Source organism: Roseateles sp. P5_D6, assembly GCF_054049415.1.
The window spans coordinates 1-55,466 of the sequence record NZ_JBFUMK010000018.1; the positions used below are offsets into that span (position 1 = coordinate 1).

55 protein-coding genes and 1 pseudogene (1 of these 56 running past the window's edge) are annotated in these 55,466 nt (G+C 67.5%); 25 read left to right on the forward strand and 31 right to left on the reverse strand.

Annotation, left to right across the window (positions count from 1 at the left end):
• The 3 genes and pseudogenes from ACXJKM_RS21525 to ACXJKM_RS21535 form a co-directional block, all read left to right on the forward strand.
• A partial coding sequence (locus tag ACXJKM_RS21525; RefSeq protein WP_457355165.1) for an integrase core domain-containing protein occupies window positions 1–174 on the forward strand: 174 nt, incomplete at its 5' end.
• Window positions 175–259: 85 nt separating this feature from the next.
• A pseudogene (locus ACXJKM_RS21530) lies at window positions 260–481 on the forward strand (DUF6678 family protein); the annotation flags it as partial.
• Window positions 482–583: 102 nt separating this feature from the next.
• Window positions 584–1,297 carry a YebC/PmpR family DNA-binding transcriptional regulator gene (locus tag ACXJKM_RS21535; RefSeq protein WP_457355054.1) on the forward strand — a complete coding sequence of 238 codons (714 nt, stop codon included), beginning with the start codon at window positions 584–586 and terminating at the stop codon, window positions 1,295–1,297.
• Window position 1,298: 1 nt separating this feature from the next.
• On the opposite strand, the gene ACXJKM_RS21540 is transcribed toward ACXJKM_RS21535, so the two are convergent.
• Entirely contained in the window at window positions 1,299–2,243 is a 945-nt protein-coding gene (locus tag ACXJKM_RS21540) for a hypothetical protein (RefSeq protein WP_457355056.1), read from the reverse strand.
• Between the two features lie 13 nt (window positions 2,244–2,256).
• On the opposite strand from ACXJKM_RS21540, the gene ACXJKM_RS21545 reads away from it, so the two are divergent.
• A complete protein-coding gene (locus tag ACXJKM_RS21545; RefSeq protein WP_457355058.1) occupies window positions 2,257–4,128 on the forward strand; it encodes an AfsR/SARP family transcriptional regulator in 1,872 nt (623 codons plus the stop codon).
• Here the strand turns inward: ACXJKM_RS21545 and ACXJKM_RS21550 are convergent.
• Both ACXJKM_RS21550 and gcvA read right to left on the reverse strand, forming a co-directional pair.
• Window positions 4,119–5,270, reverse strand: coding sequence for a serine hydrolase domain-containing protein (locus ACXJKM_RS21550; RefSeq protein ID WP_457355060.1), 1,152 nt, complete (start codon window positions 5,268–5,270; stop codon window positions 4,119–4,121). The genes ACXJKM_RS21545 and ACXJKM_RS21550 overlap by 10 nt on opposite strands.
• Window positions 5,271–5,300: 30 nt before the next feature.
• Window positions 5,301–6,242 (reverse strand): transcriptional regulator GcvA, encoded by a 942-nt coding sequence (gcvA, locus tag ACXJKM_RS21555; RefSeq protein WP_457355062.1) that lies wholly within the window; start codon window positions 6,240–6,242, stop codon window positions 5,301–5,303.
• 132 nt (window positions 6,243–6,374) lie between these two features.
• On the opposite strand from gcvA, the gene ACXJKM_RS21560 reads away from it, so the two are divergent.
• The 7 genes from ACXJKM_RS21560 (at window position 6,375) to ACXJKM_RS21590 (ending at window position 12,688) form a co-directional block, all read left to right on the forward strand.
• Window positions 6,375–6,629 carry a DUF2917 domain-containing protein gene (locus ACXJKM_RS21560; RefSeq protein ID WP_056196450.1) on the forward strand — a complete coding sequence of 85 codons (255 nt, stop codon included), beginning with the start codon at window positions 6,375–6,377 and terminating at the stop codon, window positions 6,627–6,629.
• Window positions 6,626–7,192: an N-acetyltransferase family protein gene (locus tag ACXJKM_RS21565; protein ID WP_457355064.1), complete on the forward strand. Its 567-nt coding sequence runs from the start codon at window positions 6,626–6,628 to the stop codon at window positions 7,190–7,192. Before ACXJKM_RS21560 ends, ACXJKM_RS21565 begins: the two co-directional genes overlap by 4 nt.
• Before the next feature lie 100 nt (window positions 7,193–7,292).
• On the forward strand, window positions 7,293–8,651 hold the full coding sequence (yjjJ, locus tag ACXJKM_RS21570) for a type II toxin-antitoxin system HipA family toxin YjjJ (protein ID WP_457355066.1): 1,359 nt from the start codon (window positions 7,293–7,295) through the stop codon (window positions 8,649–8,651).
• Window positions 8,648–9,514: an alpha/beta hydrolase gene (locus tag ACXJKM_RS21575; protein WP_457355068.1), complete on the forward strand. Its 867-nt coding sequence runs from the start codon at window positions 8,648–8,650 to the stop codon at window positions 9,512–9,514. Before yjjJ ends, ACXJKM_RS21575 begins: the two co-directional genes overlap by 4 nt.
• 41 nt (window positions 9,515–9,555) lie before the next feature.
• Complete coding sequence (locus ACXJKM_RS21580; RefSeq protein WP_056197227.1) at window positions 9,556–10,536, forward strand: LLM class flavin-dependent oxidoreductase; 981 nt, start codon at window positions 9,556–9,558, stop codon at window positions 10,534–10,536.
• Window positions 10,537–10,668: 132 nt separating this feature from the next.
• Window positions 10,669–11,289 (forward strand): YdeI/OmpD-associated family protein, encoded by a 621-nt coding sequence (locus tag ACXJKM_RS21585; protein ID WP_457355070.1) that lies wholly within the window; start codon window positions 10,669–10,671, stop codon window positions 11,287–11,289.
• A 103-nt stretch (window positions 11,290–11,392) separates the two neighbouring features.
• A complete protein-coding gene (locus tag ACXJKM_RS21590; RefSeq protein ID WP_457355072.1) occupies window positions 11,393–12,688 on the forward strand; it encodes an NAD(P)/FAD-dependent oxidoreductase in 1,296 nt (431 codons plus the stop codon).
• Here ACXJKM_RS21590 and ACXJKM_RS21595 read toward each other — a convergent pair whose 3' ends face one another.
• From ACXJKM_RS21595 to cyoA, 7 genes are all read right to left on the reverse strand, one after another.
• Complete coding sequence (locus ACXJKM_RS21595) at window positions 12,689–13,246, reverse strand: response regulator transcription factor (RefSeq protein ID WP_457355074.1); 558 nt, start codon at window positions 13,244–13,246, stop codon at window positions 12,689–12,691.
• On the reverse strand, window positions 13,236–14,579 hold the full coding sequence (locus tag ACXJKM_RS21600) for an ATP-binding protein (protein WP_457355076.1): 1,344 nt from the start codon (window positions 14,577–14,579) through the stop codon (window positions 13,236–13,238). The genes ACXJKM_RS21595 and ACXJKM_RS21600 overlap by 11 nt, the downstream gene beginning before the upstream one ends.
• Window positions 14,576–15,283, reverse strand: coding sequence for an SURF1 family protein (locus ACXJKM_RS21605; protein WP_457355078.1), 708 nt, complete (start codon window positions 15,281–15,283; stop codon window positions 14,576–14,578). The genes ACXJKM_RS21600 and ACXJKM_RS21605 overlap by 4 nt, the downstream gene beginning before the upstream one ends.
• Before the next feature lie 251 nt (window positions 15,284–15,534).
• Entirely contained in the window at window positions 15,535–15,912 is a 378-nt protein-coding gene (gene cyoD, locus ACXJKM_RS21610; RefSeq protein ID WP_457355080.1) for a cytochrome o ubiquinol oxidase subunit IV, read from the reverse strand.
• Entirely contained in the window at window positions 15,912–16,535 is a 624-nt protein-coding gene (gene cyoC / locus ACXJKM_RS21615) for a cytochrome o ubiquinol oxidase subunit III (RefSeq protein WP_457355082.1), read from the reverse strand. Before cyoC ends, cyoD begins: the two co-directional genes overlap by 1 nt.
• Window positions 16,536–16,551: 16 nt before the next feature.
• A complete protein-coding gene (gene cyoB / locus ACXJKM_RS21620) occupies window positions 16,552–18,576 on the reverse strand; it encodes a cytochrome o ubiquinol oxidase subunit I (protein WP_457355084.1) in 2,025 nt (674 codons plus the stop codon).
• Window positions 18,577–18,585: 9 nt separating this feature from the next.
• Window positions 18,586–19,662, reverse strand: coding sequence for a ubiquinol oxidase subunit II (gene cyoA / locus ACXJKM_RS21625; protein WP_457355085.1), 1,077 nt, complete (start codon window positions 19,660–19,662; stop codon window positions 18,586–18,588).
• A gap of 114 nt (window positions 19,663–19,776) precedes the next feature.
• Between cyoA and ACXJKM_RS21630 the strand changes: the two genes are divergently transcribed.
• From ACXJKM_RS21630 to ACXJKM_RS21645, 4 genes are all read left to right on the forward strand, one after another.
• On the forward strand, window positions 19,777–21,108 hold the full coding sequence (locus ACXJKM_RS21630) for an MFS transporter (protein WP_457355087.1): 1,332 nt from the start codon (window positions 19,777–19,779) through the stop codon (window positions 21,106–21,108).
• 112 nt (window positions 21,109–21,220) lie between these two features.
• Window positions 21,221–21,895: a glutathione S-transferase family protein gene (locus ACXJKM_RS21635; RefSeq protein WP_457355089.1), complete on the forward strand. Its 675-nt coding sequence runs from the start codon at window positions 21,221–21,223 to the stop codon at window positions 21,893–21,895.
• Complete coding sequence (locus tag ACXJKM_RS21640; RefSeq protein ID WP_457355091.1) at window positions 21,864–22,217, forward strand: ArsR/SmtB family transcription factor; 354 nt, start codon at window positions 21,864–21,866, stop codon at window positions 22,215–22,217. The genes ACXJKM_RS21635 and ACXJKM_RS21640 overlap by 32 nt, the downstream gene beginning before the upstream one ends.
• Window positions 22,214–22,675, forward strand: a complete 462-nt coding sequence (locus ACXJKM_RS21645) for an SRPBCC family protein (protein ID WP_457355093.1) — start codon at window positions 22,214–22,216, stop codon at window positions 22,673–22,675. Before ACXJKM_RS21640 ends, ACXJKM_RS21645 begins: the two co-directional genes overlap by 4 nt.
• Here the strand turns inward: ACXJKM_RS21645 and purL are convergent.
• The 11 genes from purL to ACXJKM_RS21700 all read right to left on the reverse strand — a co-directional run bounded on the left by purL (window position 22,672) and on the right by ACXJKM_RS21700 (window position 35,168).
• Window positions 22,672–26,637, reverse strand: a complete 3,966-nt coding sequence (gene purL, locus ACXJKM_RS21650) for a phosphoribosylformylglycinamidine synthase (protein WP_457355095.1) — start codon at window positions 26,635–26,637, stop codon at window positions 22,672–22,674. The genes ACXJKM_RS21645 and purL overlap by 4 nt on opposite strands.
• A gap of 75 nt (window positions 26,638–26,712) precedes the next feature.
• The gene (locus ACXJKM_RS21655) at window positions 26,713–27,120 is read right to left on the reverse strand and encodes a hypothetical protein (RefSeq protein WP_457355097.1); all 408 of its coding nucleotides are present in this window, start codon (window positions 27,118–27,120) and stop codon (window positions 26,713–26,715) included.
• Window positions 27,117–28,427: a TRZ/ATZ family hydrolase gene (locus tag ACXJKM_RS21660; protein ID WP_457355099.1), complete on the reverse strand. Its 1,311-nt coding sequence runs from the start codon at window positions 28,425–28,427 to the stop codon at window positions 27,117–27,119. The genes ACXJKM_RS21655 and ACXJKM_RS21660 overlap by 4 nt, the downstream gene beginning before the upstream one ends.
• A gap of 19 nt (window positions 28,428–28,446) precedes the next feature.
• Window positions 28,447–29,370, reverse strand: coding sequence for a ribokinase (locus ACXJKM_RS21665; protein ID WP_457355101.1), 924 nt, complete (start codon window positions 29,368–29,370; stop codon window positions 28,447–28,449).
• Between the two features lie 74 nt (window positions 29,371–29,444).
• Complete coding sequence (gene gltA / locus ACXJKM_RS21670; protein WP_056196400.1) at window positions 29,445–30,755, reverse strand: citrate synthase; 1,311 nt, start codon at window positions 30,753–30,755, stop codon at window positions 29,445–29,447.
• Window positions 30,756–30,788: 33 nt separating this feature from the next.
• Window positions 30,789–31,049 carry an FAD assembly factor SdhE gene (locus tag ACXJKM_RS21675; protein ID WP_056196396.1) on the reverse strand — a complete coding sequence of 87 codons (261 nt, stop codon included), beginning with the start codon at window positions 31,047–31,049 and terminating at the stop codon, window positions 30,789–30,791.
• Window positions 31,050–31,051: 2 nt separating this feature from the next.
• Entirely contained in the window at window positions 31,052–31,753 is a 702-nt protein-coding gene (locus ACXJKM_RS21680; protein WP_457325955.1) for a succinate dehydrogenase iron-sulfur subunit, read from the reverse strand.
• Between the two features lie 28 nt (window positions 31,754–31,781).
• Window positions 31,782–33,548 carry a succinate dehydrogenase flavoprotein subunit gene (gene sdhA, locus ACXJKM_RS21685; RefSeq protein ID WP_457355103.1) on the reverse strand — a complete coding sequence of 589 codons (1,767 nt, stop codon included), beginning with the start codon at window positions 33,546–33,548 and terminating at the stop codon, window positions 31,782–31,784.
• Complete coding sequence (gene sdhD / locus ACXJKM_RS21690) at window positions 33,548–33,907, reverse strand: succinate dehydrogenase, hydrophobic membrane anchor protein (RefSeq protein WP_056196389.1); 360 nt, start codon at window positions 33,905–33,907, stop codon at window positions 33,548–33,550. Before sdhD ends, sdhA begins: the two co-directional genes overlap by 1 nt.
• Before the next feature lie 19 nt (window positions 33,908–33,926).
• Window positions 33,927–34,355, reverse strand: a complete 429-nt coding sequence (sdhC, locus tag ACXJKM_RS21695; protein WP_056196387.1) for a succinate dehydrogenase, cytochrome b556 subunit — start codon at window positions 34,353–34,355, stop codon at window positions 33,927–33,929.
• A gap of 93 nt (window positions 34,356–34,448) precedes the next feature.
• Entirely contained in the window at window positions 34,449–35,168 is a 720-nt protein-coding gene (locus ACXJKM_RS21700; protein ID WP_457355105.1) for a GntR family transcriptional regulator, read from the reverse strand.
• Window positions 35,169–35,281: 113 nt separating this feature from the next.
• Here ACXJKM_RS21700 and ACXJKM_RS21705 point away from each other — a divergent pair, with 113 nt between their 5' ends.
• Complete coding sequence (locus ACXJKM_RS21705; RefSeq protein WP_056196384.1) at window positions 35,282–36,268, forward strand: malate dehydrogenase; 987 nt, start codon at window positions 35,282–35,284, stop codon at window positions 36,266–36,268.
• Between the two features lie 204 nt (window positions 36,269–36,472).
• Window positions 36,473–36,895: a universal stress protein gene (locus ACXJKM_RS21710; RefSeq protein WP_056196381.1), complete on the forward strand. Its 423-nt coding sequence runs from the start codon at window positions 36,473–36,475 to the stop codon at window positions 36,893–36,895.
• Window positions 36,896–36,976: 81 nt separating this feature from the next.
• Here the strand turns inward: ACXJKM_RS21710 and ACXJKM_RS21715 are convergent, their stop codons facing one another.
• Window positions 36,977–37,906 carry a universal stress protein gene (locus ACXJKM_RS21715; protein WP_457355107.1) on the reverse strand — a complete coding sequence of 310 codons (930 nt, stop codon included), beginning with the start codon at window positions 37,904–37,906 and terminating at the stop codon, window positions 36,977–36,979.
• Between the two features lie 124 nt (window positions 37,907–38,030).
• On the opposite strand from ACXJKM_RS21715, the gene ACXJKM_RS21720 reads away from it, so the two are divergent.
• A complete protein-coding gene (locus tag ACXJKM_RS21720; RefSeq protein ID WP_056196377.1) occupies window positions 38,031–38,627 on the forward strand; it encodes an NAD(P)H-dependent oxidoreductase in 597 nt (198 codons plus the stop codon).
• 46 nt (window positions 38,628–38,673) lie between these two features.
• On the opposite strand, the gene ACXJKM_RS21725 is transcribed toward ACXJKM_RS21720, so the two are convergent.
• From ACXJKM_RS21725 to ACXJKM_RS21735, 3 genes are all read right to left on the reverse strand, one after another.
• On the reverse strand, window positions 38,674–41,301 hold the full coding sequence (locus ACXJKM_RS21725; RefSeq protein WP_457355109.1) for a cation-translocating P-type ATPase: 2,628 nt from the start codon (window positions 41,299–41,301) through the stop codon (window positions 38,674–38,676).
• 101 nt (window positions 41,302–41,402) lie between these two features.
• Window positions 41,403–41,912, reverse strand: coding sequence for a c-type cytochrome (locus ACXJKM_RS21730; RefSeq protein ID WP_457324725.1), 510 nt, complete (start codon window positions 41,910–41,912; stop codon window positions 41,403–41,405).
• Window positions 41,909–42,274 (reverse strand): TraR/DksA family transcriptional regulator, encoded by a 366-nt coding sequence (locus ACXJKM_RS21735; protein WP_082532599.1) that lies wholly within the window; start codon window positions 42,272–42,274, stop codon window positions 41,909–41,911. Before ACXJKM_RS21735 ends, ACXJKM_RS21730 begins: the two co-directional genes overlap by 4 nt.
• A 268-nt stretch (window positions 42,275–42,542) precedes the next feature.
• Between ACXJKM_RS21735 and ACXJKM_RS21740 the strand changes: the two genes are divergently transcribed.
• Window positions 42,543–43,817 carry an MgtC/SapB family protein gene (locus ACXJKM_RS21740; protein WP_457355111.1) on the forward strand — a complete coding sequence of 425 codons (1,275 nt, stop codon included), beginning with the start codon at window positions 42,543–42,545 and terminating at the stop codon, window positions 43,815–43,817.
• A gap of 29 nt (window positions 43,818–43,846) precedes the next feature.
• Here ACXJKM_RS21740 and ACXJKM_RS21745 read toward each other — a convergent pair whose 3' ends face one another.
• Window positions 43,847–45,412: a methyl-accepting chemotaxis protein gene (locus ACXJKM_RS21745; protein ID WP_457355113.1), complete on the reverse strand. Its 1,566-nt coding sequence runs from the start codon at window positions 45,410–45,412 to the stop codon at window positions 43,847–43,849.
• 150 nt (window positions 45,413–45,562) lie between these two features.
• Between ACXJKM_RS21745 and ACXJKM_RS21750 the strand changes: the two genes are divergently transcribed.
• From ACXJKM_RS21750 to ACXJKM_RS21770, 5 genes are all read left to right on the forward strand, one after another.
• Window positions 45,563–46,576 carry an HpcH/HpaI aldolase/citrate lyase family protein gene (locus tag ACXJKM_RS21750; protein WP_457355115.1) on the forward strand — a complete coding sequence of 338 codons (1,014 nt, stop codon included), beginning with the start codon at window positions 45,563–45,565 and terminating at the stop codon, window positions 46,574–46,576.
• A gap of 127 nt (window positions 46,577–46,703) precedes the next feature.
• A complete protein-coding gene (locus tag ACXJKM_RS21755) occupies window positions 46,704–47,318 on the forward strand; it encodes a hypothetical protein (protein ID WP_157281448.1) in 615 nt (204 codons plus the stop codon).
• A gap of 104 nt (window positions 47,319–47,422) precedes the next feature.
• Window positions 47,423–47,668 (forward strand): AbrB/MazE/SpoVT family DNA-binding domain-containing protein, encoded by a 246-nt coding sequence (locus ACXJKM_RS21760; RefSeq protein ID WP_056196361.1) that lies wholly within the window; start codon window positions 47,423–47,425, stop codon window positions 47,666–47,668.
• On the forward strand, window positions 47,665–48,087 hold the full coding sequence (locus ACXJKM_RS21765; RefSeq protein WP_457325515.1) for a type II toxin-antitoxin system VapC family toxin: 423 nt from the start codon (window positions 47,665–47,667) through the stop codon (window positions 48,085–48,087). Before ACXJKM_RS21760 ends, ACXJKM_RS21765 begins: the two co-directional genes overlap by 4 nt.
• Window positions 48,088–48,123: 36 nt before the next feature.
• Window positions 48,124–50,733 carry a bifunctional aconitate hydratase 2/2-methylisocitrate dehydratase gene (locus ACXJKM_RS21770; RefSeq protein WP_056196355.1) on the forward strand — a complete coding sequence of 870 codons (2,610 nt, stop codon included), beginning with the start codon at window positions 48,124–48,126 and terminating at the stop codon, window positions 50,731–50,733.
• 69 nt (window positions 50,734–50,802) lie between these two features.
• On the opposite strand, the gene ACXJKM_RS21775 is transcribed toward ACXJKM_RS21770, so the two are convergent.
• The 5 genes from ACXJKM_RS21775 to ACXJKM_RS21795 form a co-directional block, all read right to left on the reverse strand.
• Window positions 50,803–51,816, reverse strand: coding sequence for an ankyrin repeat domain-containing protein (locus ACXJKM_RS21775; RefSeq protein ID WP_457355117.1), 1,014 nt, complete (start codon window positions 51,814–51,816; stop codon window positions 50,803–50,805).
• The gene (locus ACXJKM_RS21780; protein WP_457355119.1) at window positions 51,809–52,369 is read right to left on the reverse strand and encodes a sigma-70 family RNA polymerase sigma factor; all 561 of its coding nucleotides are present in this window, start codon (window positions 52,367–52,369) and stop codon (window positions 51,809–51,811) included. Before ACXJKM_RS21780 ends, ACXJKM_RS21775 begins: the two co-directional genes overlap by 8 nt.
• A 53-nt stretch (window positions 52,370–52,422) precedes the next feature.
• A complete protein-coding gene (locus ACXJKM_RS21785; RefSeq protein WP_457355121.1) occupies window positions 52,423–53,283 on the reverse strand; it encodes a hypothetical protein in 861 nt (286 codons plus the stop codon).
• A gap of 123 nt (window positions 53,284–53,406) precedes the next feature.
• Complete coding sequence (locus ACXJKM_RS21790; protein WP_157281445.1) at window positions 53,407–53,679, reverse strand: flagellar hook protein FlgE; 273 nt, start codon at window positions 53,677–53,679, stop codon at window positions 53,407–53,409.
• A gap of 116 nt (window positions 53,680–53,795) precedes the next feature.
• The gene (locus ACXJKM_RS21795; RefSeq protein ID WP_457323237.1) at window positions 53,796–54,737 is read right to left on the reverse strand and encodes a GGDEF domain-containing protein; all 942 of its coding nucleotides are present in this window, start codon (window positions 54,735–54,737) and stop codon (window positions 53,796–53,798) included.
• A gap of 125 nt (window positions 54,738–54,862) precedes the next feature.
• On the opposite strand from ACXJKM_RS21795, the gene ACXJKM_RS21800 reads away from it, so the two are divergent.
• On the forward strand, window positions 54,863–55,466 hold the 5' end (the start) of the coding sequence (locus tag ACXJKM_RS21800; protein WP_457355123.1) for an amidohydrolase family protein. It continues 2,459 nt past the right edge of the window; the window shows 604 of its 3,063 coding nt (coding positions 1–604); it begins with the start codon at window positions 54,863–54,865; its stop codon lies beyond the right edge, outside the window.

Below are 55,466 nucleotides of genomic sequence, written 5' to 3' on the forward strand. Positions count from 1 at the left end.
GTCGTGATCCAGGCCTGGGTACAGGACTACAACGAGGTGCGGCCGCATTCGAGCATCGGCCGCATGCCACCCAGGTGCTTCGCACGCCTTCAACGGCAGCAGGCTGTCGAGGAAGGTTCAGCTTCAACCGCCGCACTGGCGATACCCTTGACCCCCAGGGCTCCCTCGCAATGACTGGTACGGCGATTGGGGGCAGGTCACTTCTTATCGCTCGAAATCAGTTGATGGCACCGTCTCGAATTGGGATGTCGAATGGTTTTATCACCTGCCCTTTCCGTTTGAAGCTGTCGAATGGTTTGACATCGGCCTGTCCGAGGAGGGGCCATTCATAGGAAAGCTGCTTCCTAGAGCGAGCATTGACCATCGAAACGAAATCCTGCCAATCTTGGAAAAGATTGGCTTCGACTTCGAGCAGCGTGGCGACGTCGTACGTATCTGGGGTTATTTACCAAGGTCTTACGACGATTTCGCACCTCAATAGCGCGACGACAGGGGCGAGATCGGCAAGAGCCACCCCGTAAAGTAGCGACCCGCCCGACAAGTCACGCGACTTGGGCTTACTAGACAAACGACAGGACACCCCATGGGCGCGCAATGGAAAGCCAAACACAAAGACATCGCCGCCAATGCCAAGGGGCGCCTCTTCGGCAAGTTGTCCAAGGACATCATGATTGCCGCGCGCCACGGCGCTGACCCGAAGGACAACGCGCGGCTGCGGCTGGTGGTGGAGCAGGCGCGCAAGGTGTCCATGCCCAAGGAGACGCTGGACCGCGCCATCAAGAAAGGCGCCGGCCTGACCGGTGAAGTCGTCCACTTCGAGCAGGCCATTTACGAGGGCTTTGCGCCGCATCGCGTGCCGGTGATGGTGGAGGTGCTGACGGACAACGTGAACCGCGCCGCGTCGGACATGCGCGTGCTGTTCCGCAAGGGCCAGCTCGGCACGGCCGGCTCGGTGGGTTGGGACTTCGACCACGTCGGCATGATCGAAGCCGAGCCTGCCACGCCAGGCGCCGACGCCGACACCGCCGCCATCGAAGCCGGCGCGCAGGACCTGCTGCCGCCCGACGAAGAAGGCGTCACCGTCTTCCTGACCGAACCGACCGACCTCGACCTGGTCAGCCGCGCCCTGCCCGAGCAGGGCTTCAAGGTGCTCAGCGCCAAGCTGGGCTACCGCCCCAAGAACCCCATCGACCCGGCGAGCCTGAGCGCTGAGCAGCTGGAGGAAGTGGAGAGCTTTCTCGCTGCGCTGGATGCGAACGACGACGTGCAACACGTGTACGCAGGGCTGGCAGGCTGATTCACCTGGCTCGCCGTGCCAGACGCATGCCGCCCAGACTGACCAACCCGGCAAGCATCAACGCCCAACTGCGGTTTTCCGGCACGGCGTTCACCAGCAGCCCCCGGGCCGACGTCAGGGTGTAGCCGGCTGGCAGCGAATACTCCACGCGCGCGCTGAAGCTCAGAGAAGAGTTCAGACTGGACATCGCGAACTCGAAGCCGCGCTCAAACGGCGTGCCGACCACCGCGGTGAACGAGGCTGAATCGACGCGATGGAGGGTGGGTTGAGTGACGCCGCCACTGAAGGTTGCGGTGCGGCCGAAGGCGAGCACGTCACGTGACGGGTCATTGGCAATCCGATCAGCGACCGCGTTCGCCGAGGCGCTCGGCGTCAGCGAACGTTTGCCGCTGATGAAGGTGTAGCTGGTCAGCACAAAGCCGGAAGCGCTTCGAGCCGTGGTGCCATCGAGGGTGACCGTGACGCCAACCTGCACCGTGGGCGTGGGTCCCGTGATCATGAACTGGTCGAACTGGACGGCATCGATGACGGAGGTCGGCACCGTGGAGGGTGTCGACTTGACGGACAAGTGCATGTCCATCCCATTGACGAAAACATGGGCGCTGCCGCTCGAAGGGCTGCCGTAGTAGTCGGCAAACGAAGCCGTCAGGTCCGCGCCATTCGTCAGCGTGCACGACACGAAGTCGCCGCCCAGCGGCAGCAGGCCGGTACACGTCGAGTGGTCGGAAACGAAGTTGATTTCGCGGGTGACCCCTGGGGCTAGCGGAAGCGCCCAAGTGGCGCTGCTGCAGGCTGTGGCCAGGCAGGCGACGGCCATGAAGCGCCGGGCCGGTGAAAGATCGTTGTGCATTGCAAGCTCCCGTTTGCGCCGCCGGCGGTGCGCAGGCTGCAGTTCGATGATGGAAGGCGCGGCCGCGCCGCACCACCCACGGATGACCCACAGCACTTAGCATGCGGCGATGAACCCATCGCAGCCTGAAGCGGCAGCCGCGCAGCGGTCGAGCGAGTTGCTGGGCGTCATGCGGGCGCTTTCGGCGCAGGCCCCCGGTGCGCTGGACAGCACGGCGGCGCTGGCCCTGCGGGCGCAGACGGATGGACAGGCGGCGCTCGCTGCCGGAGCAGCCGGCCTCGTGGTGCTGGTGGAGCACCTGCAGGCCTGCATCTATCGCCACGCGATGCCCATGCTGGGTGTTCTGACGGCCGTCGGCCCTGACGCGGTCGGCACCGGCATCGAGGGCCTGCTCGCCTGGGCCGGGGCGTCGATTGCCCATGATTACGGTGTGCTGCCCGCATGGCCACCCGCCAACGTGGCGCTGCTGATGGAAAGCGCCCGACAGGCACCCAGCGACGTGTCACTGGCGCTGGCCTGCGCGCTGGGTGAGCTCTGCGAACGCCATGGCGAGGATGCGGAGTTCGAACTGCTGTTCGCGCAGGTCGCAACGGTTGAGAAGCGGCCCGATGCCTCACCCTTCTGGCGCGGCCATTGGGCCATCGTCGCGGCCTGGCATCTGTACGCCTTCGCCAAGGTCGACGAAGCGCGCGAGCGGCTGGTGCTGGCGCAGCAACTGGCAGCCGAACACCATCTACCGGGGTTGGCCGCCGTCGCGGCACTGCAGCGCGCACGCCTGGTGGAGTGCAGCAGCGACCCCACGGCGGCGCTGGCGCTGGCAGCCCAGGCCGCCGCCGCGGGCGATGCAGCCAGCACGCCGCTGTGGTGGGCCGACCAGGCCGATGTGCGCTGCCGCGTGGCCCTGCTTGAGGGCGACTTCCATGCGGCCCTGGGCCACGCGAGGCGTGCCCTGGGCCATTTGCAGATGAGTGGCGCCTGGCCCGGCTACCAGGTCACCTACCTCGTGCAGGAGGGCTATGCACTGATTGGCTGCGGCAATGCCGAGGATGCTGCAGCGCGCTTTCAAGGCTTGGGCGAGATGCAGCTGCCACGCTACCTGGCGGCGCGCCTGCGCTGCCTGGCAGACCTGACCGCACTGATCGCCATCGGCCAGCGCAATGGCTGGGGCGCCCTGCCAAACGCACCCCTGGCCCGCGCCATGCGCACGCTGCGCGAACTGGAGTGGCCCGGCGTGCTGCCGCTGCTGCCGCTGCATATCGGCGAGATCTTCTGCCAGGCCCTGGTTCAGGGCGCCGAGACGGACTGGGTGCGCTCGGCCATCCGCACGCGCCGGCTCGCCGCGCCGGCCGGGGCGCCCGAGGCCTGGCCCTGGTCGGTGAAGGTCCACGCCCTGGGTGGCTTTGAAATGTGCAACGACGCCGGCGCCGTGCGTTCAGCGGAAGGGCGCAAGGCCGCCAGCAAGCCGCTCGAACTGCTGCGCTATCTGGCTTGCCGCGGCACCGAGGCCGCCTCAACCGAGGCCGTGGCCCGCGAGCTGTGGCCCGGTGACGGCCGTGAGGGGCGGCAAAAGGCCTTCGAGGTCACCGTCGCGAGGCTGCGCCGCCTGCTGGCCCACGACGCCGCCTTGCTGGTGCAGGACCATGGCGTGCGCCTGAACGCGGACTGCGTCTGGGTCGACGTGCAGGCCCTGAACGACCGCCTGACTGAGCACGAGCACTCACCTGCTGGCAGCTCTGCCGCCGCCGGGGCCCTGGACGCCGCCCTCAAGCTCTACCGTGGCCCCTGCCTGACGCTCAGCGAGCAGACTTGGGCGCTGGCTGCGGCCGAGCGCTGGCGGGCCCGCCTCGCCGCGGCGCTGCTGCGTGAGGCACGCGACGCAAGCGTCGACGCCACGCAAGCGCGGGAATGGACGCTGCGCGCTGTGTCCGCCGACCCCGGCATCTCAAGCCATGTGGCTGCGCCAGCGACCCATCACTTGTAGAACGCAGCGATCTGGGGGATGAATCTCTCCGGATTGCCGCCGACCAGATTCGTCAAGACGACGACGGCCAAGCCCTCGTCCGGATAAACGATGAAGGCCGCGCGGTTGCCGCCGATGCCGGCGACCTGCCTTTTCGGGCTTGATGCAAGCACCGGCCAGCCGGCCGCCCAGCTGCCTTCAGCACCACTGCTCAGCTTCTCGGGTGTCCACATGCGCTGCGCGCTGGCCGCGCTGATGAACCGGCCACTGGACAGCGCGACGATCCAGTTCGCCAGCTCGGTGGCCGTCGTCTGGATGCCGCCTCCCGCATGGAGGCTGTAGGGCATCTCGTAGACCCAGTGAGACAGGCGATCGGCATCGTCCGGCGCGAGCGTTCTGCGGGGAAAGTGGCTGTAGATCGTTGCAGCGTTCGCCACGAGGTCATAGCTGTCGCCGAACGTCGTCAGCGGCATGTCGGCCAGCGCGAACTGCCGCTCTTTCATGTAGCGCTCGTAGGGCATCTTGGCCTGCTTGACGATGATCTGAGCCAGCAGGCCGTAGTTGGTCTGGTTGTAGGCAAACTTCTCACCGGGCGGCGCTTCCATGGGTTGCTGTTTGACCGCCTTCCACATGGCCGCTTCAGTGCTGCCAGTGACGGGGCCGGGTTGATCGACGATGTCGGGCAGCCCCGAGGTGTGCGCCAGCAACTGCCGCACGCGGATGGGCTGCCAAGCGCTCGGCAGGTCATCGAGATAGCGGGATACCGGCGCCTCAAGATTCACGAGGCCGGCCTCGGCCAACTGCATCAACGCAACGCCTGTGAGCGGCTTGGTGCCGGAGTTGAGCGGGAACAATGTCTTGGCCGTTGCTGGCACACGGTTTTCGACGTTGGCCCAGCCATAGCTTTCGGACAGCACGATCCGGCCGTCCTTGACGACCGCAACCTGCAGCCCCGGTATGCGCCGTTCCTTCATCGTCTGTTGAATCAGGCGGCGCGTCTGATCGTTCGAGGTTTCGATGGCATCAGCGGCGCGGCCGAGGCCAGGCAGTGCCAACAGCAATGCCGCCGTCAGGATGACGAGGGTCTCTCTTCCAAATTTCATAGGCTGTTCAGGACGGAGCGTGGGTGAGTTGAGGTGTCGAACCTTGGCGCAACCCGTCATCGTGCGGCAGCTTCTGACCGATGACGTAAGTCAGAGAGGTTGAGGGGCGGCGCTTGATCCCACGTCACACTGCGCCAGCAACCACTGCTCGAAGGCCTTGACCGCCGGCCGCGACTTGGCCGCCGGGTCGACGATGAGGCGATAGGCCCGCGCCGACGCGATGCCGGCATCAAACGGCGTGACGAGCTGGCCGCTGGCCAGCAGCGCGTCCACCAGCGGCCGCCGGCCCAGCGCCACGCCCTGCCCCGCAATGGCGGCGGCGATGGCCTCGGAATAGCTCGAGAAACTCAAGCGCGCCGCCGGCCGCAGATCGACCAGGCCCCAGGCGCTCAGCCAGGGCTCCCATTCGGCCGGCATGCCGGCGCTGTCGCCGTCCATGGCCAGGTGCAGCAGCGTGTGCCGGGCCAGGTCGGGCGGCTCGCGCAGCGCCAGGCCCAGTTCGCCCACCAGCCGTGGGCTGCAGACCGGCACCATCGATTCGGCGAACAGCTGTTGGCCCTGAGCCGCGCCGACCGGGCTGTAGCGGATGGCGAGGTCAAAGCCCTCGCTGGCCAGGTTGCGGTTGCCCAGGCCGGCATCCAGGCGCACGTCGATGCCCGGGTGGGCACGGGTGAAGCCGGTCAGGCGTGGGATCAGCCACAGCGACGCGAAGCCCGGCGTCGTCGTCAACGCCAGCATCTGGCGCTGGTGCGGCTCACGCACCGCACGCACGGCCACACGCAAGGTGTTCAAGGCCGTCGAGCAGGCGGCGTGCAGGCGCTGGCCATCCTCGGTCAACGCAAGCGCACGGTGGCGGCGCTCGAACAGCGTCACGCCGAGTTCGTCCTCCAGCGCGCGGATCTGCCGGCTCATGGCCGACTGCGTGATGAAGCGCTCTTCGGCAGCCTGGGTGAAGCTCAAATGCCGCGCCGCCGCCTCGAAGGCGGCCAGCAACTGCAGCGGCGGGAGGTGGTCGACGGGCTTTGTTGGCATGCGATGGCGGAATGCGAAGCCTTCCGAATGATCGTTTGTCGGCAAGGTGGCCAAGCGGCACTATCCGCGTCAGACGGCCGCAACGCAAGCATGCCAACCCGGCATGCCAGTCCGCCGGCCCAGGAGCACACCATGCTGATCGACGTCCCCCGCACCCGGCTGTTGCTGCAACGCGGCCAGATCTCGCGCCTGCCCGAGGCCCGCGCCACCCATCTGTGCAGCGCGTCCGGCACGCTGTGGATCACCATCGACCACGATTCGCGCGACATCGTGCTGGAACCCGGCCAGTGCTTTGTCGTGCAGACCGATGAGGCGGTCACCGTCAGCGCGTTGAGCGGCCCGGCGGTGCTGGACCTGAGGCCGGCGGCGACCGGAGCGCGGCAGTGAACACGCTGCTGGCGCCAGCGCCCGTCGCCACCGAGGCACCCGAGCATTGGATGCTGGCCGGCGGGCACCAGGTCCGCCTGCGCCCCATTGCCGCCGCGGATGCCGCTGCCGAGCAGGCCTTCTTCAGCGCGCTGTCGCTGGACTCGCGCCACAAGCGCTTCCATGTCGGCCTGCGCGAACTCAGCCCCGCATTGCTGAAGCTGCTGACCGAAGTTGACCAGAGCCAGCACGTCGCCTGGGTGGTCGAAGCCCAAGCCCCCGGCCATCCCGTCATTGCCGACGCGCGCTATGTGCATGACGAAGACCGCCCCGAGCGCGCCGAGTTCGCGCTGGCCGTCGCTGACGACTGGCAGGGCCGCGGCCTGGGCCGGCGCCTCATCGCCCACCTGACGGCCCATGCGCGCCGCCACGGCGTGCAGCGCCTGCATGGCGACATATTGGCCGACAACCGCCGCATGCTGGCGCTGATGCGTGATCAGGGCGCCCGCTTGACAGCCCATCCAGACGGCGCACAACTGGTGCGCGCGGTGCTCTGCACGAATGATCCGGCGATTGATGCCTGAACTAAGGACACTCAATGACGAACAAATTCAGCAACTTATTGATTTGCATTTGATTTTCGTAATAAATTGAGGACAAAATTCAGGACACGACTCCTGAATCATGTCCGCAGACCTCACCAGCCTCGAACAACTCCTGCGGCCACGCGGCCCTCTGGGGCTGGCGGACATCGCCGCGGCCCTGGGCTGCTCAACCAAGACCGCCCAGCGATTGGTTGCGGCGGCCGGTGTCGCCGTCGTGGCGGCGGGTCAGACCCGGCGTCGGCGCGTCGCTTGGCGACGTGATTTCCGTGGCCAACGCGTTGAGGCCCAGCTCTACCGCATCGCTGCCGATGGCCGTCCTCAGGCCCTGGCCCAATTGCGCCCGATCTGGCCGCAAGGCTGCCATCTCGACACCCTGGCCGCCGCCTGGCCGGCGCCCGACGCCGCACGCGACGGCTGGTACGAGGGCCTGCCCTATCCGCTCTATGACCTGCGGCCGCAGGGTTTCCTGGGCCGCAACTTCGCGCGCCGGCATGCCGCCGGCCTGGGCCTGTCCCCCGACCCACGCAGTTGGGACGACGATGCCCTGCTATTGGCCCTGAGCAGTCTCGGCGACGACCTGCCGGGCGAGTTGCTGGTGGGAGACGCCGTCCTGCGCCGTTTTCTCGATGCCAGGCTGGCGTCGCCGGCGCCGCTGCATGAGGCAGGACTGCCAGCCCGCTACGCCGAACTGGCAGCCCAGGCCATGGAAGGCGCACTGCCCGGCTCATCGGCGGGCGGCGAATTTCCCAAGTTCACGGTGGCACGCGAACTGGCAGGCATGGCGACACCGCATTGCGTCGTCAAGTTCTCGGGCGCCGACGAGTCCGCAACGGTGCAGCGCTGGCGCGACCTGCTGGTCTGCGAGCAGCTTGCAGCGGCGGCCTTGGGGCTGGAGGCGGCGCACACCCGGCTGCTGGCACATGAGGGGCGCCATTTCCTGGAAAGCGAACGCTTCGACCGCATCGGCCCGCACGGGCGGCGAGGGGTCGTCAGCCTCGAAAGCGTCAATGCCGGCCTCGTCGGTGAGGCCACGAACGACTGGACCCGGGTGGCCGCTGCACTGGCCGTCCACGGCCTGCTGAGCACGGCGGATGCCGAGCGGGTCGCCGAGCGCCAGCTCTTCGGCCAACTCATCGCCAACAGCGACATGCATGGCGGCAATCTGTGCTTCTTCCACGACGCCGCGGGTCTGAGCCTGGCGCCCAGCTACGACCAGCTCCCCATGCGCTACGCACCGCTGGCCGGTGGCGAAGTGCTGTCCCCGCCGCTCACACCCATCCTGCCGCTGCCGACGGAGCGGGATCGCTGGCTGCGTGTGCTGCCCCGCGCACGCGGGTTCTGGCAGGCCGCCGCGGCGGATGAGCGCATCAGCCTACCGTTTCGCATGCTGTGCGCCGACAACGCCGCGGCGCTTGAGCAGGCAGCCTCCGTCGCATGAACCGTTTGCTCCTCATCACGCTGCTGCTGGCTCTGGGTGTTGTCGTGTTCAGCCTGGCCGCCGGCGAATGGCTGACCCGCCCGGCCCGCGACTCCATCGGCCCACCACCGCCCGATTTGCGGGCCGAGGCGCTGCGCCTCCCCTACGGCGATAGCCAGCAGGTCAGCGGCTGGTTCCTGCCCGGCCGCCCGGGTGAAGGCGCGGTGCTGTTGCTGCACGGCGTGCGTGGCAACCGGTTGCAGATGCTGGAACGCGCCCGCTGGCTGCAGCGCGAGGGCATTGGCAGCCTGCTGATCGACCTGCCCTCGCATGGCGAAAGCAGCGGTGACCGCATCAGCTTCGGCCGCCGCGAGGCGCTGGGCGTGCAGGCGGCACTGGGCTGGCTGCGCGCCCGCCTGCCGGGCGAAAAGCTGGGCGGCATCGGCGTGTCGCTGGGCGGCGCTTCGCTGTTGTTCGCCGAGCGCCAACCCGAGCTGGATGCGATGGTGCTGGAGTCCGTCTACCCCACCATCACCGATGCCGTGCAAGACCGCCTGGTGGCGCGCCTCGGCCCGGCCGGCGCATGGGCCGCGCCGCTGCTGTTGCTGCAGATCCCGCTGCGGCTCGGTCTCGGTGTGCATGAGCTGCGTCCCATCGAGGCCATCAAGGCTGTTCACGCGCCGCTGCTGGTCGCGTCGGGCACCGCGGATCGCTCGACGCGCTGGGTCGAGACGGAGCAGCTTTTCGCCGCGGCGCCCGAGCCCAAGGCGCTCTGGCCGGTGCCGGGCGCCGGCCACGAAGACCTGCACGACTTTGACGCCTCGGCCTACCGCGGTCGCCTGCTGCCTTGGTTGCAATCACATTTGCGCAAAGCCGGTGGCTGACAAGGCCAAGCCGGCGCCGGCAAGATGCCTGCATGTCTACCATGCCCCCGCTCTCCATCCTTGACCTGGCGCCCGTCGTCGAAGGGGCCACGACGCGTGAAGCCCTGCTGAACAGCCTGGACCTCGTGCGCCTGGCCGACACGCTGGGCTATACGCGCTACTGGGTGGCCGAGCACCACAACATGGAAGGCGTGGCCAGCTCGGCCACTGCGGTGCTGATCGGCCAACTGGCCGCGGCGAGCCAACGCATCCGCGTCGGCGCCGGCGGCATCATGCTGCCCAACCATGCGCCGCTGACCATCGCCGAGCAGTTCGGCACCCTGGCCGAGCTCTTCCCCGGCCGCATCGACCTCGGCCTGGGCCGCGCGCCCGGCACCGACCGGCCGACGATGCGCGCGCTGCGGCGCAGCCTGGAGAGCAGCGGCGAGGACGGTTTCCCCAACGATGTGCTGGAGCTGCAGAGCTACCTCGCGCCACTGGCCGCGCAGGCGCAAGTGCGTGCCGTGCCGGGCCAGGGCACCGAGGTGCCGATCTGGTTGCTGGGCTCCAGCCTGTACTCGGCCCAGCTCGCCGCTCACCTCGGCCTGCCCTTCGCATTCGCGTCGCACTTCGCGCCCGAGATGCTGATGCAGGCGCTGCAGATCTACCGTTCCACCTACAAGCCCAGCGCTCGCCACCCCAAGCCGCATGCGATGGTGGGCCTGAACATCATCGTGGCGCCAACCGACGACGAGGCGCAGTACCTGTTCACGTCGGCTCAGCAGCGCTTCCTGGGCATGGTGCGCGGCCGGCGCGGCAAGCTGCCCGAGCCGGTGCCGAGCATGGATGCGCTGTGGTCACCGGCTGAGCGCATGCAGGTGGAGCGCATGCTGAGTGAATCCATCGTCGGTTCGCCGGAGACCGTGCGCGCCGGGCTGGCGGAAACGAGCGAGCGCACGCAGGCGGATGAATTCATCGTCGCCTGCGCAGTGCATGACCATGCACTGCGCAGGCGTTCGTACGAGCTGCTGGCGCGGCTCTGAGTTGCGCGCGCTGTCCGAGTCACCGTGAATAAGTGCCTCGGCGTCCAGCCAGTCTGGAATTTCATAGGGAAGCTTCGCCTGAAGCGGCCCTTGCCCCATCGACGCCATCCGGGCTTGCGGCACACTGCGCGCATGCCCGCCGCCCAGCCCGCCGCCCCGGCCGAGGTCGCCCCGACGCTGTTCAAGAACGCCAGGGCCTTCGAGGCCTGGCTGAAGAAGAACCACGCGAAGTCCGACGGCCTGTGGCTGATGATCGCCAAGCGCGGCGCGGCCGAGCCCAGCGTCACCTACCCCGAGGCAGTGGAGATCGCGCTGTGCTGGGGCTGGATCGACGGTCAGAAGAAGGGGCTGGACGACCAGCACTTCCTGCAGCGCTTCACGCCGCGGCGTGCGCGCAGCGTCTGGTCCAAGATCAACGTCGAAAAAGTGGCCGCGCTGATCAAGGCGGGCCGCATGCAGCCACCCGGCCAGGCGCAGGTCGAGGCCGCCAAGGCCGACGGCCGTTGGGCCCAGGCCCACGACGGCGCGAAGACGTCCACCGTGCCCGACGACCTGGCGGTAGCGTTGGATGCGAATCCGCCGGCCAAGGCCTTCTTCGCCACCGTCAACGCGAGCAACCGCTACGCCGTGCTCTGGCGCATCCAGACCGCCGTCAAGCCCGAGACGCGTGCCAGGCGCATCGCGCAACTGGTGGACATGCTCGCCCGCGGCGAAACGGTGCATATCTTCAAGCCCAAGCCCAAGCCCGGCTAGGCCATCAGCGCTGCCCCCCACCGGCCAACGCACGGACTTGCAGTTCCGACAGCCGATAGCTGAGACGCAGTGGGTGCGGCAGATCTGAGCCCGATGCGAGCGCATGCAAACCCAGACCTACTACGCCGTCACCGCCCCGCGCCTGACCTTCCAGCCGCTGGCCGACTCGTCCACTGACGTGGAAGTGGCCGTGCTCGGCGGCGGTTTTGCGGGCCTGGCCGCGGCTCGCGGGCTGCAGGAGCGCGGCATCACCAGCGTGGCGGTGCTGGAGGCGCAGACCATCGGCCATGGCGCGTCAGGGCGCAATGGCGGTTTCGTGTTCGGCGGCTACAGCCGCGACGCGGCGGACTTGGTGAGCGACCTGGGCTTGGCAGCGGCGCGTGAGTTCTACGCTCATAGCCGCGAAGCCATCGCACTGATCCGCTCGCGCATCGAGGCCCACGCCATCGACTGCGACCGGCAAGAGGGCGGCGCTCTGCTGCTCAACTGGTTCAGGCACAGCGCACGCGCCGAGCGCCAGTTGCGCGATCAGGCGCGCTGGCTGCGCGAGAACTTCGGCGTCACCTGGGACGAAATCGAGCCTGCCCAGGTCCGGCAGTGGCTGGACACGCAGCGTTATGGCGGCGCTCTGCTGGAGCGCGATGCCTTCCATTTCCATCCGCTCAAGTACGCGTTGGGGCTGGCTCGCGTCATCGAGCATGCCGGTGGCAGGGTGCACGAGCACAGTGCCGTGATGAGCATCGAGCGCCTTGCCACCGGTGGCTTCGTGCTGCGCACCTCACATGACGCCTCGATCCGCGCGGCCCAGGTCGTCGTGGCCGGTGGTGCCCATCTGAAGGCCATGCTGCCAGCCCTGACCGGCGCGCGCCTGCCCATCGCAACCTATGTCATCGCGACCGAACCGTTGCCGCCCAACCTGCGACCGATCCGCACGCCCGCCGCCCTCTACGACAACCGCTTCGCCTTCGACTACTACAGAGCGCTCGCCGATCACCGGCTGCTATGGGGCGGCCGCATCTCCATCCAGGAGCGCGACCCGGCCCGCATTGCGCAGATGCTGCAGGCGGACCTGCTCAAGGTTTATCCGCAGCTCGCCGCGGTGCGCGTCTCGCATGCCTGGGGTGGGCTCATGAGCTATGCCCGGCACAAGATGCCGCAGATCGGCCAGCTGGCGCCGGGCCTGTGGTTCGCTCAGGCCTTTGGCGGCCATGGCGTGGCGCCGACGACGGTGGCCGGCGAATGGCTGGCGAACGCCATCAGCGGCCGCGCGGACCTGCCCGCCGCCTTGCGGCGCTACGGATTGACGCCGGTCTTCGGCCAGGCGGGCCTGCTGGCGGCCCAGGCCACCTACAGCTGGGCCGAGCTTCGCGACGCGCTCAAGGAGAGGCTGCCCGGCTGATCACTTGATGCGCTGCTTCTCGAGCTTGCGCGCCAGCGTGCGCCGGTGCATGCCCAGGCGCCGCGCCGTCTCGCTGATATTGAAGTCGGTCTCGGCCAACACCTCGTGGATACGCTCCCATTCCAGCGTCTTGATGGACGCGGTCTGGCGCTCGGTCACTTCCACGTCGGCATCGCCCTGCTTGCGCGCGAAGGCGGCTTCGATGTCGTCTGTGTTGGCCGGCTTGGCGAGGTAATGGCAGGCCCCGAGCTTGATGGCCTCGACGGCCGTCGCGATGCTGGCATAGCCGGTCAGCACGACGATCAGCACCTCCGGGTCCCAGCCATGCAAGGCCTGTACGCAGGACAGGCCCGAAGCGCCGCCAGCCAGTTTGAGGTCGACGACGGCATGGCCGAGTTCCTCGTCCTCGGGCAGCTCGTCGAGCAGGGCCTTCATGTCGTCCAGGCCGGTGGCTCGCAGGCAACGCCAGCCGCGGCGCTCGAAGGAGCGCGTCAGCGTGTGGGCGAAGCTGTCGTCGTCCTCGACGATGAGCAGCAAGCGGTCTGCGTCAGCGGGCATGAGTGGCGGATTGTCGCGGCAGCAGCGAAGCCAGAGGCAGCGTCAGCACGACCTCTGCGCCACCGCCCTCGCGGTTGCGAGCCTCCAGCCGCCCGCCCAGGGTGCGCGCGACGTTGACCGACAGGAAGAGGCCCATGCCACGGCCCGGCTGGCCCTTGCTGCTCTGGTAGGGCTCGCCGAAATGCTTGAGACGGTCGGCGTCGAAGCCGGGGCCGTTGTCGCGCACGCTCAAGTGCAGCGTGGCTTCGTCCGGGCAGGTGGCGACGAGGGTCAGCGGCATGCCTGGCGCCGCCTCGAGAGCGTTGTCGAGCAGGTTGGCGACGACCTGCTGCAATGCGCTGTCCGAGATGATCTCGACCTCGGGCAGGTCCTTGTTGCGCAGTGCCAGATCCGCGCCTGCGTGGGCGGCCCGCCAGTCCTTGGCCAGGCTGTCGGTGAAGGCCTGCAGCGTCGTCAGCCGCGGTGCCTCGCCGCGCATCTCGCCGGCCGACATCAGGATGCCCGTGACGATGGCCTTGCAGCGCAGGATCTGGCGCTGCATCTCCTCGATCTCCTCGCGCAGCTCGGGCTCGCCCGCAAACGGGGCCATATGGGCCCAGTCGCCCAGGATGACGCTGAGCGTGGCCAGCGGCGTGCCCAGTTCATGTGCGGCGCCACTGGCCAGCAGGCCCATGCGCACGATGTGCACCTCCTCGGCCGCGCGCTGCTGCAGCTCGGCCAGCTCGGCGTCGCGTTGGCGCAGGTTGCGGTTGATGCGCACGATGAAGACGCTGAGCAGGCCGACATTGAGCACGAAGCACAGCAGCAGGCCGCCCAGGTAGTTGGGCGACAGCGTCGTCGGCGAGGACGCGTCCAGCAGCAACGGCCGGTGCCATTGCGTCAGAAGGACGAAGCCCGACACCGCGCTCAGCATGACGGCCATCAGATAGGCCGGCCGCAGCAGCACCGAGGCCACGGCGACCTGCAGCAGATACAGGTAGATGAAAGGGTTGTCGCTGCCGCCGGCCAGATAGAGCTGGCCGGTCAGCACGCCAACGTCGACCAGCAGCGCGATGCAGAGCTCGATCTGGGACACCGGCTGCGTGAGCTTGTTGCGCCAGATGCTGAAGAGGTTGAAGACAACGAGGATGCCGAGCAGGCTCAGCATCTCGGCCCAGGGCAGCGTGATCGCCAGGCCGACATGCACGACGAGCACGGTGGCGAGCTGGCCGACGACGGCCAGCCAGCGCAGCTCGATGAGCTGGCGCAGGTTGGCGCGGCCAGCGCGACGCTCGGGCGCGACGATGACTGGCTCAGCAGGTTCGGCGGTGGGGAGCAGCGGCGTGGGGTTCAAGGCAGGGAGCGGCGGCGCTCTTCGCGGAGCAGATAGATGGCGGCAGCCGCAGACATGGCCGCGAGCGCCAGCCAGGTGATGGCGTAGACGGCGTGATTGTTGGCGAAGCGGATCACCGTCAGGCCGGGGCGCGGATAACGCAGCGGCTGGGCGGGATCGGCGGACTCGTCGACAAAGAAAGGAGCGACGGGGCCCGTCAGGCCAAGTTCGGTCGCAATGCCAGCAACATCGCGCGAGTACCAGCGCCCTTCTGCAGGCACGTTCTTGCGCAGCGGGCCGCCGCCGGTTTCGGTCAGGCGCAGCAAGCCCGTCAGCTCGACGGGGCCGGCAGGCGCGGAATGCTGTTCGGGCGCGCGCTGCTCGGGCGGCACAAAACCGCGGTTGACGAGGACAGTGGTGCCGTCATCCAGCCGCAGTGGTGCCAGCACCCAGTGGCCGCCACCGAGTTCGGTCGTGGCCTGCACCAGCACCTCGCGCGGCTCGAAGCGGCCGCGCAGACGCAGAGGGCGGTATTCGTCGGCTTTCGATACTGGCGCGGAAGCGCCCGGCGGCACCACCGGCTCGGCGTGAACCTGCCGTTCGACGCGAGCGATCAGATCCTCTTTCCAGCCCAGGCGCTGGACCTGCCAGGCCGCCAGCGCGAGAAAGCCCAGGCTGGCCAGCGCCGCAGCAACGATCAACGCCATGCGCGCCGCGCGATTCATGACGCCCTCTCGGCACGCGTAGTGCCTGTTGCGGGCCGAGCGCCGGGCCGCTCCCTAGCCGGCCCGCACTGACGATGTGCTTGCGGCTCGATGCCGCAAGCATCGCCGTCCCCTCGGGGGCTGAGGCCGGACATGGCGAGTCCTGAGGACTCGCCATGCCTGCCGAAGCGCTGCGGGCTCTGGCCGCAGCGCGGTCCCGACCGGACACGTCCGCGTTCAGCGGGGCGAGGCTGGGCGAGGGGCTTCACACCCTAGGGCATGTTGCGCATCGCGGCGGGATCGGGCGTCGGCATCATGTTGGCGTTCATGTGATACATGACCCAGACCGAGCCGGACAGCATGATGACGACCAAGGCGCCGGTGAACAGCAGCGCCAGCATGGACCAGCCCTGCTCGACTTTGGCGTTCATGTGCAGGAAATAGATCATGTGCACGACCATCTGCACGGCCGCGAAGCCGAGGATGACCAGACCCGTGAGTTTGGGTGTGGGCAGCACCTTGCCCATGACCAGCCAGAAGGGAATCGCCGTCAGGATGACCGACAGGACGAAGCCGACGGCATAGCCCTTGAAGCTGACGTGGAAGTCGCCGTCGTCATGGTGGTCGTCGTGGTGAGCGTGGTCGGCCATCACAGCACTCCCATCAGGTAGACGAAGGTGAAGACGCCGATCCAGACGACGTCCAGAAAGTGCCAGAACATCGACAGGCACATCAGGCGGCGGCGGTTGGCGGGCGTCAGGCCGAGCTTTTGCACCTGGATCATCAGCGTGACCAGCCAGATGCAGCCGAAGGTGACGTGCAGGCCGTGGGTGCCGACCAGCGTGAAGAAGCTGGACAGGAAAGCGCTGCGGCCCGGGCCGGCGCCCTCGTGGATGAGGTGGTGGAACTCGAACAGCTCGATGCCCAGGAACCCCAGGCCGAACAGGCCGGTGATGGCCAGCCAGGCCAGCATCTGGTTCTTGCGCTTGGCCTGCATCGCGATCATCGCGAAGCCATAGGTGATGGACGAGAACAGCAGCAGGCCCGTGTTGACGGCCACCAGCGGCAGGTCGAACAGGTCGGCGCCCGATGGGCCGGCCGCGTAGTTGCGGCCCAGCACGGCATACACGGCGAACAGCACCGCGAAGATGAGGCAGTCGCTCATCAGGTAGAGCCAGAAGCCCAGCATGGTGCTGGGCTGCGGATGGTGGTCGCCGGCGTCGTAGAAGACGGGCGCGGCGCCGTTGACGTGAGAGGTCGCAGTTGCAGTCATGTCAGCTGTCTCCCGGTCAGGCAGCGGAAGCAAGCGCGCGGCTGCGCTCGTCCTCGGTGCGGGTCACCGCATCGGCCGGGATGTGGAAGTCGCGGTCGTAGTTGAAGGTGTGGACGATGGACGCGATGACGGTGGCCGCAAAGCTCGCCGCCGCGATCCAGTACATATGCCAGATCAGCGCGAAGCCCATGGCCGTGGCCAGCATGGCGATGATGAATCCGGCGCCGGTGTTCCTGGGCATGTGGATGGCCACGAAGCCTTGGCGAGGGCGCTCGGCATTGCGCTGCTTCATGTCGTGCCAGGCGTCCATCTCATGGGCGATGGGCGTGAAGGCGAAGTTGTAGTCCGGCGGCGGCGAAGACGTGGACCATTCCAGCGTGCGGCCACCCCAGATGTCGCCCGTGGTGTCGGCCAGTTCCTTGCGGCGCCAGACGCTGACGGCGATCTGGATCAGGAAGGCAGCGATGCCCAGCGCCACGACGCCAGCACCAAGAGCGGCGACGACGAAGTAAGGCTGCAACGTCAGGTCGTCGAAGTGGCTGACGCGGCGCGTGATGCCCATCAGGCCCAGCACATAAAGCGGCGTGAACGCCATCCAGAAGCCGATGAACCAGCACCAGAACGAGACCTTGCCCCAGAAGGCATCCAGGCGGAAGCCGAAGGCCTTGGGGAACCAGTAGTTGATGCCAGCGAAGGCGCCGAACACCACGCCGCCGATGATGACGTTGTGGAAGTGGGCGATCAGGAACAGGCTGTTGTGCAGCACGAAGTCGGCCGCCGGCACGGCGAGCAGCACGCCGGTCATGCCGCCGATGGTGAAGGTGATCATGAAGCCCACCGTCCACAGCATCGGCACCTCGAACTTGATGCGGCCGCGGTACATCGTGAACAGCCAGTTGAAGATCTTGGCGCCCGTCGGGATCGAGATGATCATCGTCGTGATGCCGAAGAAGCTGTTCACGCTGGCGCCCGAGCCCATCGTGAAGAAGTGGTGCAGCCAGACGAGATAGGACAGGATGGTGATGACGACCGTGGCATAGACCATGGACGCGTAGCCGAACAGCTTCTTGCGGCTGAAGGTGGACACGACCTCCGAGAAGATGCCGAACACCGGCAGCACCAGGATGTAGACCTCGGGGTGGCCCCAGATCCAGATCAGGTTCACGTAGAGCATGGCGTTGCCGCCAAGGTCGTTGGTGAAGAAGTTGGTGCCGAGATAACGGTCGGCCGTCAGCAGGGCCAGCGTGGCGGCCAGCACCGGGAAGGTCGCGACGATCAGCACGTTGGTGCACAGCGAGGTCCATGTGAAGACGGGCATCTTCATCATGGTCATGCCCGGCGCGCGCATCTTGATGATGGTAGCGATCAGGTTGATGCCCGAGAGCGTCGTGCCCACCCCCGCGATCTGCAGTGACCACAGGTAGTAGTCCACCCCCACGTCGGGGCTGGCCAGGATGCCCGACAGCGGCGGATAGGCCAGCCAGCCGGTCTTGGCGAACTCGCCGATGAACAGCGAGATCATGACCAGCACAGCGCCACCGGCCGTCATCCAAAAGCTGAAGTTGTTCAGGAAGGGGAAGGCCACGTCGCGCGCGCCGATCTGCAGCGGCACGACATAGTTCATGAACCCGGTCACGAAGGGCATCGCGACGAAGAAGATCATGATGACGCCGTGGGCCGTGAAGACCTGGTCGTAGTGGTGCGGCGGCAGGAAGCCGGCGTTGTCGGCAAAGGCCATGGCCTGGTGGGCCCGCATCATCAGCGCGTCAGCGAAGCCGCGCAGCAGCATCACCACGCCGAGGATGATGTACATGATGCCGATCTTCTTGTGGTCGATGCTGGTGATCCAGTCGGTCCACAGATGGCCCCAGAGGCGGAACTTGGTGATCAGCGCGAACACCAGCGCGCCGCCCAGCACCACGGCAATGAAGGTGGCGATGAGGATGGGCTCGTGCAGCGGCAGCGAGTCCCAGCCCAGGCGGCCGAGGATGGGGTGGAGCTGGTCAGCAGCCTGGTGCTGGGCAACGACGGGATTGGACATCGGTCGGTCTCAGTTCTTCTGCGCGACAGCCGAGGCGTCGGCGATCTCGATGGGCAGGCCCAGCGGATTGGTCGGCGTGCACAACGCGGCCACGACGGTGCGCTCGCGCTTGTTGCCCTCGGCATCGCGCCATGGGCTGCGGATGGTGCTGGCCACGCCGCCCTTGCCGGCACCGCCGGCCGCGTCGATGGCCATCATCTGGCTGGCGCACATCTTCTTGCCGTCGACGCAGCGGTCGACGATGGCGCTCCAAAGGCCGGGCTCGACACTGGCGAAGCGGCGAATGGGTTCCTTGGTGCTGGGCTGCTCGAGCTTGAGGTAGTCGGCACGGGTCAGCGTGTTGCCGCCGGCCTTGTTGCCGTCGACCCAGCGCGCGAACTCTTCGTCCGTCAGGCCGTGGAACTTGAAGCGCATGTCCGAGAAGCCGGCACCGCTGTACTGGGCCGACAGGCCGTCATAGACGCCGGCCTTGTTGATGACGGCGTGCAGTTGGGTCTCCATGCCCGGCATCGCGTAGATCATGCCGGCCAGGGCGGGCACGTAGAAGGTGTTCATCACCGAGGTCGACGTGAAGCGGAAGTGGATGGGGCGGTCCACCGGCGCGGCCAGTTCGTTGACGGTCGCGATGCCCTGCTCGGGGTAGATGAACAGCCACTTCCAGTCCATGGACACCGCATAGACCTCCAGCGGCTTCACGTCGGCGGCGACGGGCCTGCCCTCGGCGATGCGGTCCAGCGGGCGGAAGGGGTCGAGCTTGTGGGTGCTGATCCAGGTGATGGCGCCCAACGCGATGATGATCAGCAGCGGCGCGCCCCAGATGACGAGTTCCAGGCGCGTGGAATGGTCCCAGTCCGGCGCGTACGTCGCCTCCTCATTGGACTGGCGGTAACGGTATGCAAAGAGCAGCGTCAACGCGATCACCGGGACGATGATCAGCAGCATCAGCAGCGTGGATGTGACGATGAGCTGGGCCTGCTGTTGCGCGATGTCGCCATGCGGCTTCATCACGATCCAATCGCAGCCAGACAAAGCGAAGCTGGCTGACAAGACCAGGGCGCTGTTGAGGAGAGACTTGTTGGGGTACATCCTGAGGCGCGCGCAAGGGTTAACGATCTTGCTCGCAGCGATGGAATGTAAGTTGATTGAGGTAAATCAACGATTGGACATTTTGTCCAAGGCACAGACGGAGACAAGCCCGAAATGGCAGTTGCAGGTAGTACTTTCCATAGCCCTCAATCGGGTCCCGTGACCACCCGGACGGACGAGGATCTGGCCCCCGGCGATATCGCAGTCGGCGTCATCATCGGCCGCGCGTCGGAGTATTTCGACTTCTTCGTCTTCGGCATCGCCTCGGTGTTGGTCTTCCCGCAGGTCTTCTTCCCCTTTGCCGACCGCCTGACCGGCACGCTTTACGCCTTCMTGGTCTTTGCGCTGGCATTCGTCGTCCGACCGGTCGGCACGCTGATCGGCATGTCCATCCAGCGCCATTTCGGCCGCTCCGCCAAGCTGACCGCCGCCCTCTTCCTGCTCGGCTGCTCCACGGTCGGCATGGGCTTGCTGCCCGGATATGCCGAAGCCGGTAGCGCGGCCATCTGGCTGCTGGCGCTGGCCCGCGTCGGCCAGGGCCTGGCCTTGGGCGGCTCCTGGGACGGCCTGCCCTCGCTGCTGGCGCTGAACGCGCCGCCCGACCGCCGCGGCTGGTACGCCATGCTGGGCCAGCTCGGCGCGCCACTGGGCTTCTTCGTCGCCTCGGGCGTGTTCCTGTACGTGTTCGGCAGCCTGGACGCCAAGGATTTCCTTTCCTGGGGCTGGCGTTTCCCCTTCTTCACGGCCTTCGCGATCAACGTCGTCGCGCTGTTCGCCCGGCTGCGCCTGGTCGTCACGCACGAGTACGAGAAGCGCATGGAAGAGCAGGAACTCGACCCCGCCTATCTGCGCGAGCTGCTGCCGGCCCAGGGCCACCACATCGTCATCGGCGCCTTTGCCGCCCTGGCCAGCTATGCCCTCTTTCACCTGGTGAGCGTGTTCCCGCTGTCCTGGGTGGCGCTGTACGGCACCGAGGGGATCGAGGACTTCATGAAGATGGAGTTGCTCGGTGCGGCCTTCGCTGCCGTGGCCATGCCCATGTCCGGGCTGATCGCCGACAAGATCGGCCGGCGCAGCTACCTCGGCACCATGGCCCTGGCCATCGGCGTGTTCGCGCTGTTCGCCCCCTTCATGCTGGGCGGCGGCAAACCCGGCCAGGCCGCCTTCATCCTGATCGGCTTCGTGTTGCTGGGCCTGTCCTACGGCCAGTCCGCAGGCTCGGTGACGTCCAACTTCCTGCCGCACTTCCGCTACACCGGCGCGGCGCTGACGGCCGACATGGCTTGGCTGCTGGGCGCGGCCTTTGCGCCCGTCGTGGCCCTCTTCCTGTCCTCGCGCTTCGGCTTGGTGTCGCTCAGCCTCTACCTGCTGTCGGGCGTGGTTTGCACGCTGGTGGCGCTGCGGGTGAACAAGCGGCTGCAGGCGGCGGCCGTCGTTCAAGACTGAGGACCCGCGCTCCGGCAAAGGCGGGCTCTGGCCCGCCTTTATTTTGGCGCGACAGTTTCCTTTATCTGAAAGTTTCCATACACTTAGCCATCACGGAAACTTTAGAGCCGCCATGTCCCTGACCCTGCACTACCACCCGCTGTCCTCCTACTGCTGGAAGGTCCTGATCGCCCTCTACGAGAACGGTGCGCCGTTCGAAGCCCGCAATGTCAATCTCGGCGACCCGGTGGCACGCACGGCCTATGCAGCGCTCTGGCCCACGGCCAAGATCCCGCTGCTGGTCGACGGAGACCGCGTGGTGCCCGAGACCTCCATCCAGATCGAATACCTGGACCGCCGCCATCCCGGTCGTGTGCAACTGCTGCCCGAGGACTTCGAGGCGCAGCTGGAGGTGCGCTTGTGGGACCGCGTCTTCGACCTGCACGTGATGACGCCCATGCAGCGCTTCATCGCCCAACAGCTGCGCCCCGAGGCCGAGCGCGACGCGGCCACGCTGACCGGCGCGGTCAACGACTTGGGGCTGGCCTACGACCTCATCGAACGCCGCCTCGGCGACCGCACCTGGGCAGCGGGGGACTCTTTCACGATGGCCGACTGCGCCGCCGCACCGGCGCTGTTCTATGCCGCCATCGTGCGGCCTTTCTCGCCCGAGCACCAGAAGCTCAGCGCCTACTTCGAGCGCCTGCTCGCCCGACCTTCGGTCTGGCGCTGCATCGTCGAAGCTCGTCCCGTCTTCCAGTATTACCCGCTGCGCCATGCCCTCCCCGCTCGCTTCCTCGCCGACTGACGCTCGGCTGGACCGCCTCTTCGCGGCGCTGGCGGATGGCAACCGGCGCGCGATGGTCGACCAGCTCAGCCGCGGGCCGGCCTCGGTGTCGGACCTCGCCAAGCCCTTGGACATCGCCCTGCCCTCGGCGTTGAAGCATCTGGCGGCACTGGAAGCGGGCGGCCTTGTGCAATCGGACAAGGCCGGTCGCGTGCGCACTTACCGCATCGCGCCCGATGCCTTTGGCGGCCTGGAGGACTGGGTGGCCACGCGCAAGGCGATGTGGCATCGCCAGTTCGACGCCCTCGACGCCCTTCTCGAAGAACAGGACAAACAACCGTGACGACGACTCCCGCTGCCCACACCAGCTTCGTGCTGGAGCGCCGCTTCAAGGCCTCGGCCACCCGCGTGTTCGCCGCCTGGGCCGATCCGGCCACCAAGCAGCGCTGGTCCGACTGCCATGCCGAGATGAACGCCACGGAGTTCAGCATGGACTTCCGCCCCGGCGGGCAGGAGATCTACCGCAGCGCCCTGCCCGACGGTACCCAGCTCGCCGTCGACAAGCTGTTCCTGGACATCGTGCCGCAGGCGCGCATCGTCTTCGCCTACTCGATGGCGGCAGACGGCCGCGCGCTGTCGGCCTCACTCGTCACCGTGGAGTTCGCCAACACCCCCGCGGGCTCGACGCTGAAGCTGACCGAGCAGCTCGCCTATCTCGACGGGCACCAGGACCTGGAGCAGCGCCGGCGTGGCACCGAAGAAGGCCTCGACCGGCTGTTGCTCGAAGTCGACGCCGCTTAACCGAACGCCTTGCGCGCGTTCTGGAACATTCGCAACCAAGGGCTGTGCAGCGCGCGGTCGCCGCTGGTCCAGCTCATCTGCACGTTGCGGAACACGCGCTCGGGGTGAGGCATCAGCGCGGTGAAGCGGCCGTCGGCCGTCGTCACCGAAGTCAGGCCGCCTGGGCTGCCATTCGGGTTGAACGGATAGGCCTCGGTCGCCTGGCCGTGGTTGTCGACAAAGCGCATGGCCTGGATGACCTTGGCTGCATCGCCCTGGCGCGCGAAGTTCGCAAAACCCTCGCCGTGAGCGACGGCGATGGGCGCGCGGCTGCCGGCCATGCCCTTGAAGAAGACACTGGGCGAATCCAGCACCTCGACCAACGCGAGGCGGGCCTCGTACTGCTCGCTCTGGTTGCGCGTGAAGCGCGGCCAGGCGTCGGCGCCCGGGATGATGGGCGCGAGTGCGGCCAGCATCTGGCAGCCGTTGCAGACGCCCAGCGCCAGCGTGTCGGCGCGTGAGAAGAAGGCGCGGAACTGCTCGGTCAGCACCGGGTTGAACATGATGCTGCGCGCCCAGCCTTCGCCGGCGCCCAGGGTGTCGCCATAGCTGAAGCCGCCGCAAGCGACGAAGGCTGCAAAGGCGTCCAGCTTGACGGCACCCGACTGCAGGTCGCTCATGTGCACGTCGAAGCTGTCGAAGCCGCCCAGCGACATCGCATAGGCCATCTCGACATGCGAGTTCACGCCTTGCTCGCGCAAGATGGCGACCTTGGGGCGGGCACCCGTTGAGACGAACGGTGCTTCCGGCGTGAACGTCAGGTGCACGTGCAGACCAGGGTCATCCGCCTTGCCAGCCGCCGCGTGTTCAGCATCGGCGCCGGCCGGGTTGTCGCGCAGTTTGGCGATCCGCCAGCTCACCTCATCCCAGGTCTGCTGCAGCGCCGTGAGGTCAGCAGCAAAGACCTTCTTCGCATCGCGCCAGACTTCCATCTGTCGCGCCGCATTCGGCTTGGCCACGACATGCGAATGCTTGGACAGGCCATGCGCGCGCAGCACCTGCATGACGGCGTCGCGTTCGGCCGCGCGCACCTGGATCAACGCGCCCAGTTCCTCGCTGAACAGCGCGCGCAGCGTCAGCTCCTCGCGACGGGCGCTGACCTGGGCGGCCCAGTTCTTGGAGTCGCCCATGTCGGCGCGGCTGTCGCTGATGCCGTCCCCTTCGGTGACCAGCATGTCCACGTTCAGGCTCAGGCCGGTCTGGCCAGCAAAGGCCATTTCGCAGGCAGCCGCCCACAGGCCGCCGTCCGAACGGTCGTGATAGGCCAGCAGCTTGCCCGCGGCCCGCAGTTCGTTGACGGCATTGACCAGCGAAACCAGCTGTTGGGGCTCGTCCAGGTCGGGCACGTCGGCGCCGAACTGGTTCAGCGTCTGCGCCAGGATCGATCCGGCCATGCGGTGCTGGCCCTGGCCGAGGTCGATGAGGATGGCGCACGAGTCCTCGCGCTGCCATTCCGGCGTCAGCGTGCCGCGAACGTCGGCGATGCTGGCAAAGGCCGTGACGATCAGCGACACCGGCGCGGTGACCTGTTGGCCATCCCACTTGGTGCGCATCGACAAGGAGTCCTTGCCGACCGGGATCGAGATGCCCAGCGCCGGGCACAGCTCCATGCCGACGGCCTTGACCGTGTCGAACAGCGCAGCGTCTTCACCCGCTTCGCCGCAGGCGGCCATCCAGTTCGCGCTGAGCTTCACGCGCGGCAGCTCGAAGGGCGCGGCCAGCAGGTTGGTGATGGCCTCGGCCACGGCCATGCGGCCGGAAGCCGGCGCGTTGACGGACGCCAGCGGCGTGCGCTCGCCCATGCTCATCGCTTCGCCGGCAAAGCCGTTGAAGTCGGCCAGCGTGACGGCGCAGTCCGCCACCGGCACCTGCCAGGGGCCGACCATCTGGTCGCGGTGGTTCAGGCCGCCCACGGTGCGGTCGCCGATGGTGACGAGGAAGCGCTTGGCTGCAACGGTCGGGTGGCGCAGCACGTCGAACGCCGCCTGCTCCAGCTTGACACCGGACAGGTCCAGCGCGCCGCCGCTGCGGGCCACGCGCTTGACGTCGCGCTGCATCTTGGGCGGCTTGCCGAGCAGCACGTCCATGGGCATGTCGATGGGGTGGTCGGTCACTTCCGTGTCGCCATCGACCAGCTTCAGGTCGCGCTCTTCGGTGACGACGCCGACGACGGCGAAGGGGCAGCGCTCACGCGCGCACATCGCCGCAAAACGATCCAGGCTGCCCGGCGCGATGGCCAGCACATAGCGCTCCTGGCTCTCGTTGCACCAGATTTCYTTCGGYGCRAGRCCSGWCTCYTCSAGCGGCACCTTGCKSAGGTCRAARCGSGCGCCSMGGCCGGCSYCGTYGACAAGYTCCGGGAAGGCRTTCGAGATGCCRCCSGCGCCGACGTCGTGGATGGCCAGCACCGGGTTCTCTTGCCCGAGGCCCCAGCAGTGATTGATGACCTCCTGCGCACGCCGTTCGATCTCAGGGTTGCCGCGCTGCACGGAGTCGAAGTCCAGGTCGGCCGTGTTGGTGCCCGCCGCCATCGAACTGGCCGCGCTGCCGCCCATGCCGATGCGCATGCCGGGGCCGCCCAGCTGGATCAGCAGGCTGCCGGCCGGGAACTCGATCTTCCTCGTCAGGTCCGAGCGGATGGTGCCCAGGCCGCCGGCAATCATGATGGGCTTGTGATAGCCGCGGCGCACGCCGTCCACGGTCTGCTCGTAGACGCGGAAATAACCCGCCAGATTCGGCCGGCCGAACTCGTTGTTGAAGGCCGCGCCACCGAGCGGGCCCTCGATCATGATCTGCAGCGCCGACGCGATATGCGCCGGCTTGCCCACGGGGTTCTGCTCCCAGGGCTCGTTCAAACCCGGCAGATGCAGGTTGGACACCGAAAAGCCGGTCAGGCCCGCTTTGGGCTTGGAACCGCGGCCGGTGGCGCCTTCATCGCGGATCTCGCCGCCAGCGCCCGTGGACGCACCCGGGAAGGGCGAGATGGCCGTCGGGTGGTTGTGCGTCTCCACCTTCATCAGCACCTCGGCCTGCTCGGCGCGGGCCGTGTAGGCCGAGCCCGGCGCGTCGGCGGCCATCCAGCGCTGGATGGCGTGGCCTTCCATGATGGCGGCGTTGTCCGAGTAGGCGACGACCGTGTGCTGCGGGTTCAGCTTCTCGGTGTTGCGGATCATGCCGAACAGGCTCAGCGGCTGGGCCTCGCCATCGACGATGAAGCTCGCATTGAAGATCTTGTGACGGCAGTGCTCGCTGTTGGCCTGGGCGAACATCATCAGTTCGACGTCGCTGGGGTTGCGGCCGAGCTTCCTGAAGTTGGTGTCGAGGTAGTCGATCTCGTCGGCCGACAGCGCCAGGCCGAATTCAACATTGGCCTTCTCCAGCGCCGCGCGGCCCTGGCCGAGTACGTCGACATGCGCGAGCGGCTCGGCCGTGCGTTCGTCGAACAGATGGGCGGTGGCTTCGCGGGTGAAGCACACCGACTCGGTCATGCGGTCATGCAGCAGTTCGGCGCAGGCCTGCAGGTCGGCTTCGCTCAGCGACTTGGCGCCGCCGAGCAGGCCGGGCTTGAGGGCGACGCGGTATTCAACGACGCGCTCGACGCGCTTGAGCGCCAGGCCGCAGTTGCGTGCAATGTCGGTGGCCTTGGACGCCCAGGGGCTGACCGTACCGAAGCGCGGCGCGACGACGACGAGGTCGCCGGTGGCTGCAGCTGCGGCCGGTTCGCCATAGGTCAGCAGCGCCTCGAAGCGCTGGAGCGCATCGCCGGCCATCGCCGTGTCCGTCCAGACCCAGTGCACCGCGCGGGCACTGACGGCGCTGATGCGCTCGTTGACCTGTTGCAGCCGGCCCAGCAGGGCTTGGGCACGGAAGGCGGACAAGGCGTTGCCGCCCTCGAAACATTGCAGATGCAGGGTGCGGGTCATGGCGTCGGGAGGCGGGGCCGCGCGGCCGGCGTAAGGGGAAACCAGCATTCTAGGCGGCCGCAAGCGCCGCGCCGGCTACGCGCCCAGACTGAGACCGCGACTGCGCAACCAGGCCTCGGCCTCGGCGACGCTGGCGCACCCGTGGAAGTTGGTCAGCGTGGCGGCGCGGGCTGCCATCGGCTGGATGATGAGGGCCTGGAAACTGTCGGGGATGACCGTGGCCGCCGCGGCGAGGTCATGGGCCAGGGCGTCTTCGAAAAAGGCCCAGATGCCATCCAGCGCCTCGGGCGTGGCGCCTTCCCAGGCGGCGGTGTCGCTCAGCAGGCCCCAGGGACGGCCGGCACGCTCACGAGCCAGGCGGCCGCCCTCTTGGCGCAGCCGCGTGGCGGCCACCTCGTTCCAGGTCCCTTCAAGGCGCAGAACCAGCACATCGCCACGCCAATTGAGGCTGAAGCGGCCGTGCTGGCTCCACGCTCTGGTCATGGCGCTTTCATTCGGCCGACGACGTCGCGCACCTCGGCCATCAGTGCCGGCACATCGATCGTGACCGGTTGGCGCTCACGCAGCACCTGGCGGCCGCCGATCCAGACATTGCTGACGTGCTCGCGGCCGGCAACATAGACAAGCTGCGCCGCGGCGTTGTACACGGGCTGGCATTCGACGCTGTCCAGCGACACGGCGACGCAGTCGGCCAGCTTGCCGACCTCCAGCGAACCGAGGTCGTCGGCGCGGCCCATGGCCTTGGCGGCACGGATGGTCGCCATCTCCAAAGCGGTGCGCGCCGTGGCCACGGTCGGGTCGCCAGTGATGCCCTTGGCTAACAGCGCTGCTGAGCGGATCTCACCGAACATGTCGAGACGATTGTTGGACGCTGCGCCGTCGGTGCCAAGCACCGTATTGACGCCAGCGGCTTCCAGGCGTTGGAGCGGCATGACGCCCGAAGCCAGCTTCAGGTTGGAGTTGGGGTTGTGCACCAGGTGCACGCCGTTCTTGGCCATCAGCTCGATCTCGGCGTTATTCAGGTGGACCATGTGGACCGCGATCATGCGTTCGTTCATCAGTCCCAGCTTAGTCAGCCGTTCCAGCGGCCGCACGCCGAACTGTTTCAAACCGTCTTCCACCTCGCCCGCCGTCTCGTGGATGTGGCAATGCATCTGGATGTCCAGCTTCTCGGCCAGGTCGCGCAGCTTGATGAAGGTCTCGTCGGACACCGTGTAGGGCGCGTGCGGCGCACTCGTCCAGTCCAGCAGCTTCTCGCCCTTGTACTGTTCGTAGGCGGCGATGCCCTTGGCGATGTAGTCGTCGGGGCCCGAGGCATAGCCGGTGGGGAAGTCGATGACGTTCATCGACACGGCGGCACGCACGCCCGAGTCCACGGCGGCACGGGCCATCGCGGTCGGGAAGAAGTACATGTCGTTGATGTAGGTCGTGCCGCTGCGCAGGCCTTCGGCGGCCGCGAGCTTGGAGCCCAGATACGTCCACTCCTCGCTGACCCACTTCTTCTCCAGCGGCCAGATGTGGTTCTGCAGCCAGTCCATCAGCGGCACGTCATCGGCCACGCCGCGCAGCAGCGTCATGGCCGAGTGGGCATGGGCGTTGATGAGGCCGGGAATGAGGATCTGCTCGGGCAGCTCGACGCGCTCGGCCTGGGGATACTGGGCCAGCAGCGTCTCGCGCGGGCCGACGGCCGCGATGCGCTCGCCGTCGATCAGCAGCGCGTGGTTTTCCAGCGTGTCTTCGCCGGCCTTCATGGTCAGGATCCAGCGGGGCAGCAGCAGGGTCTGGGGCATCTTGTTCTCCTTGTGGGATTCAGTTTGTTTGCGTGAGGAGTTGCTCGACTTCCGCGCGGCGCGGCATCGCGTCCTGCACGCCGGCGCGGGACACGGCCAGGGCCGCTGCGGCCTGGGCGAAGGCGAGCGCGTTCTCGATGGGCTGGCCCTCGGCCAACGCGGTGATGAGGGCCCCAACGAGGGTATCGCCAGCGCCGACGGTGTCGACGGCCTTCACGACACGGGCGGGCACGCGGCGGACACCTTCCGCGTCGATCCAGCACAGGCCTTCGGCGCCCAGCGACACGAGGACCGCCGCCGGGCCTTTGGCGCGCAAGGCCCGGGCCAGCGTCTCGGGTTCGGCGGCGCCACCGCCCAGCGTCGTGATCAGGGCCTGGGCTTCCAGCGCATTGACGACGAGCAGGTCGACCAGCGGCAACAAAGCCTCACAACCGGCGCGAAAAGGTGCGGCGTTCAGCACGGTCTTCACACCGGCCGCGCGGGCGCGCTCGAAGGCTCGGGCGACGCTCTGCAGCGGTAGCTCCTGCTGGGCGACCAGCCAGCGCAGACCCGCCATGTCCAGGGCTTCGACCTGCTCCAGCGGCAGCGTGCCGTTGGAGCCGGCGACGGTGACGATCTGGTTCTCTGCGTCCTCGGCACCGACGACGATGAGCGCCACGCCGGGCACCTCGTCGGCTGGCTGGGCAATCGCGCGCGTGTCGACGCCTTCCGCGATCAGTTGGGTCACCATGGCCGCGCCGTTCTCCAGCAGGCCCACCCGTGCAGCCAGTGCCACGCGGGCACCTAGGCGCGCCGCGGCCACGGCCTGGTTGGCGCCCTTGCCGCCCAGGCAGGAGCCGAAGCGCTGGCCGCGCAGCGTCTCGCCCGGCAGCGGCAGCCGCGGCGCATGCACGATGAGGTCGCGGTTGACGCTGCCGAGGACGAGGATCTCAGGACGGGTCATCAGGGTTCCCAAAACGAAAGAACCCCTCGGGAAGACCGAGGGGTTCGCATGAGGCGCTAAGTGTCGTTCAGCGATCAGCGCTGGGCGATGGGCTTGACGTCGCGCGGCGTGGCGCCGACGAAGAGCTGGCGCGGGCGGCCGATCTTGTACTCGGGGTCGCCGATCATCTCATTGAGCTGGGCGATCCAGCCGACCGTGCGGGCCAGCGCGAAGATGGCGGTGAACAGCGGCACGGGGATGCCGATGGCGCGCTGCACGATGCCCGAGTAGAAGTCGACGTTCGGATACAGCTTGCGGGCAACGAAGTACTCGTCTTCCAGCGCGATCTTTTCCAGCTTCATGGCCAACTCGAACAGCGGGTCGTTTTCCAGGCCCAGCTCGCTCAGCACTTCGTGGCAGGTCTCGCGCATCAGCTTGGCGCGCGGGTCGTAGTTCTTGTAGACCCGGTGGCCGAAGCCCATCAGCTTGACGCCGGAGTTCTTGTCCTTGACCTTGTTGACGAACTCGCCGATGCGGGCAACGCCGCCCTGCTTCTGGATGTCGCCCAGCATGTTCAGGCAGGCCTCGTTGGCGCCGCCGTGCGCGGGGCCCCACAGGCAGGCCACGCCGGCCGCGATGGCCGCGAACGGGTTGGTGCCCGACGAACCGCACAGGCGCACGGTCGAGGTCGACGCGTTCTGCTCATGGTCGGCATGCAGCGTGAAGATGCGGTCCATGGCGCGCACCAGCACCGGGTTGGGGCTGTAGTCCTCGCAAGGCGTGGCAAACATCATGCGCATGAAGTTGCCGGCGTAGCTGAGGTCGTTCTTCGGGTAGATGTAGGGCTGGCCGACGGTGTACTTGTAGGCCATGGCCACGAGCGTGGGCATCTTGGCGATCAGGCGGATGGCCGAAATCTCGCGGTGCTCGGGGTTATTGATGTCGGTGCTGTCGTGATAGAACGAGGACATCGCACCCACCAGGCCGGTCATGACGGCCATCGGGTGGGCGTCCCGGCGAAAGCCCCGCAGGAAGAACTGCATCTGCTCGTTGACCATGGTGTGGTGCATCACACGGTCTTCGAAATTGGCCTTCTCGGCCGCGTTCGGCAGCTCTCCGTACAGCAGCAGATAGCAGGTCTCAAGGTAGTCGCAGTTCACCGCGAGCTGCTCGATGGGGTAGCCGCGGTAGAGCAGCTCACCCTTGTCGCCGTCGATGTAGGTGATGGTCGAGTTGCACGACGCCGTCGACAGGAAGCCGGGGTCGTAGGTGAACTTGCCGGTCTGCGCGTAGAGCTTGCGGATGTCGATGACATCCGGGCCGATGCTGCCCTTGTACAGGGGCAGGTCCATCGAGGGGCTGCCGTCGGAGAACGACAGGGTGGCTTTCACGTCGGACGGGGTCATGGTGCAGTCCTTTGAGGCTTTGAAAAACTGGTGTCAGGTGCGCAGATCGGCGAGCACGCCTCGCACGGCAATGGTGTCGATTTCACCACTGGGTTCCTTGCGGCGCAGTAACAGATCCAAAAGGTCGTTGTCGGCCAGGTCCATCAGCGCAGTCAGGCCTTCGGCATGGCTGAGGCTGATGCCTTCGGGATGACGGTTGAAGAAGCGCTCGATGAAGATGTCGTTCTCGAGCAGGCCCCGACGGCAGCGCCAGCGCAGCTTGGAGAGTTCCCGTTCACCGATCACTTCAGCCATCGTCAGACCGCGCGGCGGACCATCAATTCCTTGATCTTGCCGATGGCCTTCGTGGGGTTCAGGCCCTTAGGGCAGACGTCCACGCAGTTCATGATGGTGTGGCAGCGGAACAGGCGGTACGGGTCTTCSAGGTTGTCCAGGCGCTCCGCGGTGGCTTCGTCGCGGCTGTCGGCGATGAAGCGGTAGGCCTGCAAGAGACCTGCCGGGCCGACGAACTTGTCGGGGTTCCACCAGAAGCTCGGGCAGCTCGTCGAGCAGCTCGCGCACAGGATGCACTCGTACAGGCCGTCCAGCTCCTCGCGCTCGACGGGCGACTGCAGCCGCTCCTTGTCGGGCGGGATGTTGTCGTTGACGAGATAGGGCTTGATCGAGTGGTACTGCTTGAAGAACTGCGTCATGTCGACGATGAGGTCGCGCACGACGGGCAGGCCCGGCAGCGGCTTCAACGTGATGGTGCCCGGCAGCGTCAGCATATTGGTCAGGCAGGCCAGACCGTTCTTGCCGTTGATGTTCATCGCGTCCGAGCCGCAGACGCCTTCGCGGCAGGAGCGGCGGAAGGACAGCGTCGGGTCGACGGCCTTCAGCTTGACCAGGGCGTCGAGCAGCATGCGCTCATGGCCATCCAGCTCGACCTCGAGGGTCTGCATGTAGGGCTTGGCGTCCTTGTCGGGGTCGTAGCGGTAGATCTGGAAGGTGCGCTTCATGATGTCTTGATCCTTGCTCGGCGCGGCGTCAGAAGGTACGGACCTTCGGGGGCACCGACTCAACCGTCAGCGGCGTGAGATTGACAGGCTTGTAGTCCAGGCGGTTGCCTTCGGAGTACCACAGCGTGTGCTTCATCCAGTTCGCGTCGTCGCGGTTCGGGTAGTCGTTGTGCGCGTGGGCGCCACGGCTCTCGGGGCGGGCGGCGGCCGAGATCATCGTGGCCTGGGCGGCTTCGATGAGGTTCTCGACTTCCAGCGCTTCGACACGGGCCGTGTTGAAGACCTTGGACTTGTCCTTCAGGCCGATGCTGCCGACACGCTTGGCGATTTCCTTGATCTTGGCCACGCCTTCGTCCATCGACGCCTGCGTGCGGAACACGCCGGCGTGCTGCTGCATGGCGGCGCGGATGTCGTTGGCGACGTCCTGCGAGTACTCGCCATTGGTGGCCGAATCCAGGCGCGCCAGGCGTGCCAGCGTCTTGTCGGCGGCGTCCTTGGGCAGGTCCTTGTGGGACTTGGTCTTCAGGTTGAAGTCGACGATGTGGTTGCCGGCCGCGCGGCCGAACACGAGCAGGTCCAGCAGCGAGTTGGTGCCCAGGCGGTTGGCGCCGTGCACCGACACGCAGGAGCACTCACCCACGGCGTAGAGGCCGTTGATGATGTCGTTGGGCTTGCCGTTCTTGGGGATGACGACCTGGCCATGCACGTTCGTCGGGATGCCACCCATCTGGTAGTGGATGGTCGGCACGACAGGAATCGGTTCCTTCGTGATGTCGACGTTGGCGAAGTTGTGGCCGATCTCCAGCACCGAGGGCAGGCGCTTGGCAATCGTCTCGGCGCCCAGGTGGGTCATGTCCAGCAGCACATAGTCCTTGTTGGGACCGCAGCCGCGACCTTCCTTGATCTCCTGGTCCATCGAGCGCGACACGAAGTCACGCGGTGCCAGGTCCTTCAGCGTCGGGGCATAGCGCTCCATGAAGCGCTCGCCGTTGCTGTTGCGCAGGATCGCACCTTCACCGCGGCAGCCCTCGGTCAGCAGCACGCCCGCGCCGGCCACGCCGGTGGGGTGGAACTGCCAGAACTCCATGTCTTCCAGCGGGATGCCGGCACGCGCCGCCATGCCCAGGCCGTCACCGGTGTTGATGAAGGCGTTGGTGGAGGCCGCGAAGATGCGGCCGGCGCCGCCGGTGGCCAGCAGCACGGTCTTGGCGTGCAGGATCTGGACCTCGCCCGTCTCCATCTCCAGCGCGGTCACGCCGACGGCATCGCCCTCGGCGTCGCGGATGATGTCCAGCGCCATCCACTCGACGAAGAASTKSGTGCGCGCCTTGACGTTCTGCTGATAGAGCGTGTGCAGCAGCGCGTGGCCGGTGCGGTCGGCCGCGGCGCAGGCGCGCTGCACGGGCTTCTCGCCGTAGTTGGCGGTGTGGCCGCCGAACGGGCGCTGGTAGATGGTGCCGTCGGCATTGCGGTCGAAGGGCATGCCGAAGTGCTCAAGCTCGTAGACGACCTTGGGCGCCTCGCGGCACATGAACTCGATGGCGTCCTGGTCGCCCAGCCAGTCCGAACCCTTGACGGTGTCGAAGAAGTGGTAGTGCCAGTTGTCCTCGGACATGTTGCCCAGGGACGCGCCGATGCCGCCTTGCGCGGCGACGGTGTGCGAGCGGGTCGGGAAGACCTTGGACAGCACGGCCACGTTCAGGCCGGCCAATGCCAGTTGCAGCGAGGCGCGCATGCCGGAGCCACCGGCCCCGACGATCACCACATCAAACTTACGGGTCGCAAGCTGCGCCATCAGAGTCTCCACAGAACCTGGATCGCCCAACCAGCGCAACCCACAAGCCAAACGAGCGTGAACACCTGCAGTGCCAGGCGCACGCCGACAGGCTTCACGTAATCCATCCAGATGTCACGCATGCCGACCCAGGCGTGATAGGCCAGGGACAGGATGGTCACGAAGGTGATGACCTTCATCCACTGCTGGGAAAAGATCGCCGCCCAGCGGTCATAGCCGAGGGCGCCGGGCATCAGCACCTGCACCAGCAGCACGACGGTAAACAGGGCCATCAGCACGGCGGTGACGCGTTGCGCGAGCCAGTCACGCAGGCCGTAATGCGCACCGACGACGATGCGCTTGGAGCCGAAAGTACTCATTGTTGTTGTCCTCGAGGGCTCAGTACAGACCGAACAGCTTGGCGCCCAGCAGCAACGTCAGCAGCGTGCTGAGGACCAGTGTGACCATTGCCGAGTTGTGGCCCTGGGCCTTGCTGACGCTGTGCGTCGCGTCCATCCACAGGTGGCGCACGCCGGCGATGAAATGGAACAGATAGCCCCAGATCAGGCCCAGCGCCACCAGCTTGACGAACCAGCCCGGGATGCCTGCGAAGCCGGCCACGAACACGTTCGTGAAGGTCTCGAAGGAGATTTCCGTGCTCAGGCTGCTGTCCAGCATCCAGACCACGAAGGGCAGCAGCAGGAACATCAGGAAGCCGCTGATGCGATGCAGGATGGAGACGATGCCGGCAGGCGGGAGGCGGTAGCTGACGATCTGTGTGACGTGAATATTGGTATAGACCGGTCTTTTCTTGACACTGTCCGTCATGGTCGAGCCTGCGTAATCAATGTGAAACCGAAAGATTCTAGGGCCTAGATCCCCGTCAACCTTCGCACTTGCTGCACTGCGGCATTGTCAGATTCAGTTCAACTCATTGAGGTAGTGGTCTGCTTCGGTGTGGTAAAGCCCGCGACGCAATTCGACCGGTCGGTCGCCATAGGTGAACGCCACGCGCTCGACACTGAGCAGGGGTGCGCCGTCGGCAACACCCAGCAGTTCGGCGGCCTCGGCGGTGGCCGCCACTGCACGCAGCTTCTCCTCGGCGCGCACCATGTGCACCTGGAAGCGCTCCTCGAACAGCGCGTACAACGTGCCGGGGTAGGCGTTGATGACTTCGCTGCTGAGCCCGCGGAAGTGCCGTTCCGGCAGCCAGAGGTCGTCGAGCACGACAGCGCGGCCGCGCCGCAACAGCAGCCGCCTGACCTCGAGGACGGGCTCGGACGTGCGCAGATGCAGGGCCCGCGCCGTCTCGGCTGTCGCCCGCGCCCGCCGGCAATGCAGCAGCTCGCGCGTGAAGCCGGTGGTGCCATCGTCGGCCACCAGGCGCAGGAAGCGGTAGGCGTCGCGCGGCGCGGTATGCGTCGACACAAAGGTGCCGGCGCCCTGGCGGCGCTCGACGACATGGGCCGCTGCCAGTTCGTCCATCGCCTTTCTGACGGTGCCCGAACTGGCATGGAAGCGCTCGGCCAGCGCGGCCTCGCTGGGCAGAGCGTCGCCCGGCCGCCACTCGCCCGCTGCCAGCGCCGCAACGATCAGTTGGCGGATTTGCTCGTACAGGGGGGCGGGCGGCCTTGGCTTCATTGGGGGCATGCGCGCATTGCAGCACAGGGTATGCCCGTACACTTCCCCGCCTTCAGGCGATGCGCGCGGCGCCGCCTAGACACCAGCTTCATCAACTGTCCCCGGAGATCTCCATGAGCAAGAAACCCGTTCGCGTCGCCGTCACCGGCGCAGCTGGCCAGATTGGCTACGCCCTGCTGTTCCGCATCGCCTCCGGCGAAATGCTGGGCAAGGACCAGCCCGTCATCCTGCAGCTGCTGGAGATTCCCGACGAGAAGGCTCAGAACGCGCTGAAGGGCGTGATCATGGAACTCGAAGACTGCGCCTTCCCGCTGCTGGCCGGCATCGAGGCCCACAGCGACCCGATGACCGCCTTCAAGGACACCGACTACGCCCTGCTCGTCGGCGCCCGCCCGCGCGGCCCCGGCATGGAACGCGCCGACCTGCTGGCCGCGAACGCCCAGATCTTCACGGTGCAGGGCAAGGCCCTGAACGCCGTCGCCTCGCGCAACGTGCGCGTGCTGGTGGTCGGCAACCCCGCCAACACCAATGCCTACATCGCCATGAAGTCGGCCCCGGACCTGCCGGCCAAGAACTTCACCGCCATGCTGCGCCTGGACCACAACCGCGCTGCCTCGCAAATCGCCTCCAAGACCGGCAAGCCGGTTGGCTCGATCGAGAAGCTGGCCGTCTGGGGCAACCACTCGCCCACGATGTACGCCGACTACCGCAACGCCACCATCGACGGCCAGTCGGTCAAGGCGCTGATCAACGACGAAGACTGGAACCGCAACACCTTCCTGCCGACCGTCGGCAAGCGCGGCGCGGCCATCATTGCCGCTCGCGGCCTGTCGTCGGCCGCTTCGGCCGCCAATGCCGCCATCGACCACATGCGCGACTGGGCGCTGGGCACCAACGGCAAGTGGGTGACGATGGGCATCCCCTCGGGCGGCGAATACGGCATCCCCAAGGAAGTCATGTTCGGCTACCCCGTCACCTGCGAAGGCGGCGAGTACAAGATCGTGCAGGGCATCAGCATCGACGAGTTCTCGCAGGAGTGCATCAACAAGACGCTGAAGGAACTGACGGACGAGCAGGACGGCGTCAAGCACCTGCTCTGAGGCGGCATCGACGGCGGGCTCGCCCGTCAGCCAGCTGCGAGACACCCTTGCGAGGGTGTCTTTTTTTTGCTTTCGCTCGCTGCGACAGCCCCGCGCTGCCCAAAAAGCGCGGCCGGGTCAGCCGGATCGATTGACAAAGCGCAAGTCGGCCCCCGGCCCGGGCGCGCAGGATCTGCCCTGCCCCGGATTCACCCAGGAGCCGCCATGAAGATCGTTCTTGCAGTCGACGGCAGCGCGTACACCAAGCGAATGCTCAGCTACCTCGCCGCCCACGACGAACTCGTGGGCAAACACCACGAATTCGTCGCCCTGAATGTGACGGCCCAGGTGCCGCCGCATGCGGCCCGCTTCCTGCCGCACGACACCTTGCAGACGTACTACGCCGACGAAGGCGAGAAGGTGCTCAAGCCGGTGCGCGAGTTCGCTGCCATGCAGGGCTGGAGCCTGCGTGAGCACCACGCGGTCGGCCATCCCGCCGAGGTACTGGCCGAGATCGTCAATGAAGAGGCTCCGGACCTGCTGGTCATGGGCTCGCATGGTCACGGGGCTTTCGCCGGTGCCGTGCTGGGCTCGGTGTCCGCGCGCCTGCTGGCCCATACCAAGGCGCCCGTGCTGCTGGTTCGCTAGTCGGCGAAGGTGCCGCCGGCGTCCTACTGCCGGTCACGGCCTGACAGCAGCACTGAGCGGCCGCAATGCCGCCCAGCATGCTCAGTGCGAAAGCAGCACCGGCACGGGCGAACTGGCCATCAACGTGCGCGTCACGCCGCCGAGCACAGCCTCGCGCAGGCGCGAATGGCCGTAGCCACCGGCGACGATCAGCTGGGCACGCATGTCCGCCGCGTGCGACAACAGCGCTTCGCCCGCCGCCACCTTGATGGGCACATAGCTGACCTTCACCTTCAGCCCATGACGCGCAAGCCAGAGCCCGATGTCGGCGCCCGGCATCTGGCCGTGATTGCGCCCCACGTCTTCAGGCGTCTCGAACACGGCCACCTCGACACTCGCCGCCTGCCTCAGCAGAGGAAGCGCATCACGCATGGCCCGTGCGGCTTCGCGGCTGCCGTCCCACCCGACCAGCACCCGTGCCGCCGCCGGCACCTCGCACTCGCCCGCGAACGGCAGCACCAGCAGCGGCCGGCCCGAGCGCAGCAACATTTCCTGAGCCATCTGCGCCGGCTGGCCGTTGCACGCGTCGTCGGGATTCAGCTGGGAGACCACGGCCAGGTCGCAGTAGCGCGCTGCAAGCGTCATCACTTCACCTGCATAGCCCATCTCGACGCGGCCTTCATAGGAGGTCACACCCAGGAGCGAGACCCGTTCCTGGAAGAGGCGCGCGCAGTCGAGTGCCCGGCTGCGCAGTTCATTCATCGCCGCCTGCTGATAGGCGGCAAGCCCCCCGCCTCCGGCGCCTTCGGGCGGCAGGGCGTACCACCCGGCCGGCGCAAGGCCGATGAGATGAGCCTCGTACCGCAGGGCCAGCGCCGCGGCAGCGTCCACGCGGCCCTGGACGTTCACTCCACTGTCGAGGTGAACGAGGATGCTCTTGATTCCCATGCTGTTTCTCCGTTGACGCCGTGGCGCCGTTGCGTGCGCCAGATGTTTCTCGACCGCGACGGTGGCGTGGTTGACCCCGGTCAATGAAAGCAGGGGTTTCTCGCTGCCGCCGGGTCGGGCTTCCGTTCTTCAGTCGGTGACGCCCTGGAAGCTGAGCCTATTGATCCCGCGCAACGCGGCGCAAGCTCCACCTCGCTAGCCTCGGGTGATGAATACCCATGCGCGACGCGTTCTCCTCATCCTCGGGCACCCTGACGCCACCCGAGGCCACCTCTGCCACGCGCTGGCGGATGCCTATGCCGAGGGCGCGCGGTCAGCGGGCCATGACGTGCGCCTCATGGACGTGGCGACGCTGGATTTCCCGCTGCTTCGCAGCAAAGACGAATGGGACCACGGCGCCCTGCCCGCTTCGCTGCTGCCCGCACAGGAGCACATCCGTTGGGCCAGCCACGTGGTGCTGTTCTTCCCGCTGTGGCTGGGCGACATGCCGGCTTTGCTGAAGGCCTTTCTCGAACAGGTGGCACGCCCCGGCTTTGCGCTGGGCAAGGCGGGCGATGGGGCGGCCGGCGGCAAGCTGCTCAAGGGCCGTTCCGCGAGGGTGGTCGTGACCATGGGCATGCCGGCACTCGTCTACCGCTGGTATTTCCGTGCCCACAGCCTGAAATCACTGGAACGCAACATCCTGGGCTTCGTCGGCTTCGCTCCGGTTCACGAGACGCTGGTAGGCGGGGTCGAGTCCCTGGGCGAAGCCGGCGTGGCGAAGTGGCTCAAGCGGATGCGCCAGATCGGCGCGAGCGCCGACTGAGCCGCCTTCGGATGCCCAGGGCGCCCCATGCCAACAACCGCCGAGTTCAGCCTGGCGGCCTCGATGCCGAGGCACTGCGCAGCCGCCCGCTCCATGTGATCCCGGCACCCACTGCCAGCGCCACCGTCACCAAGGCCAGCACGAGGTCCTCGGCCGCCGGAACGCCAAAATGCAGCAGGCGCCTCGGGCCTGGCACCAGCACGGCGGTCGCCAGCGCCGACGCCGCCACGGCGGCGACTGCCCAGAAGGCCCGGGCGCTGCGACCGGACAAGGCGCGAAGCCCGTTGCCGATTGCCATGTTGGCCGCCACCAGCATCAGGTTTCCGAACGTCAGGCCGACCACCGCCAGCGTGCGGGCCACGTCGGTGTCACGCCCGGCCTGCAACGCCAGCATGTAAACGCCAAGGGTCGCCGCGAGCAGGCAGCTTCCCTGCGCCAAGCCCTGCCACAACATCGACCAGCCCACGATGCCGTCGTCTGTGCGCCGCGGCGGCCGCCGCATCAGCCCCGGCGCTTCGGCGGCACCTTCGAAGGCCAGCGAGCACACCGGATCGATCACCATCTCGGTCAGCACCACATGGACCGGCAGCATCAGCGGCGGCAGCCCGAGCAGCAGGGGCAGCAGCGCCAGTCCGGCCACCGGGACATGGATGGCGGTGATGTAGGTCATGACCTTGCGGAGGTTGTCGAAGATGCGCCGGCCCATGCGAACACCGCCGACGATGCGTCCGAAATCTTCGTCCAGCAGCACCAGGCCGGCGGCCTCGCGCGCGACGTCCGTCCCACGTATCCCCATCGCGATACCGACGTGAGCCGCCTTCAGCGCCGGTGCGTCATTGACGCCGTCGCCCGTCATGGCCACGGTCTCGCCGTTGCGCCGCAGCGCCAGCACCAGCCTGAGCTTGTGCTCCGGCATCACGCGGGCGAAGACGCGCACATGCCGCACGGCCTCGGCGAGCTCGGCCTCTCCGAAACCGGCGATGTCGGCCCCGGTCAGGACGCCCCCACGCACGTCGAGGCCGGCCTGCTCGGCAATGGCCAGTGCCGTGGCCGCATGATCGCCGGTGACCATCACCACCGCGATGCCGGCTTCCCGCGCCTGCGCGACCGCATCCGGCACGCTGTCGCGCAGCGGATCCTCGAAGGCCGCCAGGCCCAGCAACGTGAAGTCGTGGTCATGCTGATGCGCCACCGTTTCACCACGCGGCGGGCACGCCTCGGCCACGGCCAGCACGCGAAGTCCCTGTGCGGCCAGGCGCTTCACACGGGCCAAGAGATCGGCACTGCGTTGCGGGTCGAGGTGGCACAGATCGAACACCGCTTCCGGCGCACCCTTGGCGGCGACGCGAAGCCGGCCGGCTGCGTCCGTCCATTCATGCGACATCGCCAGCAATTCGGGGCTGAGCGGAAACTCGCGCGTCAACGTCCAGTCGGGGTGCAGGTGTGCAGTGCCTGCCAGCAAGGCATCGCCTCGCGCGAGCAGCGCACGGTCCATCGGGTCGCTGCCATCACGCCGCGAAGCCAGCATGCCGAACTCGAGCAGCCGATGCGCCGCCTCGGGCAGGTCCTTGCCAGCCTCGATCCCGACCTCCATCTCGTCGGTCACCAGGCGGGACAGCTGCATCCTGTTTTCGGTAAGGGTCCCTGTCTTGTCCACGCACAACACCGTGGCTGCACCCAGCGCCTCGATGACCGCGGGACGACGCGCCAGCACCTTGATGCGAGCCAGCCGCCAGGCGCCCAGCGAAAGGAAGACGGCGAGCGCCATCGGGAACTCTTCGGGCAGCATCGCCATGCCGATGGCGACGGCCGACAGCAGCCCCTGCATCCAGTCGCCGTGCACCAGGCCGTAAACCACCACGATCACTGCGCAAATGGCGGCGGCAGCCAGGCCAAAGACACGCACCAGTCGGCGCAGATGCTGCTCCAGGGGCGTTGGTGCCGTTTCAATGGCGGCCAGCGATGCGCCGATGCGACCGACCTGCGTGCCTGCGCCGGTGGCCACCGACTCGATGACGGCGTGGCCCGTGATGGCCAGGGTGCTCGCGTACACGAAAGCACTGGCATTGCGCTCGGGCGACGCCATGGCCAGGCCGTCTTGCACCTGCCACACCCGTTTGTCCACCGGCACCGATTCCCCGGTCAGCAGCGACTCGTCGACCTGCAGCCCGACCGCCTCGCGAACGATACCGTCGGCCGCGACCCGCTCGCCCTCCCCGACCAGGAAGATGTCGCCAGGCACCAGCTCACGCGCCGGGATGCGTGCCATGCGCCCGTCACGCACGACGCGCACCTGCGGTGCAGACAGCGTGCGCAAGGCAGCCAGCGCATGCTCGCTGCGCCGCTCCTGCATGACGACGAGGCCCACCGTGACAACAGCGAAGAAAGCCAGGAGCAGGCCCTCGCCCAGATCACCCAGCAGCAGGTAGATGGCCGCAGCAGCCAGCAGCAGCAGGAACATGGGCTCGCTGAACACACCGCGAAGCGTGCGTGCCAGGCCCCGCTTTTGCGTGTCGCCCACCTCGTTGGGGCCATGGAGCGACAAGCGCTGGCGGGCCTGCGCGTCGCTCAGTCCTCGAGGCAGCGTGGGCGTGGACTGGGTTGCCTGTGGCGGTGACGCGGGGATGCCTGCGCCGGTCGGCGCCTCGCTCTCAGCGTGCAAGGCGGCCACCATCGAAGGCTGGAAGACCGATCCCCGAGGTGCAGCCCGTCATCAGAGCGACATTTTCTTGAAGCATGGCATTCCCCTGCCGCGAAGGACCTGAAAGCGGCCCCTCAGTCGGGCGCCCGCGGCCGCGAAGGGCGGCCCGCGCCCTGCACACCGTCGGCCCGGGCCGACAGATAGGCGTAGAGGTCGATGATGTGGGCCGTCACGGTGGGGTCGCCCTGCCAGGCAGGCATCACCAGCGCCGCTTCCCGGCCCTGCAGAACCTTTTCAACCAGGGCGCTCTGCGAGGCGCCTTGCGGGTCGGACTCCGCCGCCGCGAGGATCCAGTCATAGCGCCTGAGCACCAGGCTCACGAACTGGTGCGAGCCCATCTCGCGGAGTCTGGGCAGCAGGTCGGGGCCGGCCGCCGTACCGGTCGCCGCCGGGCCGTGGCAGGTCGCGCACTTCTGCTGGAACACCCGCCAGCCGATATAGACCTCGCCTTCCGGCAAGGCGCGGCGCGCCAGCTCCCGGGCGGGTTTGGCGTTTTGCACCTCTACGGCGCAACCGGCGGCCAGTGCGGCCGCGGCGAGTGACGCGAGGGCCAGACGGTACCGCCCCACGCCGTTCGCATTCATGACAGATGCTCCCGGACCGCCTGGCAGCCTGCGCACAGCCGCACGGACGGCAGGGCCGTGAGGCGCGCCACGGGAATAGCCTCGCCGCAGTTGGCGCAGTCGCCATAGCTTCCCGCGGCCAGGCGACCCAGCGCGTCGTCAACGTCCTGCAGCTCCCGCAAGTCCCGGGCGGCCTGGAAGTCCTCGGTCTGCTGGCGCTGCATGAGTTCAGCGTCGTCCTTGAGATCCCGCACCTCCTGGGACTGCGTCTGCACCGCTTGACGTGCCAGCTGCGCCGCATGAACCTCGGCTCGCAGCTCGGTCTGGCGGTACAGCAGCAGTTGGCGCAGCATGGGCAGGTGCGCTTGAGTCTGAGTTTCCATCTTGGGCAATCCTTGGTCGGCGAAGAGCCATGCTAGGCAGCCCACCGGCAAATGGATTGCGCTGGATCAAGCCGGACGACTGAAGCCCCGACCTGGCCGCTGCATCGATCGCCGCACGTTGCGGATTGACTGGGATCAACGCCTGCGCTGCACTGGCCGAATAGATTGACTCGTCGTCAGGGCTGCGAGGCAGCCGCCAATCGAGGGACACGCATGCCAATGAATTCAGCCTCGCAAGGCCGGCCGGGCGGCGCCAAAGGCAGCGGGCATGACGCCTGATCTCGCCGGCCGCTTCTTCGTCGCCCTCCTCATCGGCATCCTGGTCGGCATCGAACGGGAGAAGAAACGGCCGGCCGCGCCTTCCCACACGATCGGCGGCATCCGCACCCATGCCCTGCTGGCCTTGTCCGGCGCGGCGTCGGCCTGGCTCGGGCAGCAGTTGCAGCTTCAGTGGCTCTTCGTGGCAGTGCTCGTGTGCGCGAGCGCAATGGCAATTGCCAGCCACGCGCTGTGGCGCCGGGATGGCAAGGATGCACCTCCCAGCATGACCAGCGAGATCGCCGCCTTGCTCGTCGTGCTTCTGGGCGGCATGGCGGCGACCGGCAATCAGGCGCTGGCCGTGGCCCTGGCCGTGGCGTTGTCGGCAGTCCTCGCCTTCAAGCAGCCCCTGCACGCCCTGGTGGAGCGGGTCGGCCTCGATGACATCCTTGCAGGCATCAAGCTGCTGATTGCGTCGGTCATCGTGCTGCCCCTCGTGCCGAATGAGACGGTGGACCCCTGGCACGCACTGAACCCCTACCAGCTGTGGCTGCTGGTGGTGCTGATCTCCGCACTCTCCCTGGCCGGCTACATCGGCATGCGCTGGCTGGGGCCGGCGCGAGGCGCTGCCATCACCGGCCTTGCCGGAGGCCTGGTCTCTTCGACGGCCACCACGCTGAATTTCGCACGTGACAGCCGGAAGGCCGAAAGCTCCGCCAACGCCAGCGCGGCGGCCGCCGGCATCCTGTGTGCCTGGTTCGTCATGTTCCTGCGCGTGACGACGATCATCGCCATCCTCAATCGGCAGCTGCTGGGCGCCTTGTGGCCCCCGCTGTCGGCCATGGCCCTGGCCACTGGCGCGCTGGCATTGCGGCACTATCTCGCCGGAGCGGCCGCCGCAACCAGCTCCGCCCAGGCAGCCACACCTCTGAAGAACCCATTCAGCCTGGGCGCGGCGATCCGGTTCGGCATCCTGTTCGCCGTCGTCCTCGTCGTGACGAAGCTGGCCCAGCAGCAATTCCCGAGCGGCGGCCTGCTTGCGATCTCGGCGCTCGCTGGCGCGGCAGACGTTGACGCGATCGTGCTTTCGCTCAGCGGCCAGAAGGACGGCTCGCTGACGACGGCCGGGACCGCGTGGGCGCTGCTGGCGGCCCTGCTTGCCAACACGGTGGTGAAGATCGCGATGGTGCTGCTTGTCGCGCGCGGCACGGTGCGCCGGGAGATGGCCATCGCGAGTGTGGCGATCTGCCTGGTGGGTGGCACCTCGGCCTGGGTTTGGCTCTGAACCGAAACTGGGCCACGCCCGCCACGGCGTCAGCGCGTGGCCGGCAGCCGGAAGGTCGACACCGTCTCCACCAGCTGCTGGGCCTGCACCTTGAGGCCGTCGGCCGCGGCGGCCATTTGCTCCACCATCGCGGCGTTCTGCTGCGTGGCCTGGTCCATCTGCGTGACGGCCGCGCCAACCTGGCTCACGCCCGAACTCTGCTCGGCACTGGACGAGCTGATCTCGCCCATGATGTCGGTCACACGCTGGATGCTGCTGACCACCCTGTCCATCGTCGCGCCCGCCTGATCGACCAGCGTGTTGCCGCGGTCGACGCGCTCCAGGCTCTGCGAGATCAGCGTCTTGATCTCCCGGGCGGCTTCCGCGCTGCGGCCGGCCAGCAGCCGCACCTCGCCGGCGACGACTGCGAAGCCGCGGCCCTGCTCGCCGGCGCGTGCCGCTTCCACGGCGGCGTTCAGCGCCAGGATGTTGGTCTGGAAGGCGATGCCGTCGATGACGGAGATGATGTCGCCGATGCGGCGCGAGCTGTCGTTGATGCCCTTCATCGTGTCGACAACTTGCTTGACGACCTGGCCGCCTTCTGCAGCGACATGCGAAGCGTTCTGCGCCAGCTGGTTGGCCTGCTGGGCGTTGTCGACGTTGTTGCGCACGGTGGCGCCGAGTTCGTCCATGGAGGCCGCCGTCTGCTGCAGCGCGCTGGCCTGGCTCTCGGTGCGGGCGCTCAGGTCCTGGTTGCCAGAGGCGATCTCAGAGCTCGCATTGGCCACCGACTCCGAGCCGTCACGCACCTGCTGCACGATGCTTGCCATGCTGTCGCGCATGGCTTTCACGCCCTGCATGACGCTCTCATGGCTGCTGCCCTGCAGGTCGATGTCAACGCTGAGGTCGCCTTCGGCCAGTTGGCGCGTGATCTCATTGACGCGCGCGGGCTCGCCACCCAACTGGCGCGTGATGCTGCGCGTGATAGCCAGGCCCAGCACCAGCAGCACGCCGGCCAGCACCCCCACCCCCAGGCCCACCTTCCAGACGCGCTGCCAGATGGCCGCGTCGACCGTGTCCACATAGACGCCCGAGCCGATGATCCAGCTCCAGGGCGTGAAGCCCTTGACGTAGGACACCTTGGGCACCGGCTGCTCGCTGCCCGGCTTGGGCCACATGTAGGGCAGGAAGCCTGCGCCACTGGCCTTGACGATGTCGACCATCGCGACGAAGAGCGGTTTGCCGGTCGGGTCCTTGCTGTTGTTCAGCGTCTTGCCCTCCAGCTCCGGCTTCATGGGATGCATGACCATGATCGGGCTCATGTCGTTGACCCAGAAATACTCGTTGCCGCTGTAGCGCAGTCCCCGCAGGGCGGCGAGGGCCGCCTTCTTGGCGTCCTCGTCGGACAGCTTGCCTGTCGCAACCTGGGCGTGGAAATGCGAGACGACGCCATGCGCCGCCTCGACCGCCTGGCGCACCGCCTGCTGGCGCTCGTTCAGGATCAATTCCCGCTCCGAGAACAGCAGGATGGCCGCCACCAGCAGCACGCCAAGAACAGCGCCGAAGGTCTGCAGGGCCAAGCGGCGGGAAACTCTGAGCGACTCGAGCTTGAGCATGGCTTTGTCTCCGGAGATCGTTGTGCGCAGATGCTGTCACGCCTGGGTCAGATATGACAGTGCGTAAGCACCCTCTTGTTCCCGCAAACGTCGCGATTTCGCGACCGGCGTCACATCTGGCGCCGCCGCCGGCCTGGGTACAGTGGCGCGATGAGCGCACTCCTGCACCCCCGCCAGGCCCTGTTCGGCCACGAAGCCGCTCGGCCCTCGCTGCCGGTCGTCGACCACTACTGCGGCGTCGAGGCCCGCATGCGCAAGAGCCTGGCCCTGCAGGCCGAACTCGGCCCSGTCTTCGACATCACGCTGGACGCCGAGGACGGCGCCCCGGTCGGCGGCGAAGCCGAGCATGCGCTGCTGATCGCCGAACTGGCAACGAKCCCGGCCAACCGCTTCGGCCGCGTCGGCGCGCGCGTCCACCCTTTCGGCCACGCCGCCTTCGAAGCTGACGTCGACACCTTGATCGCCAAGGCCGGCGACAGGCTGGCCTATCTGATGATCCCCAAGCCAGAGAGCGCCGAGGACGTCGAGCGCGCTGTGGCCGCCATCGATGCCGCCTGCGAGCGCCACGCCCAGCCCAGGCTACCGCTGCAGGTGCTGATCGAAACGCACGGCGCGCTGCGCGAGGTCTTTCGCATCGCCGCCCATCCGCGCATCGAGTCGCTGTCCTTCGGGCTGATGGACTTTGTCTCGGCCCATGGCGGCGCCATCCCCAAGACGGCGATGGAGCTGCCCGGCCAGTTCGAGCATCCGCTGGTCGTGCGCGCCAAGCTCGAGATTGCCGCCGCGGCCCATGCCTTTGGCAAGACGCCTTCGCACTGCGTGGTCACCGAGTTCCGCGATGCCGAACGGCTCGCGGCGGCCGCGCGGCGCGCCGCGCGCGAGTTCGGCTACACGCGCATGTGGAGCATCCATCCCGACCAGATTCGTCCCATCGTCGAGGCGTTCGCGCCGGCCGCCGACGAAGTGGCCGAAGCGGCCGAGCTGCTGCTTGCCGCACAAGCCGCGCAATGGGCTCCCATCTCTTTCCACGACCGCCTGCACGACCGCGCCAGCTACCGCTACTTCTGGACTGTGCTGGAGCGCGCCGAGCGCACCGGGCGCGCCTTGCCCGACGCAGCGCGATCGGCGTTTTTCCCCGTAACCATCGGGGTAATCGCCGAGTGAGGCACGAACCGGCGTGCAGTCCGTCACGCGGACAATGCCTACATCTTTTCACCGCTGCGCGGCCGCATTGCAGCCATGATTCGCCAGCTTTTTCCACCCTCCTTTCCCACCCCGATTCCAGATGCCGATGACTTCGCTCCGTGCCAGTGCCGCCGCCCTGATCCTCTGCGCCGCCTTGCCCGCCCTGGCCCAGACCGCTCCGGCCAAGCCCGTCGCAAAAACCAAGGCCGCGGCCAAGCCCGCGCCCGCCAAGAAGGCACCGCCGCCGCCGCCCGAGCCTGTGCTGGTCGATGCCGATGAGGCCCAGCTTGCCGCTGCGGAGCGCGCCTACCTGGGCGACTACGCCTGCGAGTTCAAGGAGACCGTGCAGATCGAGAAGCATCCCAAGGTGGCCGGCTACATCAACGTAGCCTGGAAGAAGCAGGTCTTCACGATGAAGCCCGTGCTGTCGTCAACCGGCGCCCTGCGCCTGGAAGACGTGACCGGCCGCACGCTGATGATCCAGATCGCCAACAAGTCCATGCTGCTGGACACCAAGATCGGCCAGCGCCTCATCGACGATTGCGTCCACCCCGAGCAGATCAAGCTGATCGAAGCCGCCAAGGCTGCCAAGATCAACGACCCCGAGGCCGAAGCCGCCGAGGCAGCACGCAGCGGCCTGGGCATCACGCCCACGGCGGCCGAAACACCCGCAGCGCCCCCGGTGGCTGCGAAACCGGCCAAGCCAGCCAAGGCCAAGTGAGTCATTGCTGTTGAAACCCGCGGCTTGGGTATGTAGAATAAATACATACTTTTCGATGCATACCTGAGCCACCGCCTCCGCGGCGCTCAGCCGCTGGAGGCGCCATGGAAGCCACTGTTGCCGAACGCGGGCAGATCACCCTGCCCAAAGCCGTCCGAGATGCCCTCGGTCTGACCAAGGGCACGACGCTCAAGGTCGAGCTCGATGGCGGGCGCATCATCCTGCGCAAGAACGTCGACGACGCGCTGGCCAAGCTGCGCGGGCGGTTCAAACTGCCTGAAGGCGTCACCACCGACGACGTCATGCGCGAGCTGCGTGGCCGCGCCCCCGGCGATCCGGTCGAGCCGTGATCGCCATCGATTCCTCCGTTCTCATCGACCTGCTGGGCGGTGACGTGGGCGCCGAATCCGCTGAAGACTGTCTTCGCCAGGCGCTGGCGCGCGGGCCGGTCGTCGCCTGCGACGTCGTGCTCAGCGAAGTCGTCTCCGGCCTCGGCTTTGGCGCCGAGCTGCTGGATGCGCTGGAAGGCGTCGGCATCGTCTACTCTCCCATCGAATCCCGCGCGGCCGTTCGTGCCGGCGAAATGCAGCGCCGCTACAAGGAGCGCCGCAAGGCCTCCGGCCAGGCACCTGCCGGTCCGCGCACCGTTCCCGACTTCCTGATCGGCGCCCACGCCCTGCTGCAATGCCAGGCGCTGATCAGCCGCGATCAAGGTTTCTTCCGCGACTACTTCAAGGGTCTCAAGGTCATCGTGCCTGGAGCCGCCTGATTCCTTTTCCATCCCCGTTCCGCCAGGAGTTCCCCCATGCTGTCCGCCTACCGCCAACACGCCGCCGAACGTGCCGCCCTCGGCATCCCGCCCCTCGCCCTGGATGCCAAGCAGGTCGCCGAGCTGATCGAGCTGATCAAGGCTCCGCCCGCCGGTGAAGACGCCTTCCTGCTGGATCTGCTGACCCACCGCGTGCCKCCGGGCGTSGACGATGCGGCCAAGGTCAAGGCCAGCTTCCTGGCCGCCGTCGCGCACGGCGACATCAAGGTCGGCTTGATCTCCAAGGCCAAGGCGACCGAGCTGCTCGGCACCATGGTGGGCGGCTACAACGTGCATCCGCTGATCGAGCTGCTGGACGACGCCGAAGTCGCCGGTGTGGCCGCTGAAGGCCTGAAGAAGACCCTGCTGATGTTCGACTTCTTCAACGACGTGGCCACTAAGGCCAAGGCCGGCAATGCCAAGGCGCAGGAGGTGATGAAGAGCTGGGCCGATGCCGAGTGGTTCACCAGCCGCCCCGAAGTCGAGAAGAAGATCACCGTCACCGTCTTCAAGGTGCCCGGCGAGACCAACACCGACGACCTGTCGCCGGCGCCCGATGCCTGGAGCCGCCCCGACATCCCGCTGCACTACCTGGCGATGCTGAAGAACACCCGCGGGGACTTTGGTTCTGCTGGCGGTGCGGCCTTCAAGCCCGAGGAAGACGGCAAGCGCGGCCCGATGCAGTTCATCGAGGACCTGAAGAAGAAGGGCAACTTGGTCGCCTACGTGGGCGACGTCGTCGGCACCGGCTCCTCGCGCAAGTCCGCCACCAACAGCGTCATCTGGGCCACGGGCCAGGACATCCCCTTCGTGCCGAACAAGCGCTTCGGCGGCGTCACGCTGGGCGGCAAGATCGCGCCGATCTTCTTCAACACGCAGGAAGACTCCGGCTCGTTGCCGATCGAGGTGGATGTGTCCAAGCTGGAAATGGGCGACGTCATCGACGTGCTGCCCTATGACGGCAAGCTGGTGAAGAACGGCGAGACGCTGGTCGAGTTCAAGCTCAAGAGCGACGTGCTGTTCGACGAAGTGCGCGCCGGCGGCCGCATCAACCTCATCATCGGCCGCTCGCTGACGGCCAAGGCGCGCGAGTTCCTGGGCCTGCCCGCGTCCACGCTGTTCCGCCTGCCCTCGCCGCCCGTGGCGACCAAGGCCGGCTTCACGCTGGCGCAGAAGATGGTCGGCCGCGCCGTGGGCCTGCCCGAGGGCCAGGGCGTTCGCCCCGGCACCTACTGCGAACCCAAGATGACGACGGTCGGCTCGCAGGACACCACCGGCCCGATGACCCGCGACGAGCTGAAGGACCTGGCCTGCCTGGGCTTCTCGGCCGACCTGGTCATGCAGTCGTTCTGCCATACGGCCGCCTATCCCAAGCCGGTGGACGTCAAGACCCACCGCGAGCTGCCCGCCTTCATGAGCAACCGCGGCGGCGTGTCGCTGCGCCCGGGTGACGGCGTCATCCACAGCTGGCTGAACCGCCTGCTGCTGCCCGACACGGTTGGCACCGGCGGCGATTCGCACACCCGTTTCCCGATCGGCATCTCCTTCCCCGCCGGCTCCGGCCTCGTGGCCTTCGGCGCCGCCACCGGCGTCATGCCGCTGGACATGCCCGAGTCGGTGCTCGTGCGCTTCAAGGGCGAGATGCAGCCCGGCGTGACGCTGCGCGACCTCGTGCATGCCATCCCGCTGTACGGYATCAAGGCCGGTCTGCTGACGGTTGCCAAGGCCGGCAAGAAGAACGCCTTCTCTGGCCGCATCCTGGAGATCGAAGGCCTGCCTGACCTGAAGGTCGAGCAAGCCTTCGAGTTGAGCGACGCCTCCGCCGAGCGCTCGGCCGCCGGCTGCACGATCAAACTGAATCCGGCGCCGATCAAGGAATACCTCACCAGCAACGTCGTGCTGATGAAGAACATGATCGCCGACGGCTATGCCGACGCGAAGACCCTGCAGCGCCGCATCGAGAAGGTCGAAGCCTGGCTGGCCAATCCGGAACTGCTTGAAGCCGACAAGGACGCCGAATACGCCCACGTCATCGAGATCGACCTGGCCGACATCAAGGAGCCCATCCTCTGCTGCCCCAACGACCCGGACGACGCCAAGTTCCTGTCCGAAGTCGCCGGCACCAAGATCGACGAGGCCTTCATCGGCTCGTGCATGACCAACATCGGTCACTTCCGCGCCGCGGCCAAGCTGCTGGGTGGCCAGCGCGACATCCCGGTCAAGCTGTGGGTGGCCCCACCCACCAAGATGGACCAGAGCGAGCTGATCAAGGAAGGCCACTACGCCGCCTTCGGCACGGCCGGCGCCCGCACCGAGATGCCGGGCTGTTCGCTGTGCATGGGCAACCAGGCCCAGGTGCGCGAAGGCGCGACCGTCGTGTCCACCTCCACCCGCAACTTCCCCAACCGCCTGGGCAAGAACACCAATGTGTTCCTGGCATCGGCCGAGCTGGCGGCGATTGCCTCGAAGCTGGGCCACATCCCCTCGGTGCAGGAGTACCACGAGGCGATGGGCGTCGTGAACAAGGACGGCGCCTCGATCTACAAGTACCTGAACTTCGACCAGATCGAGGAGTACGCGGACACGGCCAAGGCCGTGGCTGCCTGAGCCTGAAGGCTTCAAAAGCCAGCCCGCCGCGCGCAAGCCCGGCGGGCTTTTTTGCGCCCTGTGGGGCACCTAGCGCAGGACGTGCATCAGATCGCCATGCCCTTGAGCGTCGGCATGGTCTGCGGCCGTCCAGCCTTGGGGATCGCGGTCTGCCTTGCGGGCGCCGGCAGCGAGCAACAGGTTCACCATCTCACGCGACCCGGTGCGCGCGGCCAGCATGAGGACCGTGCGGCCCTGGTTGTCACGCAGGTGGACCGAAGCGCCGGCCTTCAGCGCCGAGCGTGCCGTCGCCAGGTCAGCGTGATCGGCAGCCGCCAACAGGAAGGCATTGGCCGGCATGGTGGCTTTCGCCGATTCGGCGACGTCGGAGGCGGCCAGGCTTTGGGCCATCTGCGGCGCCGCTCGAAACCTGGCCGCGACCCCGCTTGAAACTGCTTCCGACCGCGCCAGCATCTCGGCCTGGCTGGACGCGTCGGCCACAGCTCGGGGCGGCAACGGCGCGGCAGCTACCGCCGGTGCAGCGGGTGGTGGCGCGGCAGCCATCACCGGCTCGGCCGGTGGCGACTGCATCACAGGTGGCTCCGGTTGGGCCGTGCCCGCACTCACCTCCGCCTGCCTTTGCAACCGCGGCGGCGTCGCATCCGCCATCATGGCAGGAGCAGACCGTTCGGCACGCGGCTTGGCAAGGCTGGCCTTGGCCATTGTGCGGGGCGCTTCAGCGGCAGGCGCGGGCTGGGGCTCGACGGCCGGGCTGGCTTGGGCCACCACCACGACCGCCGTCGATGCGGGCGCGGCCGCGGCCAGCCGCGGATCGGCTTCCGGTCGCGGCTCGGTGTTTCGTCCTTTCAAGACCAGTACTGCCGCCACCAGCAGCCCCATCATGAGCAGGCCCAGCGCATAGGGTTGCCAGCGCCATGCCAGGGCGTTCTCGGCGACGGGCACGGCAGCGGCCACATCCGGCCGGGGCAGCGCCGCCATCAGCCGTGCACGTCGCTGCTCGCGGCCCGCGTCGTCACCGAGCAGGGCTTCGCGATACGCAGCCTCGGCCGCGTCGTTGGGCGTGGTGGGATCGAACTCAGCCATCGCGCCACTCGCTCAAACGGTGCCGCAGGGCCTCGCGCGCATAGCGCAGCCGGGTCTTGGCGGTTTCGGGATGGGCCTGGGTCACGTCGGCAATCTCGGCGAGGCTGAGCTCGACCACGGTGAAGAGCAAGAATGCCTCCCGCTGCTCGACGGACTGGCGCAGCAAGGCGCCTTCAACGGCCTCGACCAGGCGCTTGGACACCAGCAGCTGCTCCGGCCCGGCGGCGGCCGAGGCCAGTTGATCCGGGTCGGCCTCGTCTCCCTGCGGCGGACGCGCCCGAACATGGTCCAGCACGCGGTTGCGCAGCACGGTGTAGAGCCAGGTCGAGAACCTGGCTTTTGCGGGCGCGAAGCTGGCGGCCTTGGCTGCAACGGCCAGCCAGCCTTCCTGGTGCAGGTCCTCCACCGTGGCGCGATCCGTGGGGTGCAGCATCTGGCGAACAAAGGCAAAGGTCTTGCGGTCATGGCGGCGGTAGAGCCGGTCGAACGCCCCCATGTCGCCGCGCAGATAGCTGGCGATGAGCTCTTCATCAGCGGGTTCACTCGCAGGCATGCGGCGCAGATGCTACGCCGGCCAAAGGTGGGTTTGCGGCATCGGGCGAGACCTCACCAGCGCGGCGGCGGGTCGGGCACATAGCCGCCGCTGCTGTTGGGGAAGGACCGCGGCAATTGCGCCATGGGTCGGGGCATGATGCCGGCCGCCATCAGGTTGGCCTGGCTGTCGTAGCGGATCTCCAGCAACTGCTCGGGCTGGCTGCTGCGGCGCTGGAAGGCGGTGTGGGCAATGGGAGACCATTCGGAGGCGCCATGGCCCGTGCCGAGCTTGGCCCGCACCGAGCGCTCCTCCTCAACCCGCCCCGCGCTTTCGCGCACTGGAGCTGCCTGGGCTGCAGCGTCCGCTGTCCCACTGTTGAGTCGGCTCAATGGGCTGGGCGCCACTGGCGCGGCAGGCGACACGAGCGGCGCGTCGTAGACCGGCTGCGGCACGTAGACCTCGCGGAACACCGCCGCGCCGATCACGCCGACATTGGCCGGCCGCCCGGTGCGCGCCGCATAGGAATCGCCCAGCGAGGTGAACTCGAAGGCCGCGATGCGCTCATCGCTCTTGCGCCAGCCCGTGATGTCATGGCTCTCGCCCGGGCTCAGCACATAGCCCGACTGGTTGAAACCCGCGGTGTCGCCGGTGATGGCGTTGACGCCGTCCACCGACAGCACCACCAGCACCCGCTCGGCGCTGTGGTTGCTGAGCCGGACGGCGTAGCGCGAGCCGGGCGTGCCCGGGCTGAAGCGGCGACCACGGCTGGCGTACTGGGCCAGCGAGGCGCCGCTGTCGCGGTCGATCAGCTGCATGTCGAGCAGGGGCGGCGACACGACGGCGGCACAACTGGCGTGCAGCCCGGCCAGGCCCGTCAAAGCGGCTAACTGGAGCAAGGCGGTGCGGCGGCGCAGCGGAAGCAGGGAACTCATGGCGGATCCTTCGCAGGGATGGGACCTTTGCTTGTACGGAGCCGCTCGGTAAACGGGGTGAAAAAGCCGGCCGGCCAAAGAAAAAGCGGCCCGAGGCCGCTTCTGTCGCAGGAGGAAGGCCGCTCAGGCCTTGATGTCCAGCAGTGCACCAGTGGTGTTGATCTGCGTCTGCAGCACCTTCAGGTTGGCGACGAAAGAGTAGGCCGCGGACTGCTGTTCGACGATCTCGTTGGCCGGGTTGATCTCGCGCTCGGGCACCTTGTCAACATTGGTCGGCTCGACGCTGGGGCGGGCCTGGTTGCTGCTCGCCAGATTGGCGATATTGGCCGCCGACGCGCGCAGCCGCTCGTTCGCTGACGAKATGCCGGACATGGCGGTGGACAAGGGGACGTTCATCGGGATTCAGTTCTCAGGCGCGCTGGCCGCTACATCGACCGCGTTGTAGGTGAACTTTAGAACATTTGGCGAAAAACCCCGCATTTCCGGGGTTCGCCGCGCCAGCAAACGTGAAATCAGCCCGCCAGTTCCTCGTAGCCGCCGGTGGAAACGAAGACCCGCACGCTGTCGCCCCCGGCCGCCTTGGCCTCCGTGCAGGCCAGCGCCGCACCGCCGAGCACGGCGTCCACCGTTACCAGCGTCGGCTGGATCTGCACAACGCCCAGCGACGCCTTCACGCGGGTGCGGTGCAGGCCCCAGCGCAGGCGGTAGCTGGCGATGGACGAGCGCACCTTCTCCGCGATGATCTGGGCGTAATGCTGGTCGCAGTCGGGCAGCAGGATGGCGAAATGATCTTCTTCCAGGCGCGCGACCAGGTCGGAAGCCCGCACCTTGCTGATCAGCATCTGCCCCAGGCCGTAGAGGAAATGGTCACCCACCTCGGCGCCCATGTCCTTGATGACCTCGCCGAAACGGTCCACGTCAACCCACAACACCGAAACCGGCTCGTTGCGCCGGCTGCCGACATGCTCGCCCAGGCGGCGCTCGAACTCGCGACGGTTGGCCAGCTCGGTGACGGCGTCGTGCTTGGCCGTCCAGGTGGGCTGCAGGCGCAGCGCGCGGGCGGCGCTGACGTCTTCGACGATCCACAGCGACTCGCCAGCGGGCGCTTCCCAGTGCACCGGCGTGGCCTGCAGGCGGCCCCAGAACCGGTGACCGTCGCGCTTGACGTATTCGATCTCCTCGTCCAGCGGTCGACCCGCGGCGAAGGCGGCGGCGGCGCGTTCCTGCAGCGCTGTGTGAGCCATGTCGGTGGTGTGGACGAGGCGCGTAGGCTGTCCGGCCAGTTCACCGTCGTCGTTGAAACCGAACAGGTGGTTGAACTCCTCGCTGACGACTTCGAAGCGCTGGCCGGAAACGAAGGCGACGGCCGTTGGCGCGCGTACCAGCAAGGCTCGCAGGCGGGCGGCGATGGGGTCCTCGGCGGAAGCGGGCGTGCCGGAAGTAGCGCTGCTCATGGGGGTCTCCGAGTCGATCTTCTAGGCCCGACTATCGCAGGACTGAAGGCTTTCGGCCATGACGCAGATCACGGCGTTAGAGTCCGCGTCCTTGCCGTACCACGGCGCCATCACAAGACGAGACGATGCGCTTGCTTCCGGTCTCCCTGCTCGCCCTGCTGACCGGCCTGACCCAGGCCCAGCAGCCCAGTGAAATCCCTCAGGGTCTGCGCGATGCAACGCCGCGCTGGCACGCCTTGACGGGCGCGCGGCTGGTGCTGGCGCCGGGCCAGATCGTCGAGAACGGCACCCTGGTCATGAAGGACGGCGTCATCGTCGCCGTCGGTGCCAACGTGAAGCCGCCGGCCGGCGCCCGGGTCTGGGCGCTGCAGGGCCGCACCGTCTATGCCGGCTTCATCGACGCTGCCAGCAGCGTCGGCCAGAGTCGCATCGAAGCTTCCAAGGCCAAGGGGCTGACACCCGGCCAGCGCTGGGTGCGCAGCGAATTCCACCAGGCCACGGCGCTGGAGATCAAGCCCGATGACGTGCGAGCTGCGCGCGAGCAGGGCTTCACGACGGCCCTGTCCCTGCCGCCCGTGGGCGCCGTCTTCCGCGGCCAGAGCGCGCTGATCAGCCTGCGCGACGGCACGGATGCACGCAGCCTCGTGCTGGCGGCCGAGGTGGCCCAGCACCTGGCCCATGAGTACACAACCTTCGACTTCGAGAGCGGCGCCCGCCCGGGCAACTTGA

What these genes read in the sequence shown, in the direction of transcription:
- ACXJKM_RS21535 (WP_457355054.1), top strand. Translation starts at nt 584, where the DNA reads ATGGGCGCGCAATGGAAAGCCAAACACAAAGACATCGCCGCCAATGCC.
- ACXJKM_RS21545 (WP_457355058.1), top strand. Translation starts at nt 2,257, where the DNA reads ATGAACCCATCGCAGCCTGAAGCGGCAGCCGCGCAGCGGTCGAGCGAG.
- ACXJKM_RS21550 (WP_457355060.1), bottom strand. Translation starts at nt 5,270, where the DNA reads ATGACGGGTTGCGCCAAGGTTCGACACCTCAACTCACCCACGCTCCGT.
- gcvA (WP_457355062.1), bottom strand. Translation starts at nt 6,242, where the DNA reads ATGCCAACAAAGCCCGTCGACCACCTCCCGCCGCTGCAGTTGCTGGCC.
- ACXJKM_RS21560 (WP_056196450.1), top strand. Translation starts at nt 6,375, where the DNA reads ATGCTGATCGACGTCCCCCGCACCCGGCTGTTGCTGCAACGCGGCCAG.
- yjjJ (WP_457355066.1), top strand. Translation starts at nt 7,293, where the DNA reads ATGTCCGCAGACCTCACCAGCCTCGAACAACTCCTGCGGCCACGCGGC.
- ACXJKM_RS21575 (WP_457355068.1), top strand. Translation starts at nt 8,648, where the DNA reads ATGAACCGTTTGCTCCTCATCACGCTGCTGCTGGCTCTGGGTGTTGTC.
- ACXJKM_RS21580 (WP_056197227.1), top strand. Translation starts at nt 9,556, where the DNA reads ATGCCCCCGCTCTCCATCCTTGACCTGGCGCCCGTCGTCGAAGGGGCC.
- ACXJKM_RS21585 (WP_457355070.1), top strand. Translation starts at nt 10,669, where the DNA reads ATGCCCGCCGCCCAGCCCGCCGCCCCGGCCGAGGTCGCCCCGACGCTG.
- ACXJKM_RS21590 (WP_457355072.1), top strand. Translation starts at nt 11,393, where the DNA reads ATGCAAACCCAGACCTACTACGCCGTCACCGCCCCGCGCCTGACCTTC.
- ACXJKM_RS21595 (WP_457355074.1), bottom strand. Translation starts at nt 13,246, where the DNA reads ATGCCCGCTGACGCAGACCGCTTGCTGCTCATCGTCGAGGACGACGAC.
- ACXJKM_RS21605 (WP_457355078.1), bottom strand. Translation starts at nt 15,283, where the DNA reads ATGAATCGCGCGGCGCGCATGGCGTTGATCGTTGCTGCGGCGCTGGCC.
- cyoD (WP_457355080.1), bottom strand. Translation starts at nt 15,912, where the DNA reads ATGGCCGACCACGCTCACCACGACGACCACCATGACGACGGCGACTTC.
- cyoC (WP_457355082.1), bottom strand. Translation starts at nt 16,535, where the DNA reads ATGACTGCAACTGCGACCTCTCACGTCAACGGCGCCGCGCCCGTCTTC.
- cyoB (WP_457355084.1), bottom strand. Translation starts at nt 18,576, where the DNA reads ATGTCCAATCCCGTCGTTGCCCAGCACCAGGCTGCTGACCAGCTCCAC.
- cyoA (WP_457355085.1), bottom strand. Translation starts at nt 19,662, where the DNA reads ATGTACCCCAACAAGTCTCTCCTCAACAGCGCCCTGGTCTTGTCAGCC.
- ACXJKM_RS21635 (WP_457355089.1), top strand. Translation starts at nt 21,221, where the DNA reads ATGTCCCTGACCCTGCACTACCACCCGCTGTCCTCCTACTGCTGGAAG.
- ACXJKM_RS21640 (WP_457355091.1), top strand. Translation starts at nt 21,864, where the DNA reads ATGCCCTCCCCGCTCGCTTCCTCGCCGACTGACGCTCGGCTGGACCGC.
- ACXJKM_RS21655 (WP_457355097.1), bottom strand. Translation starts at nt 27,120, where the DNA reads ATGACCAGAGCGTGGAGCCAGCACGGCCGCTTCAGCCTCAATTGGCGT.
- ACXJKM_RS21660 (WP_457355099.1), bottom strand. Translation starts at nt 28,427, where the DNA reads ATGCCCCAGACCCTGCTGCTGCCCCGCTGGATCCTGACCATGAAGGCC.
- ACXJKM_RS21665 (WP_457355101.1), bottom strand. Translation starts at nt 29,370, where the DNA reads ATGACCCGTCCTGAGATCCTCGTCCTCGGCAGCGTCAACCGCGACCTC.
- gltA (WP_056196400.1), bottom strand. Translation starts at nt 30,755, where the DNA reads ATGACCCCGTCCGACGTGAAAGCCACCCTGTCGTTCTCCGACGGCAGC.
- ACXJKM_RS21675 (WP_056196396.1), bottom strand. Translation starts at nt 31,049, where the DNA reads ATGGCTGAAGTGATCGGTGAACGGGAACTCTCCAAGCTGCGCTGGCGC.
- sdhD (WP_056196389.1), bottom strand. Translation starts at nt 33,907, where the DNA reads ATGAGTACTTTCGGCTCCAAGCGCATCGTCGTCGGTGCGCATTACGGC.
- sdhC (WP_056196387.1), bottom strand. Translation starts at nt 34,355, where the DNA reads ATGACGGACAGTGTCAAGAAAAGACCGGTCTATACCAATATTCACGTC.
- ACXJKM_RS21700 (WP_457355105.1), bottom strand. Translation starts at nt 35,168, where the DNA reads ATGAAGCCAAGGCCGCCCGCCCCCCTGTACGAGCAAATCCGCCAACTG.
- ACXJKM_RS21705 (WP_056196384.1), top strand. Translation starts at nt 35,282, where the DNA reads ATGAGCAAGAAACCCGTTCGCGTCGCCGTCACCGGCGCAGCTGGCCAG.
- ACXJKM_RS21710 (WP_056196381.1), top strand. Translation starts at nt 36,473, where the DNA reads ATGAAGATCGTTCTTGCAGTCGACGGCAGCGCGTACACCAAGCGAATG.
- ACXJKM_RS21720 (WP_056196377.1), top strand. Translation starts at nt 38,031, where the DNA reads ATGAATACCCATGCGCGACGCGTTCTCCTCATCCTCGGGCACCCTGAC.
- ACXJKM_RS21725 (WP_457355109.1), bottom strand. Translation starts at nt 41,301, where the DNA reads ATGGTGGCCGCCTTGCACGCTGAGAGCGAGGCGCCGACCGGCGCAGGC.
- ACXJKM_RS21730 (WP_457324725.1), bottom strand. Translation starts at nt 41,912, where the DNA reads ATGAATGCGAACGGCGTGGGGCGGTACCGTCTGGCCCTCGCGTCACTC.
- ACXJKM_RS21735 (WP_082532599.1), bottom strand. Translation starts at nt 42,274, where the DNA reads ATGGAAACTCAGACTCAAGCGCACCTGCCCATGCTGCGCCAACTGCTG.
- ACXJKM_RS21740 (WP_457355111.1), top strand. Translation starts at nt 42,543, where the DNA reads ATGACGCCTGATCTCGCCGGCCGCTTCTTCGTCGCCCTCCTCATCGGC.
- ACXJKM_RS21745 (WP_457355113.1), bottom strand. Translation starts at nt 45,412, where the DNA reads ATGCTCAAGCTCGAGTCGCTCAGAGTTTCCCGCCGCTTGGCCCTGCAG.
- ACXJKM_RS21755 (WP_157281448.1), top strand. Translation starts at nt 46,704, where the DNA reads ATGACTTCGCTCCGTGCCAGTGCCGCCGCCCTGATCCTCTGCGCCGCC.
- ACXJKM_RS21760 (WP_056196361.1), top strand. Translation starts at nt 47,423, where the DNA reads ATGGAAGCCACTGTTGCCGAACGCGGGCAGATCACCCTGCCCAAAGCC.
- ACXJKM_RS21775 (WP_457355117.1), bottom strand. Translation starts at nt 51,816, where the DNA reads ATGGCTGAGTTCGATCCCACCACGCCCAACGACGCGGCCGAGGCTGCG.
- ACXJKM_RS21780 (WP_457355119.1), bottom strand. Translation starts at nt 52,369, where the DNA reads ATGCCTGCGAGTGAACCCGCTGATGAAGAGCTCATCGCCAGCTATCTG.
- ACXJKM_RS21785 (WP_457355121.1), bottom strand. Translation starts at nt 53,283, where the DNA reads ATGAGTTCCCTGCTTCCGCTGCGCCGCCGCACCGCCTTGCTCCAGTTA.
- ACXJKM_RS21795 (WP_457323237.1), bottom strand. Translation starts at nt 54,737, where the DNA reads ATGAGCAGCGCTACTTCCGGCACGCCCGCTTCCGCCGAGGACCCCATC.